Source organism: Vibrio sp. 1580, from assembly GCF_033340055.1.
Genome location: NZ_JAWOVT010000006.1, coordinates 57,672 through 113,507 on the forward strand (window position 1 = coordinate 57,672; position 55,836 = coordinate 113,507).

At 45.7% G+C, this 55,836-nt stretch carries 66 protein-coding genes and 1 riboswitch (2 of these 67 running past the window's edge); of the genes, 19 read left to right on the top strand and 47 right to left on the bottom strand.

From position 1 onward, the window contains the following. Both R7093_RS11190 and R7093_RS11195 read left to right on the top strand, forming a co-directional pair. A protein-coding gene (locus tag R7093_RS11190) for a TRAP transporter permease (protein ID WP_005383099.1) crosses the window boundary here: on the top strand, positions 1-2,328 show its 3' portion. Its footprint begins 252 nt before the window's first position; 2,328 of the gene's 2,580 nt are visible here — the last part of the coding sequence; the start codon falls outside the window, past its left edge; its stop codon occupies positions 2,326-2,328. 45 nt (positions 2,329-2,373) lie between these two features. Further along, a complete protein-coding gene (locus R7093_RS11195; RefSeq protein ID WP_005379654.1) occupies positions 2,374-2,811 on the top strand; it encodes a universal stress protein in 438 nt (145 codons plus the stop codon). Positions 2,812-2,874: 63 nt separating this feature from the next. Here the strand turns inward: R7093_RS11195 and R7093_RS11200 are convergent, their stop codons facing one another. Then, positions 2,875-3,951, bottom strand: coding sequence for an alkene reductase (locus R7093_RS11200; protein ID WP_047101924.1), 1,077 nt, complete (start codon positions 3,949-3,951; stop codon positions 2,875-2,877). A gap of 92 nt (positions 3,952-4,043) precedes the next feature. Here R7093_RS11200 and R7093_RS11205 point away from each other — a divergent pair, with 92 nt between their 5' ends. Further along, positions 4,044-4,991, top strand: a complete 948-nt coding sequence (locus R7093_RS11205; protein WP_005379650.1) for a LysR family transcriptional regulator — start codon at positions 4,044-4,046, stop codon at positions 4,989-4,991. An 18-nt stretch (positions 4,992-5,009) separates the two neighbouring features. On the opposite strand, the gene thiQ is transcribed toward R7093_RS11205, so the two are convergent. From thiQ to mpl, 5 genes are all read right to left on the bottom strand, one after another. Then, positions 5,010-5,714, bottom strand: coding sequence for a thiamine ABC transporter ATP-binding protein (thiQ, locus tag R7093_RS11210; RefSeq protein WP_047101922.1), 705 nt, complete (start codon positions 5,712-5,714; stop codon positions 5,010-5,012). Continuing rightward, entirely contained in the window at positions 5,714-7,300 is a 1,587-nt protein-coding gene (gene thiP, locus R7093_RS11215; RefSeq protein ID WP_017820277.1) for a thiamine/thiamine pyrophosphate ABC transporter permease ThiP, read from the bottom strand. The genes thiQ and thiP overlap by 1 nt, the downstream gene beginning before the upstream one ends. Positions 7,301-7,341: 41 nt before the next feature. Next, a complete protein-coding gene (gene thiB / locus R7093_RS11220; RefSeq protein ID WP_047101920.1) occupies positions 7,342-8,334 on the bottom strand; it encodes a thiamine ABC transporter substrate binding subunit in 993 nt (330 codons plus the stop codon). Between the two features lie 72 nt (positions 8,335-8,406). Then, positions 8,407-8,543, bottom strand: a riboswitch (TPP riboswitch). A 37-nt stretch (positions 8,544-8,580) separates the two neighbouring features. Beyond that, a complete protein-coding gene (locus tag R7093_RS11225; protein ID WP_033906022.1) occupies positions 8,581-9,219 on the bottom strand; it encodes a flavin prenyltransferase UbiX in 639 nt (212 codons plus the stop codon). Positions 9,220-9,224: 5 nt separating this feature from the next. Then, positions 9,225-10,583 carry a UDP-N-acetylmuramate:L-alanyl-gamma-D-glutamyl-meso-diaminopimelate ligase gene (gene mpl, locus R7093_RS11230; protein ID WP_033906021.1) on the bottom strand — a complete coding sequence of 453 codons (1,359 nt, stop codon included), beginning with the start codon at positions 10,581-10,583 and terminating at the stop codon, positions 9,225-9,227. Positions 10,584-10,895: 312 nt separating this feature from the next. On the opposite strand from mpl, the gene fbp reads away from it, so the two are divergent. Both fbp and ppa read left to right on the top strand, forming a co-directional pair. After that, positions 10,896-11,912, top strand: coding sequence for a class 1 fructose-bisphosphatase (gene fbp / locus R7093_RS11235; RefSeq protein WP_005383114.1), 1,017 nt, complete (start codon positions 10,896-10,898; stop codon positions 11,910-11,912). A gap of 127 nt (positions 11,913-12,039) precedes the next feature. Next, complete coding sequence (ppa, locus tag R7093_RS11240) at positions 12,040-12,570, top strand: inorganic diphosphatase (protein ID WP_005379635.1); 531 nt, start codon at positions 12,040-12,042, stop codon at positions 12,568-12,570. Positions 12,571-12,643: 73 nt separating this feature from the next. Here the strand turns inward: ppa and R7093_RS11245 are convergent, their stop codons facing one another. Genes R7093_RS11245 through R7093_RS11260 form a run of 4 tightly spaced genes read right to left on the bottom strand, consistent with a single transcriptional unit; the run spans position 12,644 to position 18,921 of the window. Further along, positions 12,644-13,006 carry a DUF2799 domain-containing protein gene (locus R7093_RS11245; protein WP_005379633.1) on the bottom strand — a complete coding sequence of 121 codons (363 nt, stop codon included), beginning with the start codon at positions 13,004-13,006 and terminating at the stop codon, positions 12,644-12,646. Positions 13,007-13,055: 49 nt separating this feature from the next. Then, positions 13,056-13,403 (bottom strand): gamma-glutamylcyclotransferase, encoded by a 348-nt coding sequence (locus R7093_RS11250; protein WP_005379626.1) that lies wholly within the window; start codon positions 13,401-13,403, stop codon positions 13,056-13,058. Between the two features lie 44 nt (positions 13,404-13,447). Continuing rightward, positions 13,448-17,212 (bottom strand): translocation/assembly module TamB domain-containing protein, encoded by a 3,765-nt coding sequence (locus tag R7093_RS11255; RefSeq protein ID WP_318146654.1) that lies wholly within the window; start codon positions 17,210-17,212, stop codon positions 13,448-13,450. After that, positions 17,209-18,921: an autotransporter assembly complex protein TamA gene (locus R7093_RS11260; protein ID WP_065274120.1), complete on the bottom strand. Its 1,713-nt coding sequence runs from the start codon at positions 18,919-18,921 to the stop codon at positions 17,209-17,211. The genes R7093_RS11255 and R7093_RS11260 overlap by 4 nt, the downstream gene beginning before the upstream one ends. A 167-nt stretch (positions 18,922-19,088) precedes the next feature. Between R7093_RS11260 and msrA the strand changes: the two genes are divergently transcribed. Continuing rightward, positions 19,089-19,727, top strand: a complete 639-nt coding sequence (msrA, locus tag R7093_RS11265; protein WP_047101912.1) for a peptide-methionine (S)-S-oxide reductase MsrA — start codon at positions 19,089-19,091, stop codon at positions 19,725-19,727. Between the two features lie 70 nt (positions 19,728-19,797). On the opposite strand, the gene R7093_RS11270 is transcribed toward msrA, so the two are convergent. Continuing rightward, complete coding sequence (locus R7093_RS11270; protein WP_005379612.1) at positions 19,798-19,998, bottom strand: DUF1107 domain-containing protein; 201 nt, start codon at positions 19,996-19,998, stop codon at positions 19,798-19,800. A 215-nt stretch (positions 19,999-20,213) separates the two neighbouring features. Here R7093_RS11270 and R7093_RS11275 point away from each other — a divergent pair, with 215 nt between their 5' ends. The 7 genes from R7093_RS11275 to R7093_RS11305 all read left to right on the top strand — a co-directional run bounded on the left by R7093_RS11275 (position 20,214) and on the right by R7093_RS11305 (position 25,842). Then, complete coding sequence (locus R7093_RS11275) at positions 20,214-20,765, top strand: YtfJ family protein (protein WP_005383122.1); 552 nt, start codon at positions 20,214-20,216, stop codon at positions 20,763-20,765. A 226-nt stretch (positions 20,766-20,991) separates the two neighbouring features. Then, positions 20,992-21,291 (top strand): DUF2607 family protein, encoded by a 300-nt coding sequence (locus tag R7093_RS11280; RefSeq protein ID WP_005379608.1) that lies wholly within the window; start codon positions 20,992-20,994, stop codon positions 21,289-21,291. Between the two features lie 133 nt (positions 21,292-21,424). Continuing rightward, entirely contained in the window at positions 21,425-22,078 is a 654-nt protein-coding gene (zrgA, locus tag R7093_RS11285) for a zinc uptake protein ZrgA (RefSeq protein WP_025768357.1), read from the top strand. Between the two features lie 52 nt (positions 22,079-22,130). After that, positions 22,131-22,859 (top strand): ABC transporter ATP-binding protein, encoded by a 729-nt coding sequence (locus tag R7093_RS11290; RefSeq protein WP_005379603.1) that lies wholly within the window; start codon positions 22,131-22,133, stop codon positions 22,857-22,859. Continuing rightward, positions 22,856-24,115 (top strand): ABC transporter permease, encoded by a 1,260-nt coding sequence (locus tag R7093_RS11295; protein WP_047101909.1) that lies wholly within the window; start codon positions 22,856-22,858, stop codon positions 24,113-24,115. Before R7093_RS11290 ends, R7093_RS11295 begins: the two co-directional genes overlap by 4 nt. Before the next feature lie 4 nt (positions 24,116-24,119). Next, on the top strand, positions 24,120-24,614 hold the full coding sequence (locus R7093_RS11300; protein WP_005379600.1) for a DUF3299 domain-containing protein: 495 nt from the start codon (positions 24,120-24,122) through the stop codon (positions 24,612-24,614). A gap of 322 nt (positions 24,615-24,936) precedes the next feature. After that, positions 24,937-25,842 (top strand): TIGR03899 family protein, encoded by a 906-nt coding sequence (locus R7093_RS11305; protein ID WP_005379599.1) that lies wholly within the window; start codon positions 24,937-24,939, stop codon positions 25,840-25,842. A gap of 89 nt (positions 25,843-25,931) precedes the next feature. Here the strand turns inward: R7093_RS11305 and cysC are convergent, their stop codons facing one another. The 5 genes from cysC to cobA all read right to left on the bottom strand — a co-directional run bounded on the left by cysC (position 25,932) and on the right by cobA (position 31,841). After that, on the bottom strand, positions 25,932-26,549 hold the full coding sequence (gene cysC / locus R7093_RS11310) for an adenylyl-sulfate kinase (protein ID WP_318146655.1): 618 nt from the start codon (positions 26,547-26,549) through the stop codon (positions 25,932-25,934). Between the two features lie 24 nt (positions 26,550-26,573). Continuing rightward, the gene (locus R7093_RS11315) at positions 26,574-28,298 is read right to left on the bottom strand and encodes an SLC13 family permease (protein WP_318146656.1); all 1,725 of its coding nucleotides are present in this window, start codon (positions 28,296-28,298) and stop codon (positions 26,574-26,576) included. 250 nt (positions 28,299-28,548) lie between these two features. After that, entirely contained in the window at positions 28,549-29,979 is a 1,431-nt protein-coding gene (gene cysN, locus R7093_RS11320) for a sulfate adenylyltransferase subunit CysN (protein ID WP_017633444.1), read from the bottom strand. An 18-nt stretch (positions 29,980-29,997) separates the two neighbouring features. Next, positions 29,998-30,906: a sulfate adenylyltransferase subunit CysD gene (gene cysD, locus R7093_RS11325; protein ID WP_005379592.1), complete on the bottom strand. Its 909-nt coding sequence runs from the start codon at positions 30,904-30,906 to the stop codon at positions 29,998-30,000. Between the two features lie 59 nt (positions 30,907-30,965). Further along, positions 30,966-31,841, bottom strand: coding sequence for a uroporphyrinogen-III C-methyltransferase (cobA, locus tag R7093_RS11330; RefSeq protein WP_031780800.1), 876 nt, complete (start codon positions 31,839-31,841; stop codon positions 30,966-30,968). Positions 31,842-32,116: 275 nt separating this feature from the next. On the opposite strand from cobA, the gene cpdB reads away from it, so the two are divergent. Then, positions 32,117-34,078, top strand: coding sequence for a 2',3'-cyclic-nucleotide 2'-phosphodiesterase (gene cpdB / locus R7093_RS11335; protein WP_318146657.1), 1,962 nt, complete (start codon positions 32,117-32,119; stop codon positions 34,076-34,078). Positions 34,079-34,175: 97 nt separating this feature from the next. After that, positions 34,176-34,754 (top strand): Crp/Fnr family transcriptional regulator, encoded by a 579-nt coding sequence (locus R7093_RS11340; RefSeq protein ID WP_005379584.1) that lies wholly within the window; start codon positions 34,176-34,178, stop codon positions 34,752-34,754. Positions 34,755-34,808: 54 nt separating this feature from the next. Here the strand turns inward: R7093_RS11340 and dbpA are convergent, their stop codons facing one another. Continuing rightward, positions 34,809-36,188, bottom strand: a complete 1,380-nt coding sequence (gene dbpA / locus R7093_RS11345) for an ATP-dependent RNA helicase DbpA (protein ID WP_005379583.1) — start codon at positions 36,186-36,188, stop codon at positions 34,809-34,811. Positions 36,189-36,330: 142 nt separating this feature from the next. Here dbpA and R7093_RS11350 point away from each other — a divergent pair, with 142 nt between their 5' ends. Next, positions 36,331-36,792 carry a GNAT family N-acetyltransferase gene (locus R7093_RS11350; RefSeq protein WP_017820295.1) on the top strand — a complete coding sequence of 154 codons (462 nt, stop codon included), beginning with the start codon at positions 36,331-36,333 and terminating at the stop codon, positions 36,790-36,792. A 91-nt stretch (positions 36,793-36,883) separates the two neighbouring features. Here R7093_RS11350 and R7093_RS11355 read toward each other — a convergent pair whose 3' ends face one another. Then, complete coding sequence (locus R7093_RS11355; RefSeq protein ID WP_017820296.1) at positions 36,884-37,480, bottom strand: LysM-like peptidoglycan-binding domain-containing protein; 597 nt, start codon at positions 37,478-37,480, stop codon at positions 36,884-36,886. A gap of 232 nt (positions 37,481-37,712) precedes the next feature. Here R7093_RS11355 and R7093_RS11360 point away from each other — a divergent pair, with 232 nt between their 5' ends. Next, entirely contained in the window at positions 37,713-38,333 is a 621-nt protein-coding gene (locus R7093_RS11360) for an FKBP-type peptidyl-prolyl cis-trans isomerase (RefSeq protein ID WP_005383137.1), read from the top strand. Positions 38,334-38,486: 153 nt separating this feature from the next. Beyond that, positions 38,487-38,966: a DUF2780 domain-containing protein gene (locus R7093_RS11365; protein ID WP_017820297.1), complete on the top strand. Its 480-nt coding sequence runs from the start codon at positions 38,487-38,489 to the stop codon at positions 38,964-38,966. A gap of 135 nt (positions 38,967-39,101) precedes the next feature. On the opposite strand, the gene rplQ is transcribed toward R7093_RS11365, so the two are convergent. The 29 genes from rplQ to rpmE form a co-directional block, all read right to left on the bottom strand. Further along, complete coding sequence (gene rplQ, locus R7093_RS11370; RefSeq protein ID WP_005383141.1) at positions 39,102-39,482, bottom strand: 50S ribosomal protein L17; 381 nt, start codon at positions 39,480-39,482, stop codon at positions 39,102-39,104. Between the two features lie 26 nt (positions 39,483-39,508). Beyond that, positions 39,509-40,501 (bottom strand): DNA-directed RNA polymerase subunit alpha, encoded by a 993-nt coding sequence (locus tag R7093_RS11375; protein WP_005383143.1) that lies wholly within the window; start codon positions 40,499-40,501, stop codon positions 39,509-39,511. A gap of 24 nt (positions 40,502-40,525) precedes the next feature. Further along, the gene (gene rpsD / locus R7093_RS11380) at positions 40,526-41,146 is read right to left on the bottom strand and encodes a 30S ribosomal protein S4 (RefSeq protein WP_005383146.1); all 621 of its coding nucleotides are present in this window, start codon (positions 41,144-41,146) and stop codon (positions 40,526-40,528) included. A gap of 27 nt (positions 41,147-41,173) precedes the next feature. Next, positions 41,174-41,563: a 30S ribosomal protein S11 gene (rpsK, locus tag R7093_RS11385; protein WP_001118870.1), complete on the bottom strand. Its 390-nt coding sequence runs from the start codon at positions 41,561-41,563 to the stop codon at positions 41,174-41,176. Positions 41,564-41,581: 18 nt separating this feature from the next. Next, a complete protein-coding gene (rpsM, locus tag R7093_RS11390; RefSeq protein WP_005383154.1) occupies positions 41,582-41,938 on the bottom strand; it encodes a 30S ribosomal protein S13 in 357 nt (118 codons plus the stop codon). Between the two features lie 149 nt (positions 41,939-42,087). Further along, complete coding sequence (gene rpmJ, locus R7093_RS11395) at positions 42,088-42,201, bottom strand: 50S ribosomal protein L36 (protein WP_000868186.1); 114 nt, start codon at positions 42,199-42,201, stop codon at positions 42,088-42,090. A 38-nt stretch (positions 42,202-42,239) separates the two neighbouring features. After that, positions 42,240-43,574 (bottom strand): preprotein translocase subunit SecY, encoded by a 1,335-nt coding sequence (secY, locus tag R7093_RS11400; protein ID WP_005379562.1) that lies wholly within the window; start codon positions 43,572-43,574, stop codon positions 42,240-42,242. A 20-nt stretch (positions 43,575-43,594) separates the two neighbouring features. Next, positions 43,595-44,029, bottom strand: coding sequence for a 50S ribosomal protein L15 (gene rplO, locus R7093_RS11405; RefSeq protein WP_005383155.1), 435 nt, complete (start codon positions 44,027-44,029; stop codon positions 43,595-43,597). A gap of 5 nt (positions 44,030-44,034) precedes the next feature. Continuing rightward, positions 44,035-44,211 (bottom strand): 50S ribosomal protein L30, encoded by a 177-nt coding sequence (gene rpmD / locus R7093_RS11410; RefSeq protein ID WP_005379565.1) that lies wholly within the window; start codon positions 44,209-44,211, stop codon positions 44,035-44,037. 7 nt (positions 44,212-44,218) lie between these two features. Next, positions 44,219-44,722, bottom strand: coding sequence for a 30S ribosomal protein S5 (gene rpsE / locus R7093_RS11415; protein ID WP_004745894.1), 504 nt, complete (start codon positions 44,720-44,722; stop codon positions 44,219-44,221). Positions 44,723-44,736: 14 nt separating this feature from the next. Then, positions 44,737-45,090, bottom strand: a complete 354-nt coding sequence (rplR, locus tag R7093_RS11420; RefSeq protein WP_005379568.1) for a 50S ribosomal protein L18 — start codon at positions 45,088-45,090, stop codon at positions 44,737-44,739. A gap of 9 nt (positions 45,091-45,099) precedes the next feature. Further along, positions 45,100-45,633 (bottom strand): 50S ribosomal protein L6, encoded by a 534-nt coding sequence (gene rplF, locus R7093_RS11425; RefSeq protein WP_005379570.1) that lies wholly within the window; start codon positions 45,631-45,633, stop codon positions 45,100-45,102. A 13-nt stretch (positions 45,634-45,646) separates the two neighbouring features. Then, positions 45,647-46,039, bottom strand: a complete 393-nt coding sequence (rpsH, locus tag R7093_RS11430; RefSeq protein ID WP_005379572.1) for a 30S ribosomal protein S8 — start codon at positions 46,037-46,039, stop codon at positions 45,647-45,649. 29 nt (positions 46,040-46,068) lie between these two features. Continuing rightward, positions 46,069-46,374: a 30S ribosomal protein S14 gene (gene rpsN / locus R7093_RS11435; RefSeq protein WP_004410442.1), complete on the bottom strand. Its 306-nt coding sequence runs from the start codon at positions 46,372-46,374 to the stop codon at positions 46,069-46,071. Positions 46,375-46,391: 17 nt separating this feature from the next. Continuing rightward, the gene (gene rplE, locus R7093_RS11440) at positions 46,392-46,931 is read right to left on the bottom strand and encodes a 50S ribosomal protein L5 (RefSeq protein WP_005379573.1); all 540 of its coding nucleotides are present in this window, start codon (positions 46,929-46,931) and stop codon (positions 46,392-46,394) included. A gap of 23 nt (positions 46,932-46,954) precedes the next feature. Then, complete coding sequence (gene rplX / locus R7093_RS11445; protein WP_005379574.1) at positions 46,955-47,272, bottom strand: 50S ribosomal protein L24; 318 nt, start codon at positions 47,270-47,272, stop codon at positions 46,955-46,957. Between the two features lie 13 nt (positions 47,273-47,285). Further along, positions 47,286-47,657 carry a 50S ribosomal protein L14 gene (gene rplN / locus R7093_RS11450; protein ID WP_004410450.1) on the bottom strand — a complete coding sequence of 124 codons (372 nt, stop codon included), beginning with the start codon at positions 47,655-47,657 and terminating at the stop codon, positions 47,286-47,288. 162 nt (positions 47,658-47,819) lie between these two features. Further along, the gene (gene rpsQ / locus R7093_RS11455; protein ID WP_005379575.1) at positions 47,820-48,074 is read right to left on the bottom strand and encodes a 30S ribosomal protein S17; all 255 of its coding nucleotides are present in this window, start codon (positions 48,072-48,074) and stop codon (positions 47,820-47,822) included. Continuing rightward, the gene (gene rpmC / locus R7093_RS11460) at positions 48,074-48,265 is read right to left on the bottom strand and encodes a 50S ribosomal protein L29 (protein ID WP_005379576.1); all 192 of its coding nucleotides are present in this window, start codon (positions 48,263-48,265) and stop codon (positions 48,074-48,076) included. The genes rpsQ and rpmC overlap by 1 nt, the downstream gene beginning before the upstream one ends. After that, complete coding sequence (gene rplP / locus R7093_RS11465; protein WP_005379577.1) at positions 48,265-48,675, bottom strand: 50S ribosomal protein L16; 411 nt, start codon at positions 48,673-48,675, stop codon at positions 48,265-48,267. Before rplP ends, rpmC begins: the two co-directional genes overlap by 1 nt. Positions 48,676-48,686: 11 nt before the next feature. Beyond that, entirely contained in the window at positions 48,687-49,385 is a 699-nt protein-coding gene (gene rpsC / locus R7093_RS11470) for a 30S ribosomal protein S3 (protein ID WP_005383161.1), read from the bottom strand. 18 nt (positions 49,386-49,403) lie between these two features. Continuing rightward, a complete protein-coding gene (gene rplV / locus R7093_RS11475; RefSeq protein ID WP_005383164.1) occupies positions 49,404-49,736 on the bottom strand; it encodes a 50S ribosomal protein L22 in 333 nt (110 codons plus the stop codon). 10 nt (positions 49,737-49,746) lie between these two features. Beyond that, the gene (gene rpsS, locus R7093_RS11480) at positions 49,747-50,025 is read right to left on the bottom strand and encodes a 30S ribosomal protein S19 (protein ID WP_004394525.1); all 279 of its coding nucleotides are present in this window, start codon (positions 50,023-50,025) and stop codon (positions 49,747-49,749) included. A 21-nt stretch (positions 50,026-50,046) separates the two neighbouring features. Further along, positions 50,047-50,871, bottom strand: a complete 825-nt coding sequence (rplB, locus tag R7093_RS11485) for a 50S ribosomal protein L2 (RefSeq protein WP_005383168.1) — start codon at positions 50,869-50,871, stop codon at positions 50,047-50,049. Positions 50,872-50,886: 15 nt separating this feature from the next. Further along, on the bottom strand, positions 50,887-51,189 hold the full coding sequence (rplW, locus tag R7093_RS11490) for a 50S ribosomal protein L23 (protein ID WP_004398471.1): 303 nt from the start codon (positions 51,187-51,189) through the stop codon (positions 50,887-50,889). Next, entirely contained in the window at positions 51,186-51,788 is a 603-nt protein-coding gene (gene rplD / locus R7093_RS11495) for a 50S ribosomal protein L4 (RefSeq protein ID WP_005379556.1), read from the bottom strand. Before rplD ends, rplW begins: the two co-directional genes overlap by 4 nt. Before the next feature lie 17 nt (positions 51,789-51,805). Then, complete coding sequence (rplC, locus tag R7093_RS11500) at positions 51,806-52,435, bottom strand: 50S ribosomal protein L3 (protein ID WP_005379555.1); 630 nt, start codon at positions 52,433-52,435, stop codon at positions 51,806-51,808. 14 nt (positions 52,436-52,449) lie between these two features. Then, positions 52,450-52,761 carry a 30S ribosomal protein S10 gene (rpsJ, locus tag R7093_RS11505; RefSeq protein WP_004410492.1) on the bottom strand — a complete coding sequence of 104 codons (312 nt, stop codon included), beginning with the start codon at positions 52,759-52,761 and terminating at the stop codon, positions 52,450-52,452. A gap of 456 nt (positions 52,762-53,217) precedes the next feature. Beyond that, a complete protein-coding gene (rpmE, locus tag R7093_RS11510) occupies positions 53,218-53,439 on the bottom strand; it encodes a 50S ribosomal protein L31 (protein WP_005379546.1) in 222 nt (73 codons plus the stop codon). Positions 53,440-53,735: 296 nt separating this feature from the next. Between rpmE and priA the strand changes: the two genes are divergently transcribed. Beyond that, positions 53,736-55,836, top strand: partial view of a primosomal protein N' gene (gene priA, locus R7093_RS11515; RefSeq protein WP_318146658.1) — the 5' portion only. The gene runs 104 nt beyond the window's last position; 2,101 of the gene's 2,205 nt are visible here — the first part of the coding sequence; it begins with the start codon at positions 53,736-53,738; the stop codon falls past the right edge of the window.

The window sequence follows — 55,836 nt, forward strand, 5'->3', positions numbered from 1 at the left end:
AAGAATTCTCCTCGCGATCATATCCCTCTTGTTGATTGGATACTCGCGTTGGCTGGCAGCTTTTCAGCAGCCTATATATACCTTTTTTATACCGAGCTAGCAGGACGCTCAGGCGCACCGACAACGGTTGATATCGTTGTTGCTGTTATCGGTATGATCCTCCTTTTAGAAGCAACACGCCGAGCTCTTGGTCCACCATTAATGGTCGTGGCTGCTGTTTTCCTTACTTACACCTTTGCAGGCCCTTACATGCCTGACGTTATCGCGCACAAAGGGGCAAGCTTGAACAAGGCCATGTCTCACTTGTGGCTAACAACAGAAGGCGTATTTGGGGTTGCGCTAGGTGTTTCTACCTCTTTTGTCTTCTTGTTTGTATTGTTTGGAGCAATGCTGGAACGCGCTGGTGCTGGTGCTTACTTCATTAAAGTTGCCTTCTCGTTGCTTGGCCATATGAAAGGTGGTCCAGCTAAAGCGGCCGTTGTTGCATCAGGTTTATCTGGTCTGGTTTCTGGTTCTTCAATCGCAAACGTAGTAACAACTGGCACCTTTACCATTCCACTGATGAAGCGTGTTGGCTTTCCCGGCACAAAAGCGGGTGCGGTAGAGGTAGCGGCTTCAACCAATGGTCAGTTAACACCGCCAATCATGGGTGCAGCCGCATTTTTGATGGTGGAATACGTCGGTATCTCCTACGTTGAGGTGATTAAAGCTGCCCTACTTCCAGCGCTAATCTCTTATATTGCTTTAATTTACATTGTTCACCTTGAAGCATGTAAAGCAGGCATGACAGGCCTTCCTCGTCGCCACAACCCAACACTAGTACAAAGTCTGCTGTCCTTTACTGGCACAATCTTAGGATTGTGTGTGATCAGCGCATTGGTTTACTACGGAGTGGGTTGGACAAAGGACGTCTTTGGTGATGCCGCGACACCAATTGTTACCGTCGCACTATTAATCGCGTACGTTGGGTTGGTGAAAGTCTCAGCAAATCACGTGCAAGATGGCGCAATTGAGATTGATGCAGAATTAACAGAAGTACCTGATCCTGGCCCAACCGTTAAGTCAGGCTTGCACTACCTACTCCCTATCGTCGTATTGGTTTGGTGTTTGACTGTCGAACGTTTCTCACCTGGCCTTTCGGCATTCTGGGCAACGGTGTTCATGATTTTCATTTTGCTGACTCAACGTCCGTTGATTGCACTGCTGTCAAAGCAAGGTGACATGCTTCAGCAAACCAAAGATGGCTTTGTCGATCTTGCCGAGAGCTTAGTTTCTGGTGCGCGCAATATGATTGGTATCGGCGTTGCAACCGCGGCAGCGGGCACCGTTGTTGGTGTTGTTACACTAACGGGTATCGGCCTAGTGATGACCGACTTCGTCGAGTTTATCTCTGGTGGCAGCATCATTCTTATGCTGCTCTTTACCGCCATCATTAGCTTGGTTCTGGGGATGGGTCTGCCAACAACGGCGAACTACATCGTGGTCTCTACGCTAATGGCGCCGGTTATTGTTACGCTCGGCGCAGCGCATGGCTTAATTATTCCGTTGATAGCGGTGCACTTGTTCGTTTTCTACTTTGGTATTTTGGCCGACGATACCCCACCTGTAGGCCTTGCGGCTTTTGCAGCAGCAGCAATTGCGAAATCAGATCCAATTCGTACTGGTATCCAAGGTTTTACTTACGATATTCGAACCGCTATTTTGCCGTTCATGTTTGTGTTCAATACCCAGCTATTGTTAATGGGGATTGACTCTTGGTGGCATTTGGCACTCACGGTCATCTCATCGATCATTGCAATGCTGATTTTCTCTGCGGCAACTCAAGGGTGGTGGTTCACGCGTAACAAGTGGTGGGAAACAGTCCTATTATTAGTACTGACGTTTTCGTTTTTCCGTCCAGGTTTTTGGTGGGACATGCTGTACCCAGCGAAAGTTCTTTCTCCTGGCGTTGAGGTAGCTCAAATCACGGAAACACTAAATGTAGGAGAATCATTGGAGTTACGTGTTGCCGGTGAAAACCTTGAGGGCGACTACATTGAGAAAACGGTTCGTCTTCCATTCGAAGACAGTGCGACAACAGCAGACGCACGTATTTCATCTATGGGTCTAATGCTGACCGAAAGTGACAACAAAATGATTGTCGATATGGTTGAATTTGGTAGTCCAGCAGAGTCCGCAGGTATCGACTTTGATTGGGAAATCAAGTGGGTTATCCAGGATGCAGACCGTCCGATGAAAGAGTGGGTGTTTGTACCATGCTTAATGATTTTGCTGGTGCTTGCAATGAACCAAAAACGTCGTGCTCGTAAGGAACAATTGAGCGCATAACCGATTTGGCCCCGAGGATAAAGGGGCCTTAATGAGAGACATTGAATGTACAAACAAATTCTTGTTCCGGTTGATCTAAATGACCAAGGCTTTTCAGACCGAGCGGTTGAACTAGCGGTTTGGCAGGCAAAGCAAGCAAATGCTCAAATCCATCTTCTGACGGTACTACCTGGTATTCACATGTCGATGGTTGCCACATACTTTCCGAAAGATGCTGCGGCCAAAATGAAGCAAGACGTGAAGCAGCAACTAAAAACTTTCGCTAATGAGCATATTGCTGAAGATGTGGTTTACCAAGTGCATGTTGCTGAAGGCAAGGCCTACGCGACCATTCTTGATTATGCAGAACGTTTAGGCGCAGATCTCATCATTATGCCAAGTCACAAGCGCTCTAAAATCAATAAAGTAATGCTTGGCTCTGTCGCGAGTAAGGTTGTGGAATATTCTCCAATCAATGTGATGGTCGTAAAACCGCAAGGCTAAGTAAATACAGAAACGAAAAAGGACGCTAACATTAGCGTCCTTTTTATATTAAACAAGTAAGGGTTATGCCATCACTGGGTAATCGGTATAACCTTCTGCTCCACCCAAATAAAAGTGTTCTGGTTTCGCCTCATTAAGAGGTGCATTTTTCTTAAATCGCTCAACTAAATCTGGGTTTGCGATAAAGGGAACGCCAAATGCGACCACATCAACTTTGTTTTCTGCAATTGCTGTTGCCGCTTCTTGTGCACTGTAGCCCACGTTCGCCATTAAGTGACCTTTATAGTTTTCGCGTGCTGGCTTGAGAACATCTGCTTTTTGTACGCCTTTCAGATCCGCACGCATCACGTGCCAATAAGCAAGATCGAAAGAATTAAGTTGCTCTGCTAAGTAACGCATCAAGCCAACTGGATCACTGTCTTTCATGTCATTAAATCCATTTAGCGGAGATGTGCGCAGACCGACTCTTCCAGGTCCCCACACCTCAACGACTTCTTTCACTATCTCAAGTAAAAATCGAGCACGATTTTCAACCGAGCCACCGTATTCATCGGTACGTAAATTTGAGCCGTCACGAAGGAAGTTATCAATAAGATAACCATTGGCGCCATGTATCTCGACCCCATCAAAGCCGGCTTTCTTGGCGTTTTCTGCACCTTGTTTAAACGCCGCAACAATGGAAGCTATCTCATCCACTTCGAGTGCTCGTGGTACCGTATATGCTTGCTTACCCGAAGGGGTATGGACTAATTCATCACGAATGGCCAATGCGCTCGCCGCTACAGGTGTTTTTCCTTCATTCAGATCAGGATGACAAGCTCGTCCCGCATGCCAAATTTGCAGTACAATCTTACCGCCTCTCTCATGAACCGCATCCGTTACCTTTTTCCAAGCTGCGATTTGCTCTTCGCTGTAAATGCCCGGCTCTGCCATGAAAGCAGACGTACCTTCCATCACCATGGTGCATTCAGCAATGATAAGTCCGGCACTCGCACGTTGAGCGTAGTATTCAACCATAAGGTCATTAGGAATATGGTCCGCACCAGCACGAGCTCGCGTTAAAGGCGCCATAATGGCACGGTTATCTAATGCTAATTGACCGAGTTCGATAGGAGAAAATAAGTCTACAGAGTTGGACATGTTGTTTACCTCAAATGACAATAACTTGATGGCTAAGGATGAGGTGCCAGACTATAATCAGATTAATATTGAAACAATATGGATAATTGAAAGTGATTGTTCGCAATTTAGAAACAATTGACTTTAGAACGCTTTCTATCTTTGTCACAAGCTGTCGACTACTGAGCTTAACCAAGTGCGCGCTGGAGTTAAACCTACCGAAATCTACTGTTAGCAAAGCCATAACCAAACTCGAACAACACTTTGAAGCCAAACTGCTAGAGCGCACAACCCGAAAGTTAGTGATCACCGAAGCTGGCCAAATGGTTTTAGAGCGTGCTGCAAGCTTAGTTGAGGAATTCCACTCAATTGGCCATGACGTTCAGGAGATGGAACAACAGATCCAAGGCCGGCTGCGTATTTCCGCGCCACCAGCGTTGGATGCGTATATGGCGGAGCACATCTTTTTGCCATTTTTAAAACAATGGCCAAAAGTACAAATTGCGTTAGAAGCATCGAACGATTTTGTTGATCTGTTTTCACACGGCTTTGATATGGCAATTAGAGTCGGTCAGATAGTTGATGATCGATTAATCGCAAAAAAATTAGGCTATACCACTCGAGTCCTGGCTGCTAGCCCTGAGTATTTAGCTGAGTTCGGTGTACCTGAAACGCCAGAAGATCTGACAAAACACAACTGTTTGAGGTATCAATATGTTTCAGAAATAGGGCCTTGGACGCTGATCTCACACGATAATACCGTCAATGTTTCAATAACCAGTAACTTCTCAAGTACAACTGTAGAAGCAATATTAAAAGGCGCACTTAAAGGACTAGGCATCGCGAACTTACCTGTGCAGAACATGACGCAAGAGCTAGAAAGTGGCACCTTAGTCAGAGTGTTACCGCAATGGCACACGGTACCAATGCCTATTTATTTAGTCTATCGTCCTGGAGCAAACCGCCCACGGCGTGTACAAGCAATGATTGACCATATCATGAGCTTAAGATCTCAATTTGAATTTGGCCCTCGGCATGGTTTGTGTTGCGGAGAAGCATAACCTAGCAACTATCAGGCACTAGCATGCTGCTCGGATAAATGCCGCAAGCTTCTCACTAGCATGCTGTTCACTCAATGCAGACATATCACCCGCGGCTTCCACTTTACCATCTGCCACAAACACAAAGTGGCTGGCAATCGCTTTGGCATCGCTTAAATGGTGCGTGACCATCAATACGGTTATTCCCCGCTCTGCTGCCAGTTTTTTTACCAAGCCTAGCATCTCTTCACGCAACACCGGATCAAGCGCCGAGAACGGCTCATCCAACAGCCACATGGGATGAGGCTGAACAAAACAACGCGCTAAGGCAACACGTTGACGCTGGCCACCAGAAAGATGCTCTGGCAAACGGTCGAGGTACTCTGCAACACCAACTTGCTGCGCGGCTTGTTCAATCTGACGATTTTGGTCCACCGTAAGCTTTAGCCCTGGGTGTAAGCCCAAACCGATGTTGTCACGCACCGATAAGTGAGCAAACAAATTGTGCTCTTGGAACAACATAGAGAACGGACGCAGATAAGGCTCTTTACGCACAATGGACTCACCATCAACACAAATATCACCACGGTCAGGATGGATGAATCCTGCCACCAACGCCAGCAAGGTTGACTTCCCTGCCCCACTTGGTCCCATCAGCGATACAATCTGTCCTTGCTCAATCGTTAAGTCAAAACGAAACAGTTCACGTTGGTAGGTGTACTGCACATCATCCAACACTAACATTACGCTCTCTCCTTCGTTTTCAATACTTTCTCAATCAAGGCAAAACAGCCCACACTCAACAACAATAGGGTCACCGATACCACCGCAGCTGCGTCCATCTGATAACTGCCAAGCAACTGGAACAAATACAGAGGTAAGGTACGAAACTCTTGTCCACCAAACAGTGCTATGGCACTTAAATCCCCTATTGCAAACATAAAGCTGATCGCAAACGCATGTGCAAACGGCTTGCGTAGCGCCTGCCACTCCACCACTTTAAACCGTTGCCAGCCACGCATGCCTAAGCTGGCACATACATACTGATACTGTTGTTCAATGTGCAGCATTGGCTGCGCTAGCGTTTTGATCACGTAAGGCAAAGCCATCAAACCGTTCACCAAAATCACGACAAAAAATGCCAAGCTAAAAACATCGGTAAATGCGCGCAGTAGTAAGAATAAACCGGTGCTAATCACCAGACCTGGAGTCACCAAAATAACGGTGCCGATTAACTCAATCTGATCGGCTCGCGTGTTTTTGTACTGCAACCGCCAACGGCGACTGGTCAATAGTATGGACACCCCTGCAGCGACCGCAAGCGCGCTAGCGACACAGGCGACTTTGAGGGAGTTCAATAGCGCAGACCAAAAACGCTCATCGGTTAATACTGTCCAAACTTGTTGGTTGATGCCACTCAGTAACACCATCAATAACGGCGGTATTACCAGTAAAAAGGCACCTATGATCCAAAAGCTATCCCAAGCTTTTGACCACCCATGATCCTTCGTTAAATATTGCTGTACCGATGTGCTTCCAGCACTGATAGAAACAGGCCTTGTTAACTTCTGCACTCCAATAGCAAGCAGTCCACATAACAGCATCTGCCACAGCGCCAATAACGCCCCAGCTTGTAAATCAAAATCAAACTTAATCGCTTGGTAAATGGCCAATTCAATGGTGGTGGATTTTGGCCCGCCCCCCAATGCCATTACAGTGGCAAAACTGGTAAAGCACAACATAAACACCAACCCACAAACGTGGGGAAGCTGCTGCCTTAAACGCGGCCATTCTACCCAGCGAAACTTATCCCAATGGCTCATCCCAAGATGCGCGCAAAGCTTATGCTGCTCGGCAGGAATAGACTCCAAGGCTTGCAGAAGCAATCGTGCCGCGTAAGGTAAATTAAAGAACACATGGGCGAGTAAAATGCCGTTCAAACCGTAAATAGAGAATGGCAGTTTAGTGTCGAAACTTTGCAACCACTGCGCCAACAAACCACTGTTGCCATAAATCGCTAACAGCCCAAAAACACCAACCAAAACCGGCAAAACCAGTGTCGATGCAAACAGCTTAAGCAGTAATGATTTACCAATAAATTGGCGACGCGAAAGTGCGTGCGCTACTGGAATGGCAAAGCCAACACTGAGCAATGTGGAAAGAAACGCTTGGTAGAAACTGAACTTGGTGACATGTTGATAGTACGGGTCGCCCCATACCACAGACACATCAAGTGAAGGGGCTTGAACAATCAAAGCACCTAGGGCAGAAATAACAAAGGTCGCGATGATCATCGCGACCCCTAAACCTATTTTTGGAACAGAATTCAAAGGTAAAACCTATCTCATTCAGATGAGGATGGAAACGTCAGCTAAAACGTCAATGCGCTTTGCCATTCGCGAATCCAAGACTTACGCATTTTTGCCACTTCATCAGCACTAAAGCTCAACGACTTGCTTGGAACACTCAAAGTTTCAAAACCTTTAGGTAACTCAACGTCAGTGACTGGGTACATCCAGTTACCCGTTGGCATCGCCGATTGGAACTCATCACTTAAAATGAAACTCATAAATTGATCAGCAAGTTCTGAATTTTTTGCCCCTTTCACTTTGGCGGCTACTTCAACTTGCATGTAGTGGCCTTCAGCAAAATTCGCCGTAGCAAACTTCGAATCGTTTTCCGCAATTAAGTGGTACGCAGGTGAAGTGGTGTAAGAAAGCACTAAATCGGACTCACCATTGAGGAACATAGAATACGCCTCAGACCAACCTTTCGTGACCGTTACGGTTTTGCTCGCTAGCTTCTGCCACGCTTGCGTCACATCGTCGCCATAAATAGATTTCATCCATAGCATTAAGCCTTGGCCCGGCGTTGAAGTCCGCGGATCTTGGTAAATCACTTTCAGATCGTTGCGCGTTTCCACCAGCTCTTTCATGCTTTTCGGCGGATTAGCCAGTTTCTCTTTGTTGTACACAAACGCGAAGTAGCCGTAATCGTACGGTACAAACGTCGTGTCACTCCAACCGTTTGGTAACACTGTGTTAGCCGTATCCACATTGTGCTCGGCAAGCAGATCGGTTTTCTTCGCTTCTGCCATCAGATTGTTATCCAAACCTAATACGATGTCCGCTTTGCTATTACCGCCTTCAAGACGAAGACGATTCAGAATCGACACACCATCGTCCAACGCTACGAAGTTAACGTCACAGCCACATTTTGCTTCAAAAGCTTGCTCGATTTTAGGACCCGGCCCCCAATCTGCGGCAAAAGAGTCGTAGGTATAGATGGTTAATGTGTTTTCAGCGGCAAACGCTGAAGTAGAAGTGATTGCAGCTAAGGCAATCAGATTTAGAGTGGGTTTCACTGCTCGCTCTCCATGAGTATTTCAGAGAAATAAGTTGAGCGGCACAGGGTTTGAGGCGGCTATTAAGGACTTCCAATATCCAGACTCAATTCCTACGCCAGCATTATCTGGTTCAGGTAATACGGGTCCCTAGTTAAACACTTAGGTCTCAGCGCCCCAATGCATTGATTGACTCAATGCTAAATGGGTTTGCTCCCCGATGAGTTGGATGGATTGTAAAGGTATTTGAGTGGTTACACAATCAGCTCACGATCGCTGGTCATAACCCCAACGAGGCACCAAACCTTGCTCAATACCTAAGTGGTCAAGAATTCTCGCCACCATAAAATCCACTAAGTCTTCAATACTCTTTGGCTGATGATAGAAGCCTGGAGCTGCTGGCATGATGGTGACGCCCATTTGCGACAGTTTGTGCATGTTCTCCAGATGTAGCGTTGAAAATGGTGTTTCGCGAACCACGAGCAACAGCTGCCCGCGCTCTTTCATTACCACATCAGCGGCCCGCTCGATCAAGTTATCTGACATACCATGCGCAATCGCTGCAACGCTTCCCGCAGAACATGGGCAAACCACCATTTGCTTTGGTGCAGCAGAACCAGACGCAACCGGTGAGAACCAGTCATCTTTACCGCAAACGGTGATGTTATCGGGATTGCAGTTCAGGTGCTCTACCAATGCTTGCTGCGCCGCTTCTGGGCCACTTGGTAGCTTAAGATTATGCTCGGTTGCCATCACAACACGAGCCGCCGAAGAAATCAGAACGTAGACATGATAATCCGCCGCAACCAAGCATTCTAAAAGACGAAGGCCGTAGGGAGCACCAGAAGCACCCGTTAATGCCAACGTGATGGCTTTTTTATGAGAGGGTTGTGTTTTGTTTTGCATATCAATCAGGCTTTTTGTTTTAACTGCTCAAGAAGTTTTCCGTGAATACCACCAAAGCCACCGTTGCTCATGACTAGAATTTGGTCACCTGGTCGCGCACGTTCGACGATCTTGGCTACAAAGTTATCTATATCCGCATCGACAAACGCTGGCTGTGTGCATTGGTCGGCAATGTCTTGCACAGACCACTCGATATTATCTGGCTGGAACAAGAAGACTTCATCTGCACTGTGTAGTGACTCTGCAAGTGTGTTTTTGTGTACACCTCGCTTCATGGTGGCAGACCGCGGCTCTAACACAGCAAGGATGCGTTTTTCACCTACCTTGTTACGCAAACCACCGACAGTAAGTTCAATTGCCGTTGGGTGATGCGCAAAATCATCGTAAACCGTCACACCTTGTTCTTCACCTTTCAGCTCTAAACGGCGCTTGGTATTGATGAAACGCCCTAATGCCTGGCAAGCAAGATCCGGAGTGACTCCAACATGTCGTGCAGCAGCGATTGCCATCAGCGCATTATCCACATTGTGGTCACCCACCAAATTCCATTCGACGGTACCAACCTTCTCGCCTTGCAACGCAACGTCAAATTTTGAGCCATCAAGCACTAATTTGTGCGCTTGCCAGTCACCATTCTCACCAGAGAACTGTTTTTCAGTCCAGCAGCCACGCTCTAATACATCCGCTAACGCTTGATCTTTCCTCGGCGCTAAGATCAATCCATTGCCCGGTACAGTTCGCACTAAATGATGGAATTGGCGCTTGATCGCTTCTAGATCATCGAAGATATCAGCATGATCGAACTCAAGGTTATTCATGATTAAAGTGCGAGGATGGTAATGCACAAACTTAGAACGCTTATCGAAAAAAGCACTGTCATATTCGTCGGCTTCAACGACAAAAAACATGCTTTCACCCAAACGAGCAGACACTCCGAAGTTACCGAGTACCCCACCGACTAAGAAACCCGGTTGATAACCACAATCTTCAAGTATCCAGGCAAGCATGCTCGACGTGGTCGTTTTCCCATGTGTACCCGATACCGCCAATACCCAACGATCATGCAGCAAAAACTCGTTGAGCCACTGCGGGCCAGAGGTGTAACGCATGTTAGTGTTGAGCACATGCTCGACACAAGGGTTGCCACGGCTCATCGCATTACCAATCACCACAAGATCTGGTTGAGGGTCGAGTTGAGACGGGTCAAAGCCTTCAATAATTTCAATACCTTGAGACTCAAGCAGTGTGCTCATTGGCGGATAAACGTTGGCATCAGAACCAGTGACTTTATGTCCTAATTGGCGCGCTAGAATCGCTGCGCCGCCCATAAATGTGCCACAGATACCCAAGATATGAATGTGCATAAACTAAACCTTGTAATGCGTTTTTTAATGCTTTCATTATCGCGATTACCGCCTGAAAAGCGAGTGACTTTAGCCTTCTTCTTGCAGTCCCTTTCACAAATATGACAAGGTTGAACACAGACTGTACAACCTCTTGCTTACTGATGAATCCCTCAAACAAGTCTACAAATAAATTGAGATCTCAAACAGTTACTTCATTACCATTAAAAAGATCTGCGACTTAAACTTACATCCAGCGCAATCGTTTAACATCCATAAAGAGATGCTCACTTGCGCACTACCCCCAATGAAATGAAAATGTAAGGATTAACCATGTCAGGACTGCGCACCCTAGGCGAGTTCATTGTCGAAAAACAAGCGGATTTCCCCCACGCTAGCGGTGATCTATCATCCCTTTTAGCCTCCATTCGTTTAGCTGCAAAAATCGTTAACCGCGAAATCAACGCAGCGGGTCTCGGTGATATCACTGGTGCTGTAGGCACGGAAAATGTCCAAGGTGAAGATCAGCAAAAGCTCGATGTTTACGCGAACGATAAGTTCAAAGCCGCGCTTGAAGCTCGTGATCAAGTGTGTGGCGTTGCCAGTGAAGAAGAAGACGAAGCAGTTGCGTTCAATAAAGAACTCAACCAAAACGCCAAATATGTAGTACTGATGGACCCACTTGATGGTTCTTCTAACATCGATGTGAACGTCTCTGTTGGTACTATCTTCTCGATTTACCGTCGTGTTTCTCCAATCGGTACTCCACCAACTGAAGAAGACTTCCTACAACCTGGTCACAAACAAGTGGCTGCGGGCTACGTAATTTACGGCTCCTCCACCATGTTGGTATACACAACTGGTAACGGCGTAAACGGCTTTACTTACGACCCATCTATCGGCAGCTTCTGTCTTTCTCATGAAAACATGATGATTCCTGATGATGGTAAGATCTACTCCATCAACGAAGGTAATTACATTCGTTTCCCTCAAGGGGTGAAGAAGTACATCAAGTACTGCCAAGAAAACGTGCCAGAAGACGGTCGCCCATACACTTCTCGCTACATTGGCTCGCTGGTTGCTGATTTCCACCGCAACCTACTGAAAGGTGGTATCTACCTTTACCCAAGCACACAAAGCCACCCACAAGGCAAGCTACGCCTGCTTTACGAATGTAACCCTATGGCATTCCTCATTGAGCAAGCTGGCGGCATTGCATCGGACGGCGTGAATCGCATTATGGACATCAAGCCTACTGAGTTGCACCAGCGTGTACCTTTCTTTGTGGGTTCGAAGAACATGGTTCGCAAAGTTGAAGAGTTCCTTGAACTGCACCGCGACGAAGAATAATTTCAGACCTTTGTCCAACGCGGCAGGTGTTTACCTGCCGCGTTTTTGTCGCTAAAGTGAAACGCGAATTTATCATCAGATGAAGCCGCTTTTGTGTGACTCATCGTTAATGAAAAGGAATATTCTAATGAGCTTAAACCATGTACCAGCAGGCAAGTCGCTGCCTGAAGATATCTATGTCGTGATCGAAATTCCTGCAAATGCAGATCCAATCAAGTACGAAGTAGATAAAGACTCTGGTGCTGTATTTGTCGACCGTTTCATGTCTGCACCAATGTTCTACCCATGCAACTATGGCTACGTGAACAATACCCTGTCTCTTGATGGCGACCCAGTCGACGTATTGGTACCAACACCATACCCACTCATGCCAGGTTCAGTCATTCGCTGCCGTCCTGTTGGCGTTTTGAAGATGACAGATGAATCGGGTGAAGATGCAAAAGTGTTTGCGGTTCCCCACTCAAAAATCTCGAAAGAGTACGAGCACATCCAAGATGTGGACGATATCCCAGAACTACTGAAAGCGCAGATCACGCAATTCTTTGAGCGTTACAAAGAGCTTGAAGCAGGCAAATGGGTGAAAGTGGATGGTTGGGCAGATGTTGCTGCCGCCAAAGCTGAAATCCTAGAATCTTACGAGCGAGCTCAGAAAAAATAAGCATCACTGCTGATACAAAATTAACAAGAGCTGCTCTAGGGCAGCTCTTTTGCTTTCATCTTACCTGTGTCAACTAGATAGGTGCGCCTGCTGAAGACATTCGTCCAGCGTCGTAGTCATGTTGAAAGAAGGGGTCAACATCATCACAAATGCCAAAATACGGCCGCCCGATAACACCGAGCATATAAGCACTTTGCTCGCAATACTCTTGCTTGCCTTGCTGGTAACCCGCTTGATAAGCCATTATCAGTTCTGCCGTCGCATGGTTAACATCATCCAGCTTCGCAATTCGCTCCTCAGATAACTCCCGTAATCCATCTAAAGCTGACTGCTTACCAAACACTTGCCAATCGGTCACATTATTCGAAGTCGGTAGTGTTGTTTGTGCGCATGCAGCAAGAAGCAACGCCATTGATCCAATTACGAATGTTTTCATCGTGACTCCTTAGTGTTTAGCTCGTTGCTATTGATAATGTCAGTATAGCTCACACCTTTTGACACCAATCTCCGGAAGCGATTTCTTCGGTTAATTGCTCAGTATCTTGATATAAGTAGATCCAAGCTTGGCCAAACGGCGTGACGATGCTCTCTCGGCGATACTCCACTGGCACATCTTCTAACCTATCTAGCTCAGATAAGGTTTCACTGTCAATCAGGTACACCTCACCTTGAATCGAGCGTTGCCCATCAGACAACGCTGGATAAGGGCCTAAGTCATACATTGCAAATTGAGCATCCGTTTCATGTAAACCAAGAAACTGCGCCGAGCGCAAATACTGATGGTTGTACTCTCCCTTGCGTAACGTGCCGTAGACAAAAATCAAATGCTGCATAACCACTCCTTAGTCATGACTGTGTATGCTTAGGTTAAAGCACTTTAATCGAACTCAAACTGATAGAGTAGGTCAACGGCGCTATCTACACCAGATACCGCTTCTAAATACAAGTCTTGCATCAATCGGTAACGCACAGTGAACTCACCTAGGGAGTTAAAGATGCCGACACCATATTTCACCTGCAAACCTGGCAGAATATAACCACTCACCGTCACTTGCGAATCATCGCCCGACCCAGCAGTGTCCAGCTGTAAATCCTGTACGCCAAAGGCTTCACCGATTTCACCAACCACACGCCCACTCTTCGCCAAGCTTAAACCAATTAAGGTAGTAGTCATTGCATTACCACCGGCTTCACCATCAATATCTTGACCACGAAGTAGATAAGAAAGTGCATTGGCTTGGTTCATCGCGGGCTCTGAGAAAATTTCTATACTCGGATCAGATGCTGGGCCCGACACTTGTACCCCTGCAATGACATCATCTTGGGTATTGTCTGGATTACGAATCGCTTTGATAGACAAGTAAGGTTGATCTGGTGGACCATTCATCAGAATCTTACCTTCTTTAATCAATAAGTCCTGACCAAACGAACGATAAGAACCATCGACAACATTCACTTCACCAACGATGAACGGACCTTTGTCTTTTTGTGTCACGTTTAGGCTCCCTTTCAACCCACCTTTTAAGCCAAAAGCGGCAAGTTGGAAGTCATCACCAATTTTAATGTTGATGTTCGTTTCCACATCAAACGGCATCGCAGCCACATCGTCCACTGGCTGCAAGTTTTTATCGAGAATAACGGTATCACTCGATACGCCTACTGCACTTGGTGGAAGCTCTTCGACGACAATTCTTCCCCATGGCAAATTAATATCACCCTCAATTTTCGCAAGCTGAGGGGTCACATCTATTGTCATGTCAGGCTCAACTTTGATTTTTACCATTGGAGGCACATCAACATTGAGCTCTTTAGCAAATACACGCGCTTTAGTGCGCCAGTTCTGTAAGTCCTGCCAGTCGGCATCACCGGTAACGTTCAACTCACCATCCGGGGTTAAAATTCCGGCATCCAAGTCCGCTTGATGGCCTTTAAAGTTGATGACGACCTGCCCTGAGTTTATATCTATCGGTGTGACTTCACCCTGTAGCTTCATTTGGTCAATCAAGAACTGACCGTTCACCTTCGGATGCATAACGTCACCTGATATCGCTAGGTCAGTATTCATGTTTGCTTTAAACAAGCTGTACTCACCAATCAACGGTGCCAAGAAATCCAAGTGGAACGTAGAGAGTGAAACCTTACCATCAATAGTGGGCTTTTCAGTCGAGACATTCAGTAAAGAAACCTTACCAGACAAGTCGCCGTTATCTTTCACATCAAATAGCCACTCGGCATCAAGCTTGTCTTTCGCTAATGCTGCTTTAAAGTTGAAGCTTTCCCAACCGACTTTAATTGGCTGTTCAAGCGCTTGTTCAACTTGGCCTTTTGGCATATTGACACTTAAGGTTACTTCAGGCTTTTTCTCTGGTGCCCATTTAGCAAAAGCCTGTGCATTAACCGAGCCTTGCAGCTTGGTTTCTGGCGGCAGGAATTGTTTGATTTGGTCAAAATCAAAATCATTGATGGCTAACTTCGCCTGGCCACTCTTACCGACACTAATGTCTTCGGTTAGACATACGCTCGACTCCGCTTGCAACCAACAATGCGCTTGAACGTTCGCGATCTGTTTGTCGATATTGACCTTCACCGCGGTCGATTTTTGCAACGCCCACGGGCCTTGTTGCGAGCTCAGCGTCAAGCGGCGCAGCGCCCCATCCCAAATCATTTCTGGTTTCTGCTGGAATGCCCCTTCAATTTCTAAACTGGTCGACACCAGGTCAGACACTACATCGAGCGTCAGTTGATGCAGTTTTTCATCCCCAGAGACTTCAAGGTCAGCACTATCAACTTTTATGTCGTCATAGGTAATGTTGTTCGCAATTAGGCTTATGTTCGCTTTTGGTGCTGGCAGAGGCTTCACATCACCCTTTAAGGTGATCGTTTCTACGTTCGCCTGTTGCTGCCAGTTTATCTGATTTAAAGCGAGATCAAGATTGATGTCTGGTTCTTTCAAGCTACCACGTAGTGCGACTTTACCTTGCATTCTACCTGCAAGATCCGGAACACTTTTTGCAAAATCAGGGAAGTTAACCTCAACATCCATCAGAATTTGCTTATCGATCTTACCCTTTGCACTCAGTTGGTTCGGGCCATGAGAAAGCGCTAAACCCTGAGTGGTAAGTTGGATGTCTTCGCCTTTGCCGTTCTTATCAGACGCTTCAAGTTGCCCTTCAACATTCAGCGGATAACCTCGCAAAATGCCGTCAATGTCTAACTTAGGCAAACTGACTTGCCAACCGCCTTGTTCTGTTAACGACCCCGAAGTCGAAAGATTACCGCTGATATCCCCTTCGGCTTCTTTCCACTGCAATCCTGGTTGAATATTCTTCAGGTTTAAGTCAGCTTGCCAGTTGATTGGCGCGGCCCAATTGGCCATGACTTTCCCAGAGAGTTCGCCTCCTAAGGTTTTCACTACAAGGCTTTCGAGGTCAATTTGCTCTAACGTACCTTTGCCGTTTAGTGCGACATCAACGGCGGGAATATCTTTGCCTGACGCTTTGGTTTCTAATGCGACTTCGTAGCCATCAAGTGAGCCTTTTGCCGCCAAGCTTGGTACAGAAACCTGGTAATCGCTTTGTCCAAATAGCGGCCATTGCGCCTGTACATTTTTAATCGCGACATCAAACGGTAACTGCGTTTTAAGCGGTTGAATATCACCTTTGATCTCCGCTTGTACAAGCTCAGAAAGCGTAGCATTTAGTGACAAATCACCAACCGAACCCGAGACCGAAAGCGACAGTTTTTGTCCCTTCGCATCTGCTTGCTTCACTAACGCGTCCAATTGCGCTTTGATAGGGTAATCAGAAGAAAGCGTCACTTGTGTGCTCAACTTGCCTTCCACTTCTGGCATGTCGAGCTCTAACGTTTTGACATCAACACGCTCACCGCCTGCTCTTGCAACCAAACCAAGATGATTGACGATCACTGGCGTTTCACCTGCCAGTTTAAAGTTGTGAATATCCAGACGGCGCGCTTCCACCGTCAGTGGAATCCATACTTCGGGTAACACAATATCTTGCGGCGTAGCATCGGCTTCTTTCGGCTCTTCAACAACCGCTTCTGGGGCCGCTTCACTTGGTGCGAGCGCAACATTAATGTCTTTCAACGCAGTTGGTGCGATCACCAAACGATCGCCTTGCATCGACAAAGCGGTCGAGAACGTTTGCCAATCAATTTGATTACCCAGCACATTGACATTGATGTCATTAAAGCTGACTTTATTAACAAAAATTGGCACTGGCGTACTGATAGAACGCAGTGGTGGTGCTTCCTCTTGCTCCTCGCTTGCTGGCGGTAGCTCTGGCATCTTAAAGTCAAGCCCCTGCAGTCTTAACTCATCGACACAGACCTTAGGGTCAAAGAAACAGCGGAAGTTCACTGCCAAAGCTAAACGCTCGACTTTGGCGTCGATATTCAAAGACTCATCGACAAAACTGACGTTATGCAGTTCGAAGCGAGGAAACAATGAACCCTGCACTTTTTCAATCTGCAATTGTGGTAATGCTTTTTCAGCTCCCCACAAGGCAAATTTGAGGCCTGGGTGGGTAAACAAAACTGTCGCGACAATAATGATGAGCAACAGCAATAGACCAATCAAACTGAGCGACAGCCATTTGGTCCACTTAAACATCATTTTGATCATAGCTCAGGCCCCAATGAGAAGTGGATACGAAACTCTCGTTCTGGTTTTGCATCCAACCCCCATGCAAAATCAAAACTAACAGGGCCCACCGGAGACGCCCAGCGGATACCAACACCAGCACCTGATTTCCAATCTGGTGTTTCATTAAACGCATCACCAATATCGTAAAACGTTGCAGCCCACCAGTTTCCATAAACACGATATTGGTATTCTAATGTACTGCTAACAATGTATTTACCACCCGTCAAAGCACCACTCTCATCCACAGGTGAAATAGATTCATAGCCGTAACCACGAATATTATTGTCACCACCTGCGAAGAAACGCAGCGACGGTGATAGCTTTTCAAGTTCATCGGTAATATTCGCACCACCTTCTAAGCGGAACAAACCACGATGATTCTCTCCAATACCACGAATCCAAGAAGTCGAGCCAATTAAGCGGAGCACTCTAGTTTCAGAAAGCATAGCGGTATCACCATACTCAATAGTGATGCTTTGCTTGTCTCCCCACATTGGCATATTGCCCCCTCGAACCCTAGTCCGAGAAAATGTCGCACCTGGAAGTACGAAGTTGAATTCATCATCTTGTAAACCTTGCGTAAAGCTCTCGTACAAATGACGAACATAAACGGTATTATGCCAACCACCGTCTGCTAACCAATGACGTTCCACTGCAAGGTTAGACTCGATACTCTGCGTGTCACGGTTGTCTAGGTTTTTAAGCCCATATTGAACTTGATAATAATCGTTAGCGACATCTTCTAAAGGAATTTTGTAAGAAGCAGTCACGGTTTGCTCTGGCTTAGATAGGGATAAAGCAGTGTTGAAACTGTGTCCTCGGGAGCTCACCCAAGGTTTCTTCCACTTCAACGTTCCTCGAACGCCGACATCCGTTGAGTAACCAATACCCGTCTCGATCTGATTCTTCGAAGCAGGAGATAAAGACACTTTAATTGGCAAGTCTCGGCCATCATCAAGCCTATCCAATTCAGGCTCAACAAAAACTGAGGAAAACCACTCCGTATTTGATAGCTTCTGGTTAAACTCGCCCAGCTTCGAAACGTTGTATGGGTCCCCTTCTTTAAAAGGTTGTAGTGATGCGACACGGTCTTCCCAGATGTGGTTGCCAATAAAAGAAACGTCGCCAAAATTGAAACGTATTCCACTGCTGTAGTGCAAACGGACATTAGCTTCGTTCAGATCAGGGATAACCTCTAATCGACTTAGCGTAAACTCACCATTGAAGTAACCACGCTGAAGCGCCAAGTTACGAATGCCTGACTTAAGGCTGTCGTATTGGCCTTGATTCAAAACTTGGCCAACTTTGAGCGGAGAGCTCTCAATAAGTTTTGCAAACTCTTCATCGTCCTTGGCCTCTCCAGTGATGACCACATCCATGACTTTCACTTTCACTGGCAAGCCCGGCTTGATGAGCACAATTAACTCATCATTCGCTTCAGGAATAGAGTATGAAATTTTTGCATGATAATACCCAAGCGCGTTAAGCGCTTCAGTGATACTTTGATCTAATCTCGCTTGAAAACGCAGAGAAGTGGAGTAATCCTTCTCTGGAATAGATGATAGATACGCACTGACATTCTCTTCTAAAGCGCCATCAATGCCTTTCAAAGTCAAAGAAACATCGGCATAGGCACCATGAGAAAAGGCAAACAGGCCAACAATGGTGGGGAGAGCTTTTTTTATCATGCTTTTATGGCTGAATGAGGTTAAGTAAACGTAAATAATGATAACGCCAATTAGATTCTAAGTCTGTAATATTAATAGGTTTAACGCGGTCTATGTCATCACAGCATCAGATACAGACGAAATGAAAAAGTTCGCAAATTTAAGACACGTATTGAAGGACAAATACCATGCTCAACAAACAAACATTGATCAGTATAGAAGATGCCTTGCCAGGTAGAGATCAACCAATGCAGGTTGACGATCATCATTTTGTAAATAAATCTAACCTAAAGGCGCCTCTTGCGTCACACCAACAGCAGATTTTGCTCGGAATGGGCTGTTTTTGGGGCGCTGAGCGCGTATTTTGGCAACTCGACGGCGTTGTATCCACTTCGGTCGGTTACGCTGGGGGATATACACCCAATCCCACCTATGAAGAGGTCTGTACAGGTAAAACGGGTCATACAGAAGTCGTACGAGTCGTTTTCGATGAACGCGTCATCTCATTAGAAAAGCTACTGGCTGTTTTTTGGGAAAAACACGACCCAACTCAGGGAATGCGTCAAGGTAACGACTTAGGTACTCAATATCGTTCTGCAATTTACACTTATTCGACGGAGCAACTCGAGAGCGCAGAGAAATCGAAACTCTTGTATCAACAAGCACTGCAAGAAGAGCAACGCGCGAACATCACCACCGAAATACAACCAGCAGGTCCGTATTACTTTGCGGAAACCTACCACCAGCAATATTTGGCGAAAAACCCTGATGGTTACTGTGGCATCGGAGGAACGGGAGTTTGCTTCCCACCAAGCCTCCAAGGATAAACCTAACCAGCATCAAAAAGAGCGACCGATATGGTCGCTCTTTTCTAAATCTAAGTGGGTACCAAGCTAACTAAGCCGATAATGATGCTATCACTTGGTTGACTTCTTTAAAGATGGTGAGCCTTTTATGATCGTTGACGTCAGGTAGTAACACTTTGCCATTGTCGAACTGAAAACAACCAACCCCGACAATAAAAAACTGACCTTTGAACAACGTTTTAACAAAACGGGCCACTTGTAATGGTCGATATACAGCAAACTCACGTAGCATAACTCACCTCAATTCCTTTGAGAAAACACGGATTGCTTATTTTTCCTCTGCAATCTTAATGCGCAATTTGCGACGGAACTCATTTTAGCAAATTCTAAATATAACGCAAGATTACACCACTCCATACGTTAAATAAATGTTATAAACGGTCCTACAAATTTCTAAGATCTGGATATATACTGGAAGCTTCCAAACCTCGTACGGAATATAACAATATGAAAACTAAGACTCTCCTACCTCTACTACTGGCCTTAACGCCAAGCTTGACCTTTGCACACAACTTATCAGTAGGAAAAAGCGTTCCTCCTGTCAATGTTGCCGCTTACGGCGAGATTGTTTTACAAGGCGAAGGCGTTGCATACCAACCCTGGGCAACTCAACATATGCAAGGCAAAGTTCGTGTTATTCAAGCCATCGCAGGCCGTAGCAGTTCAAAAGAGATGAATGCCCCTTTAATGTCGGCAATAACAGCGGCAAATTTTCCACAAGAAAGCTACCAGACGACGACTATCATCAACCAAGATGATGCAATTTGGGGGACAGGCTCTTTCGTGAAGTCTTCAGCTCAAGACAGCAAAAAAGAGTTTCCTTGGTCATCCATGGTTCTTGATGAAAATGGCGTAGTTGCCAATACTTGGGACCTGAAAGAAGAAAGCTCGGCCATTATTGTTCAAGACAAAACGGGCAAAGTTCTGTTTGTCAAAGAGGGCGCACTTGAGCAAGATGAGATAACAAAAGTCATTGAGCTTATTAAACAGAACATCTAGCTTCATTGAATGGCTCCTTGTTCTTGTTGTAAGGAGCTATATGAATTTGATTAGAAGCATGGGCAGTGACAACTCTGCTCTTTATAAGTGCGACACTTCCACAGAGAGTATTACCAATATTTTTCGGCACGTATGTGTGGAGTTAAATTTTTCTGCTAGCCAACAAAAGAGTGAACTTTTATTCATTATGGGTGTTATATTATAACAGTCGGTAAGAGGAGCTCAGATGTACCACCACCAGCAAAAAACACTAAGATATTGGTATCGCACTGCTTTATTTTTCAGTGTTGCGTTGCTGATCGCTTGGAACTTTGCGGTTGTACTCCATCAAGTCGATCTGACGCCCGACCATCATACCCATCATCATTGCCAATTATTTTCTGGTGTTCAGCACGGTATAGCAAAGGTACAACCTACCCTCTCTACACCGACTTTTACGCGCGCCCAGCATCATCATGTTTTTTTGCATCTCGTGTACGGCGAAGAAGTTCTTGGCGCTGCTCGTGCCCCTCCTTATTTTGCTTAATTTCCAAACTATTCCACACTCAAAATTATTGAGTTCATTTCCGCACCTAGTGTGTCAGGAACAATAACTTAGTGAAACTCGAATCTGAGCAATACCGCCTTTGGTTAATGCCAGTAAAATTAGGAAAAATACAATGTCATCAAAACACGTTTTAGCCCTTGCTATTGGCCTCACTTTATCGACAGCAGCGAATGCAAACGAATACCGCCAGCATGGTGCTCATGTGCATGGTCACGTCGAGTTTAATATCGCCCAAGATGGCAAAGATCTGTTAGTAGAGATCACAGCTCCTGGAGCTGATGTTGTGGGTTTCGAACATGCTCCAGAAAACGCACAACAAGAGCAAGCGCTTAAACAAGCCGTCGCTACACTCGAAGACAGCAACGCATTGTTCGCTATTAACTCACAAGCTGATTGTAATGTTGAAGAAGCTTACGTGAGCCACAACCTAAGCGAAACTCATGAGGAACATGATCATAGTGAGCACGACCATGATGACCATGCACATCACGATCATGAAGGACACGAACACCATGATCATAATGAACATCATGATAAACATGACCACCATGACGATCATGATGAGGCGCACGATCATGGCGGTCACGGTGAGTTTTCGGTGCAATATCGCTTCAATTGCGAACAAGTTAATCAGCTTAGCCAAATCCAAACCGATTGGTTTAACCAATTCCCAACTACAGAGTCCATCAGCGTCAATATATTCACTGATACCATGCAATCAGCAATTAAATTAAGCAAAGATAACACCCAAATCGTAATCAAATAACACGAGTGGCGTGTGAGTACCCACTTACACGCCACAGCTTTGGTGATTTAATATGACTGAAACCACACCAAATGTTGTCGAGCTAGAGGATGCCCAATTTTTCTGGCCCGGTTCAACCAACCCAACCATCCACATCCCCAAATTACACATTACACAAGGCGAGCATGTGTTTATCAAAGGTCCAAGTGGCTGCGGTAAATCGACCTTGCTCGCTTTGTTGACGGGGATTAACACATTAACTTCAGGCTCTCTATCTGTACTCGATACTGACCTTGCTAGTTTAAGTGCCAGTCAGAGAGACCGCTTTCGCGCCAATCATATTGGCTACATCTTTCAACAGTTCAATTTATTGCCGTACCTTAACGTACTTGAAAACGTATTATTGCCATGTCAGTTCAGTAAAATACGACGTGACCGTGCCCATTTAGGTGCCTCATCTCAAACATTAAATGAACAGGCTCAGGCCCTACTAGAACGACTGCACTTGCCAAACGAGCTTCATACACGCCCTGTCTCTGAATTGAGTATTGGTCAACAACAACGTGTGGCTGCGGCTCGAGCTCTGATAGGACATCCAGAGTTAGTGATCGCTGACGAACCAACCTCAGCTTTAGACTATGACAATCGTAAAGCATTTATTGAGCTCCTTATGGAGCAAGCGAATCAAGCCAATGCCACACTGGTATTCGTTAGCCACGACCCAACACTCGAACCCTTATTCGATCGCACGCTCAATCTACCCGACATTAATCAAGTATCTAGCCTAGGAGCCATATCATGAGTGCTGTTGTAAAGCTCGCCTGGAAAAGCTTGATGAACCGCAAAGCGACGGCAATTCTAACCATCATGACCGTTGCGATTTCAGTGGTACTCCTCTTGGGCGTCGAGCGTATCCGAACTCAAGCGAAGGATAGCTTCGCCAATACAATTTCAGGCACTGACCTCATTATTGGTGGACGCTCTGGGCAAGTGAACCTATTGCTCTATTCTGTGTTTCGTATTGGTAATGCGACCAACAACATCGATTGGAAAAGCTACCAAGAGTTTGCCAATCATCGTTCAGTCGATTGGGCTATTCCAATCTCGCTTGGCGACTCGCATAAAGGCTTCCGAGTTATGGGAACCAATCACAGTTACTTTGAGCATTACAAGTTTGGAAGTAAGCAACCACTAACATTTAGCAAGGGCAGAGAATTCAATGGTTTATTTGAAACCGTGCTAGGTTCTGATGTCGCTAAACAACTTGGTTATGATATCGGTAGCGAAATCATCATTGCCCACGGCATTAGCGACGTTGGCTTTAGCCGTCATGACAATCTGCCATTTAAAGTTGTCGGTATCCTTGCACCTACAGGAACACCAGTCGACAAAACTGTCCATGTATCATTGGAAGCCATCGAAGCCATTCACGTCGGATGGGAAAGTGGTGCGCGTTTGGGCCCGACACCCAAGGCACAAGATCTCAAAAACAGAGACTTTCAGCCCAAACAAATTACCGCTATGCTCGTTGGTTTGAAATCTCGTATTCAAACTTTCGCCCTGCAAAGACAAATTAACACCTACCCCAAAGAGCCGCTCAGCGCCATTATGCCCGGCGTTGCGTTGCATGAGTTATGGGGAATGATGTCGGTTGCAGAGCAAGCCCTAATGGCAGTATCTGGTTTTGTCGTGATCGCAGGGTTGTTAGGTATGTTAAGCAGTCTATTAACTAGCCTACAGGAACGCCGCCGTGAAATGGCGATTTTGCGAGCCATGGGAGCAAGGCCTCGTCATGTTTTCTCACTATTAATTAGTGAAGCCAGCTTGCTCACTGCTGCTGGTATTATTACTGGCGTTACTGGGCTGTATGCCATTCTTACTATCGCGCAGCCGATCATCCAACAGCACTATGGAATACATCTCACCTTAAGCATCTTATCTACTTATGAGTGGATGCTATTAGGTTTCGTACAATGCGCTGGTATTGTGATTGGTTTCATTCCCGCACTCCGCGCCTACCGACAGTCACTGAGTGACGGAATGACAATAAGGATTTAATAAAATGTGGAAAAAAATACTCGCAAGTTGCTTGCTGGTCGTCGCATTCACAGCGCCTGTTATGGCCAGCGAAGAACCATTAAAGCTTGACTGGATTGACCTTGTTCCAGAAAAAGAGCGTAAATTGTTCGACAGTATAGGCATGCCCGCATCTGATCACAGTGGTGGCGCAGCCCAGCAGTCCAAGATTGGTAACGTTCGACCAGAACTGAACGGAAGCCAAGTTAAAATTCCGGGGTTTGTTATCCCACTTGAAGGTGATGCCGATACCGTCACCGAATTTTTATTGGTGCCATATTTTGGAGCTTGTATTCACGTGCCACCACCGCCTCCAAACCAGATCATTTACGTGAAGTTTCCGAAAGGCGCGCCTGTTCAAGAGTTGTGGGATGTTATATATGTGGTTGGAACGTTGAAAACCGAGACGATAAACCACGAACTGGCAGAAACGGCTTACGTTATTGAGGGATCAGAAATAGAAGCCTACGACGATATGTAATTTAAGTCGTCGATAAGCCTCGCTACACCTAAGGCGTCACACTGGCGCCTTTTTTAGCTTTGTGCTACACGATATAACGAGATAAATACGCTAACACGCCCACATAAATAACCAAAAGAAACGCTATCGACAGGTGCTTTTTGAGTTTACCTGCTTCTGAGAACTTCATAGCCCCTCCAAAATAACGATAACAATTTTAACAACTCATTATCATTTTGAATAGCCCTATTCGTTCAAAAACTGAGAACTCCTGTCTGGTCGCTTGGTCAGATAAGGTGTAAATTTAAACGTGCGAACCGCGCAGTTCTTGGTAGGAAAACGAATGGCAGACCCGACAAAGCAACCTGTTGTCATCGAACATCAGTCAGACACAAAAAAAAATACGCAACAAGAAAAGAAACAAGGCTACATAAAAGACAGTGCTAGTAAGGTAAAAACCATTGCCCAAATACACGGTCTTGACGCCTTACTGCAAACCGAACCGCCAGCCAAATCTGCGTTTGAAAGAGCCCAATTGCGAGAGCAAAGACGCCAAGAACAGCGACAAAAAAACTTAGAACAGATTTTAAAATTAGCGCACAGTTCATGCCGAGATGAGACAGCGGGAGAGCCAGACCAAGATTGGTTGCATCGATTTTTTGAGATGGCTCAAGACATCCATAACAGCGCGATGCAAAAGCTATGGGCTCAAGTGATGAAGCGTGAAGTGACCAATCCGGGTTCAACATCCATGAAAGCGTTGAAAACCCTCAAAGATATGTCACCAAAGGAAGCACAAACTCTGCAAAGAGCCGCCTCTTTAGCGTGCAGTTTTGGAGGGGATCACAGCAGAAAACTGCTGATTGGTTACAAAGCGCAAGGAGGCATATTTAGCTTCGGCAAGCGAGACGTCGCCAACAGCCTAAATATGGGAAGTTTTCAACTGCCGTATTCAAGCTTGTTGCTCTTAATTGAATTAGGGCTGCTGCACAGTGCCGAACTTGAATCTGGCGAAATTAGTATCGAGACACCGTTGGTCCTCACCTACCAAGGTAAAAACTTGTCGCTGAACGTAAACAGTAAAGGTGTCCGCCTTTTATATTACCGCTTCACACCCACAGGCAATGAGCTCTGTACCTTGCTCGGAAACAAACCACATGCCGAATACTACGATCAAATGCTTGCACTGTTAAATCATAGATTTAGTGTCCATAGTGAAGCTAAAAGTACGGTTCATCATACTGTCTAGCCAGTTGGAGAAGCATTTGACCACCTATGATCCAAATACTTCTCCAGCCGCTCAAAGAGCTTTAGGTCACCTATGATCTAAATGCTTTTTTATCGGATCACACCGCGTTGTTTAAGATCGATTAAGCACAAACCCACCAACTCCTCGACACTCTTTTCTCCTGCGGGCAAATCGATTTCAGGGTTCTCTGGCGCTTGATATTCCGAATCAATACCAGTGAAATTAGGAATCTCTCCCGCACGGGCTTTACGGTATAAACCCTTAGGATCTCGACCTTCGCAAACCTCTAGAGATGCATTGACATACACTTCAATAAACTCGCCTTCTGGCAATAAATCGCGCACTAACTTCCGCTCTGCACGATGCGGTGAAATAAACGCCGACAGAACAATTAAACCCGCATCTGCCATCAACTTCGCCAGTTCACCAATGCGACGAATGTTCTCGCGACGGTCCTGTTCAGAAAAACCTAAATCGCTACACAAACCATGCCGTACATTGTCACCATCCAATAAATAGGTGTGGTAACCCAATGCTGCAAGGCGATTTTCCAACGCCCCTGCTACGGTTGATTTACCCGCTCCAGATAAACCAGTGAACCACAATACGGCAGGTTTTTGCTTCTTTAATTCAGCACGAAACTGTTTATCAACCGAATGCTGGTGCCAAACAATGTTTTCATCTTTTACCGTCGTTTCGGCAGTCATAACGTATCCTTGTAAATATCGGAATTAAAACGGGAAAAAGACCGGGATCAAAGTAAGTACTAATACAGAGTACACAATCGAAATTGGCACTCCAATTCTCACGTAGTCGGTCAATTTGTAATTTCCTACGCTGTACACCAGCAGGTTAGTTTGGTAACCGTAGGGAGAGATAAAGCTCGCACTCGCGCCGAACAAAACCGCCATGATGAATGGCATCGGATCCACGCCATAACCCACCGCCATGCTATAGCCGATAGGAAAAGAAAGCGCAGCCGCGGCATTGTTTGTCACCAATTCAGTGAGTACCAATGTCATGATATAAGTCGCCACCAAGGCACCAAATACTCCCCAGCCATTAAACGCTTCAATAAACATCACTCCCATTCTTTCTGACAATCCAGAAGAGATCATCAGTTGAGCAATAGACAAAGCGGAACCGACAATCACGACGATATCGATCGGAAAACGGCGGCGCAGTTCTGAAATCTGCACAATACCAAACGCAATAAGCGCGATAAGGTACACAGCTAGACCTTTAATAATCGGTACTAACTCTAATAGAGCGCATCCAATTACGGCTGCAAAGCCCAGTAATACAATGGAAGACTTATTCGTATCAAGCCGAGCGCTAGAGTCCAAGTCATGCACTAAAACAAACTCTTTACGATGAGCTCGGCGTTCAGACTCAAAACGCTTTCCTGGAACCAGAACTAACGTGTCTCCTGGCGCTAAGGCAATACTACCCAAGCCACCTTCTAGGCGTTCGTGGCCTCGGCGAATCGCCACAACAACGGCATCGAATCGGTCGCGGAATCGGCTCTCTTTGAGGGTTTTGTAGCAAAATGTCGCCGACGAGCTCACCACAACTTCGATAAAGTTTTGCCCATTTAAGTGCTGCTGACCAAACAACTTGAGGCCCGGAATTTCTTGCAGGGTCGCGACGCTCTCAACATCGCCACAAAATAACAGGCGGTCTTTTGCATTGAGCACAAAATCCGGTCCCACAGAAGAAACAGTAACACCATCGCGCACCACTTCTGCAAGAAACAGTTTGCGCAGCGCACGTAAATTATTCTCGCTGATCGTACGCCCAACTAGCGGTGAGCCTGGCTCAACGCGAGACTCAAGAAAGTAAGGTAAATCTTCTTGGTTTTGATCATCATAATTCGGTAGCAAGTAGCTGAGCGGGATAAGAATCAGCATCCCTCCCACCAGCACAGCCAAACCTATCATCGTGGGTGTAAAAAAGCTCAGGCTCGGTAAGCCTGCGTCTTCGACAAAGCTGTTGATGATTAAGTTAGTCGACGTACCAATCAAAGTTAATGTGCCACCAAAAATGGCGGCGTAAGACAAGGGAATAAGTAATTTCGAAGGTGCATGCTGCTGATTACGCTTAATCGCCCCAATCAATGAGACAACCACAGCGGTATTATTCGTAAATGAAGAGAGCAAGGCTGTCGATACACCGAGCTTAGCAATCACGCTGCCTAACTGGCCCTCAGAGATACTTCGGCTCACCCAACTGATCAGCAGTGTTTTTTCTAGAGCACAGGATGCAAGAATCAATAGAACCAGGGTTAACAATGAAGAGTTGGTAAAATTGGATGCGATAGTGGCTGAATCCATCATCCCAGCCATGAATGCAATAAAAGCGGCACCCGCAAAGACATAACTAGGCTTAATTTTCGTGACAAGCAAGCAAGTGATAATGCCAAGCAAAATCGCTAACACAAACCCTTGTTCCCACATAGCCTTTCCTTACCAAATAGCCCTAAAGGGCACAACAACGACTCATTTATCCATGAATCACCGACAAACGAGCAAACAGACAAAAATCAGCGCAAGCGAAAAGAACATCAGAATGCTCGGTTTCTTGGGCTCCACCGAAGCATTCTGGTATTAGGAGAATACCTAACGACATTTCGCAATTCAGTTAGGTAGCGACACCCCAAGTACAACAGCAAACAGTGCCTGAAATTATCGTACTTGGGTGAGCCAGTTACTTTTTCAGAAACTGGCTGACGTCTTTTGCTTCCCAGTGTGGGAAGTGTTTACGGACAAGCGCATTAAGCTCAACTTCAAACGCAGAGATGTCCGTCAAATCGCGCTCAACCACGGCGAGGCTCTCTTTAACCATGCCAGCACCAACCGTCACGTTTGTCAGACGATCGATAATGATAAAGCCACCGGTATCTGCACAGTCTTGATAATTGTCCAGCGCGACTGACTCATTAAGAGACCATTCACACAAACCAATACCATTCAATGGCAGCTCTGCCGAGCTATGAGTCGAGAGATTATTAATGTCATATTGATGACGAATCGCTTCAACATGACCTACGGTTTTCTTACCTGCGATTTTGATGTCATAGTCACGACCCGGTTGCAGGGGTTGCTCTGTCATCCACACCACATCGGCAAGCAAATGGTTTGTGGTTTCCACTTGAGCATTATCTAGAACAATCAAATCGCCACGGCTAATATCGATCTCATCGCTTAGCGTCAGAGTGACAGCTAATCCGGCACGAGCTTCTTCGATATCACCATCAAAGGTCACAATACGTGCCACAGTTGACGTTTTACCCGATGGCAATGCTTTAATGGCATCACCGACTTTGATCGAACCAGAAGAAATGGTCCCCGCAAAACCACGGAAATCGAGGTTAGGACGATTAACGTATTGCACAGGGAAGCGGAATTCACCCGCGCCTTTTTCTTGATCCACATCGACCGTTTCAAGAAGCTCAAGCAATGATGGGCCTTTAAACCAAGTCAGGTTTTGGCCTTTATCCACCACATTGTCCCCTTCAAGCGCTGAGATCGGGATGATTTGAATATCAATATCCCCTGTCAGATTCTCAGAGAACTTCAGATACTCATCGCGGATCTCTTCAAAGCGCTCTTGGGAGTAATCCACTAAGTCCATCTTGTTGATCGCCACAACAAAGTGCTTCAAACCCAACAGGTTGGAAATGAAAGAGTGACGACGAGTTTGATCGAGAATGCCCTTACGTGCATCAACCAGAATCACAGCTAAGTCACATGTCGATGCGCCTGTAGCCATGTTACGTGTGTACTGCTCGTGTCCAGGAGTATCTGCAATGATGAATTTACGTTTCTGCGTCGAGAAATAGCGGTAAGCCACATCAATCGTGATCCCCTGCTCGCGCTCAGCTTGTAAGCCATCGACCAACAACGCAAGGTCAGGTTTTTCACCCGTGGTGCCCACACGTTGGCTGTCTGAGTGCACTGCCGCTAGCTGATCTTCATAAATTTGTTTTGAGTCATGGAGTAAGCGACCGATTAATGTACTTTTACCGTCATCCACCGAGCCACAAGTCAAGAATCTAAGTAACGACTTGTACTGGTGTTGTGTTAAATAGCCTTCGATACCAAGCTCGGCTAATTGAGCTTCAACTGCACTGTTCATTATCTTTCCTTAGATCCTTTAGAAGTAACCTTGACGTTTCTTAAGCTCCATCGATCCTGACTGATCGTGGTCGATCGCTCGGCCTTGGCGCTCACTCGACGTTGCCACCAGCATCTCTTCGATAATGCCAGTTAAAGTGTTTGCTTCAGACTCGATGGCCCCAGTCAATGGATAACAACCAAGGGTACGGAAGCGCACACTCTTCTCTTCAATCACTTCACCCGGTTGAAGCTCCATACGATCATCATCAACCATGATCAGCATGCCATCGCGTTCAACAACTGGGCGTTTGTCCGCGAGGTAAAGCGGCACGATCTCGATGTTTTCTAAATAGATGTATTGCCAGATATCAAGCTCAGTCCAGTTAGACAGCGGGAATACACGAATGCTCTCACCCTTATTGACCTGGCCGTTGTACGTCTTCCATAGCTCAGGACGTTGGTTTTTAGGATCCCATGTATGGTTCTTATCGCGGAATGAATACACGCGCTCTTTCGCCCGTGATTTCTCTTCGTCGCGGCGCGCACCACCAAAGGCCGCATCAAAACCGTACTTGTTCAGCGCTTGTTTTAAGCCTTGAGTCTTCATGATGTCAGTGTGCTTAGAAGAACCATGAACAAACGGACTACAGCCCATGGCTAGACCTTCTGGATTCTTATGTACCAAAAGCTCAAAACCGTATTTGGCCGCGGTGCGATCACGAAATTCAATCATCTCGCGGAACTTCCAATCGGTGTCAACATGCAGCAATGGAAATGGAATCTTACCTGGGTAAAAAGCTTTACGCGCAAGGTGCAGCATCACTGATGAGTCTTTACCAATCGAATACATCATGACTGGGTTATCAAACTCAGCCGCAACTTCACGGATGATGTGGATACTCTCCGCTTCGAGTTGTTTAAGGTGAGTTAAACGTTGTTGGTCCATGTTTTGTATTTCCTTTTTAAGCTTGAAGGCGCATTACGTCTCTAATCTTTGGTCTGAAATTATATGGAGTTGGCAATAGCACTTTTGTTGAATTCAGTACTAGACAAAAACCAGTCTAACTTTTGAGACAGCCGCACTACCTCTCCGACAACAATCAAAGATGGCGATTGTGCTTCCTTCGATAAATCAGAGAGTTGGGAGAGTTCTCCCGTAAATACTTTTTGTTGAATCTGCGTGCCACGCTCAATAATGGCAATCGGAGTCGACGCTGAACGGCCATGCTTAATGAGTTGATTCTGAATATAGTGTGATTTCATCAGCCCCATGTAGATCACTAAAGTCTGATTCCCACGCGCCAACGTGGACCAATCCATCTCATCACTTTCTTCTTTCAAGTGGCCAGTCACAAAGATGGCCGATTGCGCATAATCACGATGAGTCAGTGGAATACCAGCATAAGCGGTTGCGCCAGCTGCTGCGGTAATGCCAGGGACAACTTGAAAACGAACGCCGGCATCAGCAAGCACTTCTAACTCTTCACCACCACGACCAAATACAAACGGATCCCCACCTTTAATGCGCACTACTTTGTAGCCCTGCTTGGCAAAATCCACCAAAAGCTGATTCGTCTTCTCCTGCGGCACACTGTGATGCCCAGCTCGCTTCCCAACGCACACCAAAATCGTATCGCTTGGAATCAATGCCATGATTTCTTCAGACACCAAGTAGTCGTACAAAACCACGTCAGCTTGCTGCAAGCAGTTCAGTGCTTTCACCGTCAGAAGTTCAGGATCGCCTGGTCCTGCACCTACTAAGGCGACTTCACCAGGCTGTAGCGATTGCTTTGCAAAACGAGTAACACCAGCGACTGGGTTGTCAGAAACTAACCGGGGCTTTGGTTTAGGAAAAGAAGTGACTGAATCGTTCGTTGCCATGTGCTTGCTCATCGTCCATTGATATCGTTATGCAAGCATTATGGCGGGGCGTTTATATTACCTGAAATTCTAAAATTTCATTTTTTATTCAAAAATCTGCTAAGAAGTTTTTGTTTGGTCTCATTCAAAAGCGTGAAAAAGTCGGCGGTTAATATGAATAAGGTTCAGTAAACTGATTAATGTTCACAGTTTTCTGTATCTTTATCATCGAGTTGCACCTGTGTTTGATACATTACGCAGTACGATTTCCCCTTATCATTGAATTGGAGCACCAAATGAAAGTGGCAGTTCATCCTATTTCCCTCGCAGTATTAAGTGGCATGCTAACGCTTGCTGGCCCAACAATGGCCGATACCATCAAGCTTCGTATTATCGAAACCACCGACATTCACACCAACGTGATGGATTACGATTACTACAAAGACCAACCATCACAGCAAATCGGTTTAAGTCGCGCAGCGACAATAGTGAAACAAGCTAAGTCCGAGACAGAAAACACGGTACTAGTAGATAACGGTGATTTAATTCAGGGCAGCCCAATGGGCGATTACATGGCGGCAAAGGGGATTAATCCCGGCGACGTGCACCCAGTCTACAAAGCGATGAACCAGCTAGACTACGATGTGGGCAACATTGGCAATCATGAGTTCAACTATGGCTTAGATTTCCTACAAACGACGTTGAAGGGTGCAAACTTCCCTTACATCAATGCAAACGTATTTGATAAACAAACCGGTGAGCATTACTTCAAGCCTTACCTCATCAAAACTCACACATTTAAAGACACAAACGGCGAAGCGCATCAAATAAAAGTGGGTTACATCGGCTTTGTACCACCACAAATTATGGTGTGGGATAAGAAGAACTTAGAAGGCAAAGTCTTTGCTAAAGACATTAAGGAAACAGCAGAGAAACTGATTCCTCAAATGAAGAAAGAAGGCGCAGACGTGATTGTGGCGATTCCACACTCGGGCATTTCTACTGATCCATACAAGCTAGGCGCTGAAAACTCTGTTTACTACCTCACAGAAGTTGAAGGTATTGATGCAATTGCTTTTGGCCACTCTCACGCAGTCTTCCCAGGGAAAGACTTCGCAAACCTACCTGGTGTTGATATAGATAAAGGGACCATCAATGGTGTAACGTCCGTGATGCCGGGTCGCTGGGGAAGTCACGTAGGTGTGATGGATTTGATGCTGAAAGAGAAAGACGGCAGATGGCAAGTCGTCGAAGGCCAAGCAGAAGCACGCCCTATCTTCGATAAAGTAAATAAGAAGTCATTAGCTAAAGCCGATGAAGATATTGTGAAAGCGTTAGAAGATGATCACAAAGGCACTCGTGAATTTGTAAACCAACCAATCGGCAAAGCAAATGATGTCATGTACAGCTTCTTGGCATTAGTGCAGGACGACCCCACCATTCAAATCGTTAACCTTGCTCAGAAAGACTACGTAGAACGCTTTATTCAAGGCGACCCAGACCTTTCTGACATTCCAGTACTGAGTGCGGCAGCACCATTTAAAGTCGGCGGTCGTAAGAACGATCCGAATAACTTTACAGAAGTAGAATCCGGTCAGCTCACCTTCCGTAATGCGGCCGATCTTTACTTATACCCAAACACCTTGGTTGCGATGAAAGTGAAAGGTAAAGAAGTTCGCGAATGGCTAGAGTGCAGTGCGGGTCAATTCAACCACATCGACATCAACAATCCTAAACCGCAATCTTTGATTGATTGGGATAATTTCCGTACGTACAACTTCGATGTTATTGATGGGGTTAACTACCAAATCGACGTTACCCAACCGCCGAAGTACGATGCGGATTGTAAAGTGATTAATCCAGATTCTCAGCGCATTGTGAATCTGACGTTCAATGGTAAGCCTGTCAATCCGAAGCAAGATTTCATCATCGCAACCAATAACTACCGTGCTTATAGCAATACTTTCCCTGGTACAGGCCCAGATTTCATTGCATTTGACGCACCAGATGAAAACCGCTCTGTCGTCGCCACTTATATTTCTCGCGTGAGTGAAGAAAAAGGAGAAGTGACACCAAGCGCTGACAACAACTGGTCTTTCGCACCGATTAAGTCCGATAACAAGCTAGATATTCGTTTCGAAACCTCCCCTAGCGATAAAGCGGCGCAGTTCATCAAAGAGAAAGGACAATACCCAATGAAACGCGTGTCAACAGACGACATTGGTTTCGCAATTTATCAAATCGATCTGAATAAATAAGGTTGATTTGACAGCAACACTAAGCGGCTCTCATGAGCCGCTTTTTTGTTATCAATAAAACCCGTTAAAATAAAGAAAACCGTTTCCGAGTTATCACATGCACATCGATCTTTTTTCAGACTTAGTCAATCATGGCTTTTTAGAGACAGAAGCAAACCAACTTATTGAAAATGGTGAGTTGCTCGAACTGCCTACACGCCACATTCTTAATCACCAAGGGGAGTTGAGCTCACACCTTTACTTCATCATTGAGGGGTTATGCCACGCAAGCTATCTCACGGAGCACGGCAAAGAATTCAGTAAAGAATTTTATTGGGAGAAGGACTGGGTTATCGGGTTTGAGAGCATAATAAAGGACCAACCTTCGCCTTACTTATTGGAAACGCTGAGCGCTTGTCAGCTATTTTGCTTGCCAATTGAAACGTTGCATCACTGGCGAGCAGAAAAGCACGCCATTTACTTAAAGCTACTCGAAAACCAACTGGTTAATAAAGAGAATAAAGAACGCTTTATGTTGCTCTACTCTCCAGAGGAACGATATCAATTATTTTGCGCTCATTACCCAGATTTAAAGCAACGTATTACCGATAGTCAAATTGCGGCCTACCTGGGCATTACGCCAATCAGTTTGAGTCGAATCAAAGCACGCTTAACCAAAGATCACACTCTCAAATAAACTCAAAAAAGAAAAAAGCTCTTCAAACGAAGAGCTTTTTCTCTGCTATTTGAGCTATTTAAGAATTCGCGCCCGGAACTGGCGCCCTTTCATCTTGCCGTTACTAATGGTTTGTAGAGCCTTTTTAGCCACAGACTTTTCGACGGCAACATAAGCGCGCACAGGGAATAGGTGAATCTTTCCGACTTGAGAGCCTGGAATACCATTTTTTCCTGTCAAACAACCTAAAATATCACCCGGTCGTACTTTCTGTTTCTTACCGCCATCAATGTTAATCGTCACCATTTTCGCTTGGTATGGCTGCTGATTTGATTTGGCAGGCAATGTTGCTGGTACCACGTCCATCTCTAGGTATTCTTCAATACGAGCTACACGTAAACCGTCTTTCTCACCAAAAAAGCTAAACGCTAAACCTTTACTACCCGCACGACCTGTACGACCAATACGGTGCACATGAACCTCAGGATCGCGTGATAGCTCAAAGTTAAAGACAGCATCAAGATTATCAACGTCTAAGCCACGCGCCGCAACGTCTGTTGCAACAAGGATAGACACACTCTTGTTAGCAAACTGCACCAATGCTTGGTCGCGTTCACGCTGCTCTAAGTCCCCATGGATATCGATAACGCTGAATCCTTTGTGATGCAACTCATCTGCGACACTTTGCACTTCTTTTTTGGTATTACAAAAAACCACCGCGGACTCTGGCTGGTGAGTCAGCAGCAAATTCGCCAACGCTTCATCACGTGCTTCCGAGCCTTCAACTTTATAGAAGTACTGCGCAATGCTTGAGGTATCATGCGTCGATTCCACCTTAATCACTTCCGGTGTCTGCATTATACGCTGCGCAATTTGCTCAATTTTCTCTGGAAAAGTAGCACTGAAAAGTAGAGTTTGGCGCTGCTTTGGCGCTGCATCGATGATTGCATCTAATGCGTCTTGGAAACCCATGTCCAACATGCGATCAGCTTCATCTAGCACCAAGGTATTCAGTTCGCTAAGATCAATTCGGCCTTTCTCAAGGTGATCCAAAATACGACCAGGAGTACCAACTAGGATATGCGCACCATGCTCTAACGAACCAATTTGTGGCCCCATTGGCATCCCACCGCAGAGAGTAAGCACTTTAATATTATGAATGCCGCGACCTAAAGTACGAATTTCCTTCGCTACTTGATCTGCAAGCTCACGTGTTGGACACAATACTAATGACTGGACACGAAAGCGTTTGACGTTGAGGTTCGATAAAACCCCTAAACCAAATGCAGCGGTTTTACCTGAGCCCGTTTTACCCTGCCCGATGACATCACGATGTTTTAGGATTGCAGGCAAGCTCAAAGCTTGAATTGGCGTCATGTGGGTATAGTTCAGGGAATCAAGTGTGGCGAGTAACGCTGGGTTCAGCCCAACTTGATCGAATGTTTGTTTGCTCACGGGGATATCCTCAGGTGAGATGGAAAGAGGGCACATTATCACCAGATTTGGTGGGAAAACCAGTGCTAATTAACCTTTGTTAATGAGTATGAGCTCAAAACAAAGTAAAGTCAGTCACTCTATTCTCATTACGGATAACAACATGCTCACTTGGATTACTTTGCCCTTTGCTCAGCTAACAACCACACAGCTGTATGAAATGATGAAATTGCGTGTGGATGTATTCGTTGTTGAACAAACCTGCCCTTACCCTGAACTTGATGGTAAGGACACACTGGAAGGCGTTTATCATCTAATAGGCTATCACGGTGATGAACTGGTTGCTTGCGCAAGATTACTGCCCGCAGGCACTACGTATGACAATGTGAGTATTGGTCGAGTGGTGACAAAGCAGACCGCGCGAGGCGGTGGCTTAGGTCATAAGTTATTGGACAAGGCCTTGGCACAATGCGAAACATTATGGCCAGGACAGACAATAGATATAGGTGCTCAAGAACACCTCATCCAGTTTTATGCTAGTCATGGATTCAAGGTTATCTCAGAGTGCTATCTTGAAGATGGTATCCCTCATGTGGATATGCGGAAAGAATCCGTAGCGCTATAAGTTTCAATTCGATTGGTTACTATGAAAACTAATCGAATTAAAAAACTAACTAAAAAGACGCGATATATTCGCGTCTTTTCATTTGAAGCGTTTACTTGTTACGCCCAAAGGTCCCATCCGACAAACGGAAAAACATAACGGACCGCCCGCTTTTTTCCAGCTGTAGCATATCTAACTCGCCTTCGTCACTAAGCTTAAAGCGAATCAACTGTCCCTGCTTTATTTGGCTTAGCGGCTTATCACTGCCTTCTATTTTGACCAGAGCGCTAAGATCCGCCATAGAGAGCTGATTACTTCTGAAAACCTGCGCTAATGTATCACCATTTTTAACCGTGTACTCTTTCCAATCTTCAGATTTCGGTCCAGAGTTCTGAGAGGTTCTCTGCTGGCTTAAACTCTGCGCGTTCAGCTCAATCGCTACGCGTTGATGATCGACCTCAGTCTGCTCAACTGGTTGATCTGTTTTATTTGGCAAAGGAATAACAAGGAGTACCAGAATCAATGGCACTAAGACCATCAAAGCACGCTGATGAAATTTAGGCAGACGCAACCAAAACTGCTTAACAGGCTGTATACGCTCCAACCATTGCTCTTTGTTGAACGGCTGCTTCCAGTCGATAGCAGCGAATTTTTGTTTAACCAATTCGACATAGTCGACTTGCTGCTTTTTCTTTCTGCGACGATTCATTGTAATGAGTCCCTTAATACTTCTACGGTCAGTATAAAAATACCGACGCGGAGAGTATATGTTTTTCACCAAACTAAAATGGAATTGGGATTAAATTAGCAGAAATTTCACTTGGAGTAAGAGATAAGTCACAACCTGGCCGCCTCAATTAAGCATTCAGTCGCAATCATTTAAACCTAAGCTCGAAACTGATATCCTGTTACCTTTATCACTCCTAATAAGAGCGACATTCATGTCTGAAATTAAATTTGAAACTGCAGAACAAAAAGCAAGCTACGGCATTGGTCTGCAAATGGGTCAGCAACTTGCAGGCTCTGGTCTTGAAGGTCTTAGCGTTGATGCTATCGCAGCAGGTATTGCAACAGCACTAACTGGTGACATGCCATCAATCGAAATTGATGAAATCAACAAAGCACTACAAGAACTTCACACTCGTGCAGAAACAGCTCGCCAAGAAGCAGCAAAAATTGCGGCAGCAGAAGGCGAAGCGTTCCTAAAAGACAACGCTCTACGACCTGAAGTTAACGTTCTAGACTCTGGTCTTCAGTACGAAATCATTTCTGAAGGTACTGGTGCAGTTCCTACAGCAGAAAGCTCAGTTCGCGTTCACTACCACGGTGAGCTAACTGACGGTACTGTATTCGATAGCTCTGTATCTCGCGGTCAACCTGCTGAATTCCCTGTTACAGGTGTAATCAAAGGTTGGGTAGAGGCACTACAACTAATGCCTGTTGGCTCTAAGTGGAAGCTATACGTACCACAAGATCTTGCGTACGGTGAGCGTGGCGCTGGTGCGGCTATCCCTCCATTTGCAGCTTTAGTTTTCGAAGTAGAACTATTAGATATTATCTAATTGAAACCATTTTCAATTATGATTAAATAAAACGGCGCACTAGCGCCGTTTTTTTGTCTAAACTGAATAGACTTTCTCACCTCTGAACCTTTCACTCTGATAGCCTTTAAAAATAAAATCACTTTTAAAAAACGCTCAACCTTTGGAGGTACTATGCGTAAAACACTCCTAACTCTAGCACTCCTATCAATCAACATTGGTAGTGCGCACGCATTCTTAGATTCAGTCACTCAAAAAAGTAAAGAAAGTGGCCTGATGGACATGGTCGGCAGCAGCTTGAACACCGAGTCGTCTCCATTAACAGACATGCTAACTAGCCAATTACCAGTATCCACTGAGCAAGCAGCCGGAGGCAGTGGTGCACTACTCGCTTTGGCTCAAAGCCAGCTTTCGCAAGAAAATAGTAGTGAGTTACAGTCTTTGATTCCTGGACTTTCAAACTTGCAAGGAGCACAAAGCTTACTAGGAAATATTGAGAATATCAGTGCAGTAAAAAGTGCATTCGATACGTTAGGTTTAGACCCATCTATGATCAGTCAGTTTGCTCCAGTAATCTTGGATTACTTGAACAAGCAAGGCGCTAGCGAAGGGCTTCTAAGTTCGTTGGGCGGGTTGTGGAATACTAGTAAATAAGCGCAAGTGATAGTCACTTTTTAAATTGCCAGTCTGCATGGGTTGAAATAAATGCAGGCTGGATATAAAGGTTTACTGAATTACAGATACAAAAAAGCCGAGCTAATGCTCGGCTTTCTCGTTCTTACGAACTGATTACTCAGCAGCTTCTTCAGCAGCTGGGCGATCTACAAGCTCAATGTAAGCCATTGGAGCTTTATCACCAGCACGGAAGCCAGCTTTTAGGATACGAGTGTAACCGCCCTGACGAGCAGCAAAACGTGGACCTAGTTCGTTAAATAGTTTTGCAACTACTTCGTTGTCACGAGTACGTGCAAATGCTAGACGACGGTTAGCAACACTGTCAGTCTTAGCTAGTGTAATCAAAGGCTCAACTACGCGACGTAGCTCTTTTGCTTTTGGCAAAGTAGTCTTGATAACTTCATGACGTACTAGAGAGCTAGCCATGTTGCTGAACATCGCTTTGCGATGTGAGCTGTTGCGGTTGAGTTGACGACCACTCTTACGATGGCGCATGACCTAATCCTTCTAACTAGTATCGATTAATCTTCAGCGATTGATGCAGGTGGCCAGTTTTCTAGGCGCATGCCCAGAGACAGACCACGTGACGCAAGTACGTCTTTAATCTCAGTAAGAGATTTTTTACCAAGGTTAGGCGTTTTAAGTAGCTCAACCTCAGTACGTTGTACTAGATCACCGATGTAGTGAATCGCTTCTGCTTTCAAACAGTTAGCAGAGCGAACTGTTAGTTCAAGATCGTCTACAGGACGCAGTAGGATCGGATCGAATTCTGGCTTCTCTTCCTTCTCCTCAGGAACTCGTACATCACGAAGATCTACGAATGCATCCAATTGTTCAGCTAGGATTGTAGCTGCACGACGGATTGCTTCCTCAGGTTCTAGAGTACCGTTTGTTTCCATATCGATAACAAGCTTGTCTAGATCAGTACGCTGTTCTACACGAGCTGCTTCTACAGCGTAGGCAATTTTGTCTACTGGGCTGTAAGTAGCATCTACTAGTAGGCGACCGATAGGACGCTCGTCTTCTTCGTTATGGATACGCGCAGAAGCTGGAACATAACCACGACCACGTTCAACTTTGATACGCATTGCGATCTCAGCGTTGTCATCCGTCAGGTGACAAATTACGTGTTCAGGGTTAGCGATCTCTACATCACCATCATGGGTGATGTCACCTGCAACCACAGGGCCCGAGCCTGATTTGTTCAAAGTAATGAACACTTCATCTTTGCCTTCGGCAACGCGCACAGCCAAACCTTTAAGGTTTAGAAGAATTTCAAGAATATCTTCTTGAACGCCTTCTTTCGTGCTGTACTCATGAAGTACGCCTTCAATTTCTACTTCTGTTACAGCACAACCTGGCATAGAAGATAGAAGGATGCGGCGAAGTGCATTACCCAGAGTATGACCAAAGCCACGCTCTAATGGCTCAAGAGTTACTTTTGCGTGAGTCGAGCTGATTTGTTCGATGTCAACTAGACGTGGCTTAAGAAATTCTGTTACAGAACCCTGCATTGTGTCCTCTCTTTAGTTTAAACCTTACTTAGAGTAAAGCTCGACGATCAATTGTTCGTTGATGTCAGCTGATAGATCAGAACGTTCAGGCATACGCTTGAATGTACCTTCCATCTTGCCACCATCTACTTCAATCCAAGTTGGTTTTTCACGTTGTTCAGCAACTTCTAGAGCTGCTTTGATACGAGCTTGCTGTTTAGCTTTCTCGCGAATAGAAACAACGTCATTAGCCGCTACTTTGAAAGAAGGAACGTTTACAACTTTACCGTTTACTAGGATAGCTTTGTGGCTAACTAGCTGACGTGCTTCTGCGCGAGTTGCGCCAAAGCCCATGCGGTAAACTACGTTATCAAGACGACCTTCAAGAAGCTGAAGTAGGTTTTCACCAGTGTTGCCTTTTAGGCGAGCAGCTTCTTTGTAGTAGTTACGGAATTGTTTTTCTAGAACGCCGTACATACGACGTACTTTTTGCTTCTCACGAAGCTGAACGCCATACTCAGATAGACGACCGCGACGAGCGCCGTGTACACCTGGTGCGTTATCAATTTTACACTTGGTATCGATCGCGCGAACACCAGACTTAAGGAATAAGTCAGTGCCTTCACGACGGCTAAGCTTCAGCTTAGGACCCAAATATCTTGCCATGATTCTTCTCCAATTGTCCTAGAAACGTTATACGCGACGTTTCTTAGGTGGACGACAACCGTTATGAGGGATTGGTGTAGCATCAACGATGTTTGTGATGCGGAAACCAGCGGCGTTTAGTGCACGAACAGTAGATTCGCGACCTGGACCAGGACCCTTAACCATAACTTCCAAGTTCTTTAGGCCGTATTCTTTAGCCATTTCAGCACAACGCTCAGCAGCAACCTGTGCAGCGAACGGAGTAGACTTACGAGAACCACGGAAACCAGAACCACCTGCAGTAGCCCATGCAAGAGCGTTACCTTGACGGTCAGTAATGGTTACGATTGTGTTATTGAAAGAAGCATGGATGTGCGCAACGCCATCTGCAACTTGCTTGCGTACGCGCTTACGAGCGCGAGTTGGTTGTTTAGCCATTGTACTCTACCTTCCCGATTATTTCTTGATCGGCTTACGCGGACCCTTACGGGTGCGAGCGTTGGTTTTAGTACGCTGTCCACGTAGTGGTAGACTGCGACGATGACGAAGACCACGGTAACAGCCAAGGTCCATAAGACGCTTGATGTTCATAGATACTTCACGACGTAGATCACCTTCTACAGTGTACTTAGCTACACCATCACGCAGTTGATCGATCTGCTCTTCAGTTAGTTCACTGATCTTAACATTTTCAGCAATACCCACTTCAGCTAGGATAGCTTGAGAGCGAGTTTTACCGATGCCGTAGATCGCTGTTAGAGCGATTACTGCATGTTTCTGATCAGGAATGTTAATGCCTGCTATACGGGCCATTATTCACTCCTAAGTGTTTCTATAAAAGAATTAGCCGCAGCAAAGCCCGTTATGGATACGCTGCGGAATACTACTTCTTTTGCACGCAAAAGGTAGGCCGAGGAATATACTCGACCCAACCTTCATTTTCAAGTAAAAATTTCTGCTAATTAGCCTTGGCGCTGTTTGTGCTTTGGCTCACTGCAAATCACGCGAACGACACCGTTACGCTTGATCACTTTACAGTTACGGCAGATTTTTTTAACGGAAGCACGAACTTTCATTGCTAAACTCCGTAAATGAAACTGAGTCTACCGCCGGATTAACGGCCGTAGCCTTTCAGATTCGCTTTCTTCAACACAGAATCATACTGTTGAGACATCAGATGAGTCTGTACCTGTGCCATAAAGTCCATAATTACAACAACTACGATTAGTAGCGATGTACCGCCGAAGTAGAAACGTACGTTCCACGCGACCATCATGAACTCGGGAATCAGACAGATAAAGGTAATGTACAGTGCACCAGCAAGGGTTAAACGTGTCATTACTTTATCAATGTATTTCGCTGTCTGCTCACCTGGGCGGATACCGGGTACGAATGCACCAGACTTCTTCAAGTTATCTGCTGTTTCACGCGGGTTGAAAACCAACGCCGTGTAGAAGAAACAGAAGAAGATAATTGCTGCTGCATAAAGCATTACATACAACGGTTGACCAGGGCTAAGAGCCAAAGACACGTCAGTTAACCAACCGAACGCGCTGCTCTCACCGTTTTGACCAAACCACTGAGCCAATGTTCCTGGGAACAAGATAATACTTGATGCAAAAATCGCTGGAATTACACCTGCCATGTTAATTTTAAGAGGCAAGTGCGAGCTTTGCGCAGCAAACACTTTACGACCCTGTTGACGTTTCGCATAGTTAACGACGATTCGGCGTTGACCACGTTCCATGAAAACAACGAAGTAAATTACTGCAAAAGCTAATACCGCGATTAGCAACAGAAGAAGTACATGCAATTCACCTTGACGCGCTTGCTCGATTGTTTGACCGATTGCAGAAGGCAATCCAGCAACAATACCTGCAAAAATCAGTATCGAAATACCGTTACCAATTCCGCGCTCTGTAATTTGTTCACCTAACCACATCAAGAACATGGTACCGGTTACTAAACTTACGGTAGCAATTAGCGTAAACATGGTTTGGTTGATAACAACCAGATTGTCGACCATGTTTGGTAGGCCAGTTGCAATACCTATAGCTTGGAAGGTTGCAAGTACAAGCGTGCCGTAGCGTGTGTATTGGCTTATCTTACGACGGCCTGCTTCACCCTCTTTTTTGAGTTCAGCTAACGCTGGATGAACTACAGTTAGCAATTGGACAACAATAGATGCCGAAATATACGGCATGATGCCCAATGCTAATATAGATGCACGCTCAAGAGCACCACCGGAGAACATGTTAAACATTTCAACGATGGTACCTTTTTGCTGTTCGAACAAATCGGCAAGTACAGCAGCGTCAATACCAGGAATCGGCACAAAAGAGCCGGCTCGGAATACTAAAAGTGCACCAATTACGAATAACAAGCGCGACTTTAGTTCACTTAAGCCGCTCTGAGCACTACGAAAATCTTGTCCTGGTTTCTTAGCCATCTGTACCTCGTTCCTCGAGATTATTCCTCGATTTTACCGCCTGCAGCTTCGATTGCAGCTTTAGCGCCTTTAGTCACACGTAGACCTTTAACAGTCACTGCTTTGTTGATTTCACCAGAAAGAACAACTTTTACAAATTCGATGTTCTTAGTGATGATGTTAGCAGCTTTAAGACTGTTTAGATCAACTACGTCACCAGAAACTTTCGCTAGCTCAGCTAGACGAACTTCAGCAGACACTAGGCTCTTACGAGAAGTGAAACCGAATTTTGGTAGACGTTGTTTCAGAGGCATCTGACCGCCTTCGAAACCTGGACGAACACTGCCGCCAGAACGTGATTTTTGACCTTTGTGACCACGGCCACCAGTTTTACCTAGGCCTGAACCGATACCACGACCTACTCGCTTCGCAGAAGTTTTCGCGCCAGCAGCCGGTGCTAGAGTATTCAAACGCATTCTGATTACTCCTCAACTTTAACCATGTAGTAAACCTTGTTGATCATACCGCGAATACACGGAGTATCTTCAAGTTCTACTGTGTGGTTGATTTTACGAAGACCTAGACCGCGCAAAGTAGCTTTGTGCTTTGGCAGACGACCAATTGAGCTTTTAGTTTGAGTTACTTTAATAGTTGCCATGGTGTTCTTACTCCGAAATAGATTCAACAGTTAGACCACGTTTAGCAGCAACCATTTCTGGTGACTTCATGCTACCTAGTGCATCGATCGTTGCACGAACGATGTTGATAGGGTTCGTAGAACCGTACGCTTTAGATAGTACGTTGTGTACACCAGCAACTTCTAGTACTGCACGCATCGCACCACCTGCGATAACACCAGTACCTTCTGCAGCAGGCTGCATGTAAACTTTAGAGCCCGAATGGCGACCTTTCACTGGGTGGTGAAGAGTGCCTTCGTTTAAAGCGATCGTAGTCATGTTACGACGCGCTTTTTCCATTGCTTTTTGAATCGCTGCAGGTACTTCACGAGCTTTGCCGTAACCGAAACCTACACGACCGTTACCGTCACCAACTACTGTTAGTGCAGTGAAGCTCATGATTCGACCACCTTTAACCGTTTTAGAAACACGGTTAACTGCGATTAGCTTTTCTTGCAAATCATTCGCTTGAACTTGTTGTTCTTTAGCCATCTTCCAACCCTACCTTAGAATTTCAGACCAGCTTCGCGAGCAGATTCTGCTAGCGCCGCTACTCGACCGTGGTATTGGAAACCAGAACGATCAAATGCAACTGCAGTTACGCCCTTCTCTAGAGCGCGCTCAGCAATAGCTTTACCCACTGCTTTAGCTGCATCAACGTTACCAGTGTATTTCACTTGCTCACGGATCGCTTTTTCTACAGTAGAAGCTGCTGCGATAACCTCAGAGCCGTTAGCCGCGATAACCTGTGCGTACACGTGACGAGGAGTACGGTGTACAACTAGGCGAGTCGCACCCAGTTCTGCAATCTTACGACGTGCACGTGTAGCACGACGGATGCGAGATGCTTTCTTATCCATAGTGTTACCTTACTTCTTCTTAGCTTCTTTAGTACGCACATTTTCATCTGCGTAACGAACACCTTTGCCTTTGTATGGCTCAGGCTCACGGTAAGAACGAATGTCAGCCGCAACTTGACCAACTAGTTGCTTGTCAGCACCAGTGATCACGATTTCAGTTTGGCTTGGACATTCAGCTTTAATACCCGCTGGCAACTCGTGCTCAACTGGGTGTGAGAAGCCTAGTGTTAGACCTACAGCGTTGCCTTTGATAGCAGCACGGTAACCTACACCTTTAAGAGTTAGCTTCTTAGTAAAGCCTTCAGTAACACCAACAACCATGTTGTTAACTAGAGCGCGAGCAGTACCTGCTTGAGCCCATGCGTTAGCAACACCTTCTTTAGGACCGAAAGTCAGGTTATTTTCTTCCTGAGCGATTACAACTGCGTTGTTAAGAACGCGAGTTAGTTCGCCTTTCGCACCTTTTACAGTGATTTCTTGGCCGTTTAGTTTCACCTCTACGCCAGCTGGAATAGCGACAGGTGCTTTTGCAACACGAGACATAGTCTACTCCTTATTAAGCTACGTAAGCGATGATTTCACCACCAAGACCTGCTTTACGTGCAGCGCGGTCTGACATAAGACCCTTGGAAGTAGAAACGATAGCAATACCAAGACCACCCATTACTGAAGGAAGTTCATCTTTCTTCTTGTAAACACGTAGACCTGGACGAGAAACACGTTTAAGTTGCTCGATTACTGGTTTAGCTTGGAAGTACTTAAGTGTAACTTCTAGCTCAGGTTTTGCTTCGCCTTCAACAGCGAAGTCAACGATGTAACCTTCAGCTTTTAGTAGTGCAGCAATTGCAACTTTAAGCTTTGAAGAAGGCATTTTTACAGCAACTTTGTTTGCTGCCTGACCGTTACGAACGCGGGTCAGCATATCCGAAATCGGATCTTGCATGCTCATATGATTTACTCCAAATGATTAAGTGGCAATTACCAGCTAGCCTTACGAAGACCCGGAATCTCGCCTTTCATGCAAGCTTCACGAACCTTAATACGGCTTAGACCGAACTTACGTAGGTAACCGTGTGGACGACCAGTTTGGTTGCAACGGTTGCGCTGACGTGATGCACTTGAATCACGTGGAAGAGATTGCAGTGTAAGAACCGCGTTCCAACGATCTTCTTCAGATGCGTTTACATCGCTGATGATAGCTTTTAGCGCTGCACGCTTTTCAGCGAACTTAGCTACTAGCTTCGCACGTTTTGCTTCACGTGCTTTCATTGAATTTTTAGCCATAACAGTAACCCTTCACCTTACTTACGGAATGGGAAGTTAAAGGCAGCCAGCAGAGCACGGCCTTCCTCATCAGTACCAGCAGACGTCGTAATAGTGATGTCTAGACCGCGTACTCGATCAACTTTATCAAAGTCGATTTCCGGGAAGATGATTTGCTCGCGAACGCCCATGCTGTAGTTACCGCGACCGTCAAAAGACTTAGCGCTAACACCACGGAAGTCACGTACACGTGGAAGAGCGATGTTAATTAAACGCTCAAGAAAATCCCACATACGTTCGCCACGCAAGGTTACTTTACAACCGATAGGGTAGCCTTCACGGATTTTGAAACCTGCAACAGATTTGCGCGCTTTTGTGATAAGTGGCTTTTGACCAGAGATCGTTGCCATATCAGACGCTGCATTTTCTAGCAGTTTCTTATCGTTGATTGCTTCACCAACACCCATGTTTAGGGTGATTTTCTCGATTCTAGGGACTTGCATGACGCTTGTGTAACCGAACTGTTTGGTCAGTTCAGCGACTACAGACGACTTGTAGTAATCATGCAGTTTCGCCATAGTAGAACTCCAAATTACTTCTATTAGTTAGAAACGGTTTCGCCGTTAGACTTGAAGAAACGAACTTTTTTGCCGTCTTCAAAACGGAAACCGATACGGTCAGCTTTACCAGTAGCTGCGTTAAAGATAGCCACGTTAGAAACGTCGATAGCTGCTTCTTGCTCTACGATACCGCCTTGGATACCCATAGCTGGAACAGGTTTCTGATGTTTCTTAACTAGGTTGATACCTTCAACGATAACTTTACCAGTTGCTAGAACCTTAGTTACTTTACCTTTCTTGCCTTTGTCTTTACCAGCAAGAACGATTACTTCGTCATTACGACGGATTTTAGCTGCCATTTCTACGTGCTCCTTACAGAACTTCTGGAGCCAGTGAAACGATCTTCATGAACTTATCGCCACGAAGTTCGCGTGTCACAGGACCAAAGATACGTGTACCGATTGGTTGCTCAGTATTGTCGTTTAGCAATACGCAAGCATTTCGGTCGAAGCGAATGACAGAACCGTCAGGACGACGTACGCCTTTACGGGTGCGCACTACCACCGCCTTCAGAACATCACCTTTTTTAACTTTACCGCGAGGGATTGCTTCCTTCACAGTAACTTTGATGACGTCACCGATATGTGCATAACGGCGGTGAGAGCCACCCAGAACCTTAATACACATTACGCTGCGTGCGCCTGAGTTATCAGCTGCGTCCAGCATACTTTGCATTTGGATCATGTTAGTGCTCCGCTAAATATTAATAACTAGACCCATCACGGGTCGGGCTGCCTCTTTAAAAGGGACGCGAATTGTACCACCCTTTTTTGTGATTGGGTAGTCAAAAAATAAACGGCTCCAAAAATATTTTGGAGCCGCTTTAGTTTCATAGAATTAACGAAATTAAATCTTCGCCTTTTCTAGAACTTTTACCAAAGTCCAAGACTTAGTCTTAGACAGTGGACGACACTCTGCGATTTCAACTGTGTCGCCTAGGCCACACTCGTTGTTCTCGTCATGTGCGTGTACTTTAGTCGTACGTTTTACGTATTTACCATAGATTGGGTGTTTTACGAAACGTTCGATAGCAACAGTGATAGACTTGTCCATCTTGTCGCTAACAACACGACCTTGTTGAGTACGTTTTACTTCGCTCATTATGCGCCTGCCTTCTCAGTCAAAACAGTTTTCACACGTGCGATATCACGGCGTACAGCTTTCAGAGTATGAGTTTGCTGTAGTTGACCAGTCGCAGCTTGCATGCGCAAGTTGAACTGTTCGCGTAGCAAATTCATTAGCTCAGCGTTAAGCTCTTCAACGCTTTTCTCGCGTAGATCTTGTGCTTTCATCACATCACCTGCTTAGTTACAAATGTAGTTTTGAAAGGCAGTTTACGTGCCGCAAGACGGAACGCTTCACGTGCCAATTCTTCAGGTACACCACCCATTTCGTACATAACCTTACCAGGTTGGATTTGGGCTACCCAGTACTCAACGTTACCTTTACCCTTACCTTGACGAACTTCAAGTGGTTTTTCTGTGATTGGTTTGTCTGGGAACACACGGATCCAGATTTTACCTTGACGCTTAACGTGACGTGTCATTGCACGACGTGCCGCTTCGATTTGACGAGCAGTTAGACGACCACGGCCAACAGCTTTAAGACCGAATTCGCCGAAGCTTACATCAGTACCTTTAGCTAGACCACGGTTACGACCAGTCTGAACCTTACGGAACTTAGTACGTTTAGGTTGTAGCATCTGTCGACTCCTTACTTACGGCCTTTACGCTGCTTCTTAGGCTTGTCGCCTTTAGGCTCTACAGCGTTAGCTGCTGGCATACCACCTAGGATTTCACCTTTGAAGATCCAAGTTTTAATGCCGATCACACCGTATTGAGTGTGAGCCGAAGAAGTTGCGTAATCAATGTCAGCACGTAGAGTGTGTAGAGGCACACGGCCTTCACGGTACCACTCTGAACGTGCGATTTCAGCGCCGCCTAGACGACCGCTTACTTCCACTTTGATACCTTTAGCGCCTAGGCGCATAGCGTTTTGTACTGCGCGCTTCATAGCACGACGGAACATAACACGACGCTCTAGCTGAGACGCGATGCTGTCACCAACAAGTTGCGCATCTAGTTCAGGCTTACGTACTTCAGCGATGTTAATTTGCGCTGGTACACCTGCAATTTTAGCTACAGCTGCGCGTAGCTTCTCAACGTCTTCACCTTTCTTACCGATAACAACGCCTGGACGAGCAGTGTGAATAGTCACACGGATGCTCTTAGCAGGACGCTCGATAACGATACGTGATAGAGACGCTTTTTTCAGTTCACTTGTAAGGAACTGACGTACCTTGAAGTCGCCGTCTAGGTTGTCAGCGAAATCTTTGGTGTTAGCAAACCATGTAGCATTCCAAGGCTTAACGATGCCTAGACGAATACCATTTGGATGTACTTTTTGACCCATTGCTTACTCTCCTAGTCTCTAGCGATCTGCTACAACAACAGTGATGTGGCTTGAACGCTTCAAGATACGATCCGCACGACCTTTAGCACGAGGCATAATACGCTTCATGGTTGGGCCTTCATCTACAAAGATTTTTGCGACATTCAGATCGTCAATATCTGCACCTTCGTTGTGCTCCGCGTTAGCGATAGCAGACTCTAGAACTTTCTTAACTAGTGCAGCAGCTTTTTTGTTGCTGAACGTTAGGATTTCTAGAGCTTGGTCAACAGATTTACCACGGATTAGATCCGCAACTAAGCGAGCTTTCTGAGGCGAAATGCGAGCAAAGTTATGTTTAGCAATTGCTTCCATTATCTACTCCTTAGCGCTTCTTAGCTTTCTTATCCGCAGCGTGACCGCGGTAAGTACGTGTTGGTGCGAATTCACCCAGTTTGTGACCGATCATTTCATCAGTTACAAATACTGGTACGTGCTGACGACCATTATGGACAGCGATGGTCAAACCGATCATCGTAGGGATGATCATTGAACGACGGGACCAAGTCTTAATAGGCTTTTTGTCTCCGCTTTCCACCGCTTTCTCTACCTTCTTCAGCAAGTGTAGGTCAATAAAAGGACCTTTCTTGAGAGAACGTGGCATGGCGATTCCTCTTTATATAGATTACTTGTTACGACGACGTACGATGTACTTGTCAGTGCGTTTGTTCTTACGAGTCTTGAAGCCTTTAGTAGGCATACCCCAAGGAGATACTGGGTGACGACCACCAGAAGTACGGCCTTCACCACCACCATGTGGGTGGTCAATCGGGTTCATTACAACACCACGAACCGTTGGACGGATACCGCGATGACGTGATGCACCTGCTTTACCAAGTTCACGTAGCATGTGCTCAGAGTTACCAACTTCACCGATTGTTGCACGGCCTTCAGAAAGAACTTTGCGCATCTCGCCAGAACGTAGACGGATAGTTACGTACGCACCGTCGCGAGCAACGATTTGAGCGTAAGCACCAGCCGAACGAGCTAGCTGACCACCTTTACCAGGCTTAAGTTCAACGTTATGTACTGTTGAACCTACTGGGATATTACGCATTGGTAGAGTGTTACCAGCTTTGATTGGTGCATCAACACCAGACTGAATAACATCACCAGCTACAACACCTTTAGGTGCTAGGATGTAGCGACGCTCGCCGTCTTTGTAAAGAACTAGAGCAATGTTTGCGCTACGGTTTGGATCGTATTCAAGACGCTCAACTGTCGCTGGAATACCATCTTTAGTACGTTTGAAGTCAACTACACGGTAGTGGTGCTTGTGACCACCGCCGATGTGACGTACTGTGATACGACCCTTGTTGTTACGACCACCGTTCTTAGAGTTTTTCTCTAGAAGAGGTGCGTATGGCTTGCCCTTGTGTAGGTCAGCGTTAACAACTTTAACAACGTGACGACGACCAGGGGAAGTCGGCTTACATTTAACAATAGCCATTTTTAACTACTCCTGTTATTCCGCGCCGCCAACGAAGTCAAGATCTTGACCTTCTTTCAAAGTAACGTACGCTTTCTTAACGTCGCTGCGGCGACCTTGGCGTAGACCTTGACGTTTGGTCTTACCCTTAGTGATAAGAGTATTTACAGACTTAACTTCAACTTCAAATAGCTTTTCTACAGCTGCTTTGATCTCTTTTTTAGTCGCATCTTTAGCTACTTTGAAAACGATAGTGTTCGCTTTCTCAGCTGCCATAGTTGCTTTTTCAGAGATGTGCGGTGCACGTAGAACTTTTAGGATACGCTCTTCAGTGATCATGCTAGCATTTCCTCTACTTGCTTAACTGCTTCTGCAGTCATTACAACTTTGTCAAACGCGATTAGAGATACTGGATCGATACCAGCAACATCACGTGCGTCAACTTTGTATAGGTTACGAGCAGCTAGGAATAGATTCTCATCTACTTCGCTAGTCACGATTAGAGCGTCAGTTAGCTCAAGCTCTTTAAGCTTAGCAACTAGCTCTTTAGTCTTTGGTGCTTCAACTGAGAAGTTATCAACAACGATTAGACGCTCTTGACGAACAAGCTCAGAAAGAATGCTCTTCATAGCACCACGGTACATTTTTTTGTTTACTTTTTGGCTGTGATCTTGTGGTTTCGCAGCAAAAGTAACACCACCTGTACGCCAGATTGGGCTACGGATTGTACCAGCACGCGCACGGCCAGTACCTTTTTGACGCCATGGCTTAGCGCCACCGCCAGAAACTTCTGAACGTGTTTTTTGAGCACGAGTACCTTGACGAGCACCTGCTGCGTACGCAACAACTACTTGGTGTACAAGAGCTTCGTTAAACTCACGTCCGAAAGTAGTTTCGGAAACAGTTAGTGCATCGGCACCTTTAACCATTAGTTCCATTACTTACTCCTGAGACGTTATGCTTTAACAGCTGGTTTAACGATCACGTTGCCGCCAGTTGCGCCTGGGACTGCACCTTTAATAAGAAGCAGGTTGCGCTCAGCGTCAACACGTACGATCTCTAGGTTTTGAGTCGTTACACGCTCAGCACCCATGTGACCTGCCATTTTCTTGCCTTTAAATACGCGACCTGGAGTCTGACATTGACCGATAGAACCAGGAGCACGGTGAGACAATGAGTTACCGTGAGTCATATCTTGAGTACGGAAGTTCCAACGCTTAACAGCGCCTTGGAAACCTTTACCCTTAGATGTACCAGTAACGTCTACTTTCTTAGTTTCGTTGAATAGTTCAACAGTTAGTTCTGAACCAACTTCGAACTCTTCGCCGTTTTCTAAACGGAATTCCCAAAGACCGCGACCAGCTTCAACGCCAGCTTTAGCAAAGTGACCTGCTTCAGCTTTGTTTACACGGTTAGCTTTCTTAGAACCAGCTGTAACCTGGATTGCTGCGTAGCCGTCAGTTTCAAGAGTTTTCACTTGAGAAACACGGTTAGCTTCAACCTCAACAACTGTTACTGGGATAGAAACGCCTTCTTCAGTAAATACGCGGGTCATGCCCACTTTACGACCGATTAGACCAATCATACTTCTAATCTCCCTTAACCTAGGCTAATTTGAACGTCAACGCCCGCAGCAAGGTCTAGACGCATTAGAGCATCAACAGTCTTGTCTGTTGGCTCAACGATGTCGATTAGACGCTTGTGAGTACGGATTTCGTACTGGTCACGTGCTTTCTTGTTAACGTGTGGAGAGATAAGAACTGTGAAACGCTCTTTACGAGTTGGCAGTGGGATTGGACCACGAACCTGTGCGCCAGTGCGCTTAGCTGTTTCAACGATTTCCGCTGTAGAAGCATCGATTAGTTTGTAATCGAAAGCTTTTAGGCGGATACGGATACGTTGGTTCTGCATGAGACAGAGCTCCAAATTTAATAAATTACACAAACAATATCGCCACTCAAACTCGTCGAGACGAGAGAATGCCGATTGATTTATGTGAAACCGTAGCATCCAAGATTAGGACGCATTGTCAGTTAATTTTCGATTAACTATCCCTATATGCCAAAGTCACCTTTGAGGATAGTTTTTCCGAAGAAAAGATAGCTAATTGTATTAACCGCGAACATAAGCTGAGTATACATTACCTCACAAATCCTTAGATTTGCTCGCTCCTCACTGCTCATTGGTTCACAACTGGCTTAACCAGTGCGCTGCATTATACAGATCACACTTTAGGTTGCAAGCGCTGAGTGAAAAATAATCGGGAATATTCCAAACCCCATACATTCCTCTTCGCTTGGTAGCCATTAAAACAAAAAGGACGCCGAAGCGTCCTTTTCTAAACTGTAATCGTAATAGCGGCTGCTATTATTTCTTACCGCTTGATAGTGCACCGAAACGCTTGTTGAAGCGATCAACACGGCCGCCTGTATCAACGATACGTTGCTTACCAGTGTAGAATGGGTGACACTTGTCACATACGTCTAGGTGGATAGACTCTTTACCTAGAGTAGAGTTGAACTCAAAAGAGTTGCCGCAAGAACAAGTCGCTTTTACTGCTTTGTATTCTGGGTGGATACCAGCTTTCATGGGATAACCTCAATAGTAGGCCGTGTCGCTATACGAATCTAAGCCGCACACCACACGCAATTAATAATAAAATGGGATACCGCATCAACTAATTGCCGAAGCCATATCTCAAGGCGCGATATAGTAAAGAATCACATTGCTCGGATCAACACATTTGGCAACTTTTTCGCCACTTTTTTAGCCAGACTAATCATAGAGGCACGATTCACGCTGAATCGCATTGCTTTACTCGAATTTCCATACCGATTTTAATAGACTCTCATTTCCTTTCCCTCTTTTTTAATAGCTAAGAATTTATGCGTCCAACCATTGCTAGAGTGGCATTACCCGTTCCGCTCGACAAACAATTTGATTACGCCATTCCGGGGCACCTGTTTCCGATCATTGGTGGACGCGTTTCCGTACCTTTTGGACGCCAAACGTTAGTTGGCATCGTCACCGCGGTGGTTAACCATTCGGACTTCCCCAAAGATCAACTCAAGCCAATCAAAGCGGTTCTTGACTCTCAGCCCGTGTGGTCAGAAAAACTCTATTCATTGCTGACTTGGTGCAGCCAATTCTACCAATACCCACTTGGAGACACGCTTCACAATGCGATGCCGTCAGCCCTACGTAAAGGAAAGCCTGCCGATTTCGCCACGCTACAGGAGTGGCAAGTTACCGAGCCCGGTAAAGACAAGCTGATGCAAGGACTCGATCGTCGAGCAGTAAAGCAACAGAAAGTTTTGCAAATGCTTATAAACGGCCCTTTACCCCATCAAAAATTTGTCGACCAAGAAATCGCCTCAACGGTACTAAAATCCCTAGAAGAGAAAGGCTGGATTGAACGTATCGAGAAGAAACCGACAATTACCCAGTGGGGGCAGCACGTTGAGTGTGACGTTGAAAAGCCAAAGCTCAACCATGAACAGGCACTCGCCATCGCGAGTGTAAATAGCCAAACAGGTTTTGCCTGCTATTTATTAGAAGGCGTCACGGGCTCAGGTAAAACGGAAGTGTACCTCAACCTGATTAAACCAGTCCTCGAAAAAGGTAAACAAGCCTTGGTTTTAGTACCAGAGATAGGCTTAACCCCACAAACCATCAACCGCTTTAAACGCCGTTTTAATGTGCCGGTTGACGTTGTTCACTCGGGATTAAACGAGACAGAACGTTTAAATGCTTGGCTTTCTGCACGCGACAAAGCGGCTGGAATCATTATCGGCACGCGCTCTGCCCTGCTTACGCCTTTTGCTGATCTCGGGATTATCATTGTCGATGAGGAACATGACTCATCGTACAAACAACAAGATAGCTTGCGTTACCATGCCCGCGATGTCGCAGTAATGCGCGCCCACAAAGAGCAAGTGCCGATTGTTTTGGGCTCAGCAACACCCGCACTGGAAACATTGCACAACGCCTTATCAGGCAAGTACCACCATTTAACCCTGACCCAACGCGCAGGTTCTGCGGTTCCAACCACCAATAAAGTGTTAGATGTAAAAGGTCAGTATTTAGAAAGTGGCTTATCCGCCCAATTGATTGCCGAAATGCGCAAACACTTAAAAATGGGCAATCAGGTTATGTTGTTTCTTAACCGCCGAGGTTTCTCGCCCGCTTTGATGTGCCATGAATGTGGTTGGATTGCAGAATGTAAACGCTGTGATGCGTACTATACGTTCCACCATTACAGCAACGAAATACGCTGCCATCACTGCGGCTCACAACAACCGGTGATTCATCAATGTCAGGGGTGTGGTTCAACCCAATTGGTTACCGTCGGCGTAGGAACGGAACAACTCGAACAACAATTGGCTCAGTTATTTCCAGAATACAACGCCATTCGCATCGACAGAGACAGCACACGTCGCAAAGGTAGTTTGGAAGACGCCCTTGAATCGATTCGTAAAGGTGAACATCAAATTCTGATTGGCACCCAAATGCTAGCTAAGGGGCACCATTTTCCAAATGTAACGCTCGTTGCTCTTTTGGATGTTGATGGCTCTCTCTATAGTAGTGACTTCCGCGCTTCCGAGCGACTAGCGCAGTTGTTTATTCAAGTCGCAGGTCGTGCCGGCCGCGCAAGTAAACCTGGCGAGGTTATCCTACAAACCCACCATCCTGAGCACAGCTTGCTGCAGGCCCTGCTTCAAAAAGACTATCGCCACTTTGCTATGACTGCTCTGGAAGAACGCAAATTGGCTCAGCTTCCGCCTTATAGTTTCTTGACTCTGTTTAAAGCAGAGGCGAACCAAAGTGAGGTAGTTGAAGACTTCCTGCGTCAGGTTCGCTTTACGTTAGAGTCACACCCTCTGTTCGATGATTCCTGCATGGTGTTAGGCCCTACTCCTTCACCTTTGGCCAAGCGGGCTGGTAAATACCGTTGGCAACTATTACTGCAAACTCAGCATCGTTCAT

What these genes read in the sequence shown, in the direction of transcription:
- R7093_RS11375 (WP_005383143.1), bottom strand. Translation starts at nt 40,501, where the DNA reads ATGCAGGGTTCTGTAACAGAATTTCTTAAGCCACGTCTAGTTGACATC.
- cobA (WP_031780800.1), bottom strand. Translation starts at nt 31,841, where the DNA reads ATGGCAACGAACGATTCAGTCACTTCTTTTCCTAAACCAAAGCCCCGG.
- rplC (WP_005379555.1), bottom strand. Translation starts at nt 52,435, where the DNA reads ATGATTGGTCTAATCGGTCGTAAAGTGGGCATGACCCGCGTATTTACT.
- rpsC (WP_005383161.1), bottom strand. Translation starts at nt 49,385, where the DNA reads ATGGGTCAAAAAGTACATCCAAATGGTATTCGTCTAGGCATCGTTAAG.
- rpmJ (WP_000868186.1), bottom strand. Translation starts at nt 42,201, where the DNA reads ATGAAAGTTCGTGCTTCCGTTAAAAAAATCTGCCGTAACTGTAAAGTG.
- secY (WP_005379562.1), bottom strand. Translation starts at nt 43,574, where the DNA reads ATGGCTAAGAAACCAGGACAAGATTTTCGTAGTGCTCAGAGCGGCTTA.
- R7093_RS11275 (WP_005383122.1), top strand. Translation starts at nt 20,214, where the DNA reads ATGAAAACTAAGACTCTCCTACCTCTACTACTGGCCTTAACGCCAAGC.
- mpl (WP_033906021.1), bottom strand. Translation starts at nt 10,583, where the DNA reads ATGCACATTCATATCTTGGGTATCTGTGGCACATTTATGGGCGGCGCA.
- rpmC (WP_005379576.1), bottom strand. Translation starts at nt 48,265, where the DNA reads ATGAAAGCACAAGATCTACGCGAGAAAAGCGTTGAAGAGCTTAACGCT.
- R7093_RS11360 (WP_005383137.1), top strand. Translation starts at nt 37,713, where the DNA reads ATGTCTGAAATTAAATTTGAAACTGCAGAACAAAAAGCAAGCTACGGC.
- R7093_RS11270 (WP_005379612.1), bottom strand. Translation starts at nt 19,998, where the DNA reads ATGCTACGTGAGTTTGCTGTATATCGACCATTACAAGTGGCCCGTTTT.
- cysD (WP_005379592.1), bottom strand. Translation starts at nt 30,906, where the DNA reads ATGGACCAACAACGTTTAACTCACCTTAAACAACTCGAAGCGGAGAGT.
- R7093_RS11350 (WP_017820295.1), top strand. Translation starts at nt 36,331, where the DNA reads ATGCTCACTTGGATTACTTTGCCCTTTGCTCAGCTAACAACCACACAG.
- R7093_RS11305 (WP_005379599.1), top strand. Translation starts at nt 24,937, where the DNA reads ATGGCAGACCCGACAAAGCAACCTGTTGTCATCGAACATCAGTCAGAC.
- ppa (WP_005379635.1), top strand. Translation starts at nt 12,040, where the DNA reads ATGAGCTTAAACCATGTACCAGCAGGCAAGTCGCTGCCTGAAGATATC.
- rpmD (WP_005379565.1), bottom strand. Translation starts at nt 44,211, where the DNA reads ATGGCAACTATTAAAGTAACTCAAACTAAAAGCTCAATTGGTCGTCTG.
- cpdB (WP_318146657.1), top strand. Translation starts at nt 32,117, where the DNA reads ATGAAAGTGGCAGTTCATCCTATTTCCCTCGCAGTATTAAGTGGCATG.
- rplX (WP_005379574.1), bottom strand. Translation starts at nt 47,272, where the DNA reads ATGGCAGCTAAAATCCGTCGTAATGACGAAGTAATCGTTCTTGCTGGT.
- cysC (WP_318146655.1), bottom strand. Translation starts at nt 26,549, where the DNA reads ATGACTGCCGAAACGACGGTAAAAGATGAAAACATTGTTTGGCACCAG.
- R7093_RS11355 (WP_017820296.1), bottom strand. Translation starts at nt 37,480, where the DNA reads ATGAATCGTCGCAGAAAGAAAAAGCAGCAAGTCGACTATGTCGAATTG.
- rplP (WP_005379577.1), bottom strand. Translation starts at nt 48,675, where the DNA reads ATGCTACAACCTAAACGTACTAAGTTCCGTAAGGTTCAGACTGGTCGT.
- R7093_RS11315 (WP_318146656.1), bottom strand. Translation starts at nt 28,298, where the DNA reads ATGTGGGAACAAGGGTTTGTGTTAGCGATTTTGCTTGGCATTATCACT.
- R7093_RS11245 (WP_005379633.1), bottom strand. Translation starts at nt 13,006, where the DNA reads ATGAAAACATTCGTAATTGGATCAATGGCGTTGCTTCTTGCTGCATGC.
- rpmE (WP_005379546.1), bottom strand. Translation starts at nt 53,439, where the DNA reads ATGAAAGCTGGTATCCACCCAGAATACAAAGCAGTAAAAGCGACTTGT.
- rplF (WP_005379570.1), bottom strand. Translation starts at nt 45,633, where the DNA reads ATGTCTCGTGTTGCAAAAGCACCTGTCGCTATTCCAGCTGGCGTAGAG.
- R7093_RS11340 (WP_005379584.1), top strand. Translation starts at nt 34,176, where the DNA reads ATGCACATCGATCTTTTTTCAGACTTAGTCAATCATGGCTTTTTAGAG.
- rpsM (WP_005383154.1), bottom strand. Translation starts at nt 41,938, where the DNA reads ATGGCCCGTATAGCAGGCATTAACATTCCTGATCAGAAACATGCAGTA.
- rpsQ (WP_005379575.1), bottom strand. Translation starts at nt 48,074, where the DNA reads ATGAGCGAAGTAAAACGTACTCAACAAGGTCGTGTTGTTAGCGACAAG.
- rplE (WP_005379573.1), bottom strand. Translation starts at nt 46,931, where the DNA reads ATGGCGAAACTGCATGATTACTACAAGTCGTCTGTAGTCGCTGAACTG.
- rplO (WP_005383155.1), bottom strand. Translation starts at nt 44,029, where the DNA reads ATGCGTTTGAATACTCTAGCACCGGCTGCTGGCGCGAAAACTTCTGCG.
- R7093_RS11290 (WP_005379603.1), top strand. Translation starts at nt 22,131, where the DNA reads ATGACTGAAACCACACCAAATGTTGTCGAGCTAGAGGATGCCCAATTT.
- fbp (WP_005383114.1), top strand. Translation starts at nt 10,896, where the DNA reads ATGTCAGGACTGCGCACCCTAGGCGAGTTCATTGTCGAAAAACAAGCG.
- R7093_RS11280 (WP_005379608.1), top strand. Translation starts at nt 20,992, where the DNA reads ATGTACCACCACCAGCAAAAAACACTAAGATATTGGTATCGCACTGCT.
- R7093_RS11195 (WP_005379654.1), top strand. Translation starts at nt 2,374, where the DNA reads ATGTACAAACAAATTCTTGTTCCGGTTGATCTAAATGACCAAGGCTTT.
- rplN (WP_004410450.1), bottom strand. Translation starts at nt 47,657, where the DNA reads ATGATCCAAATGCAAAGTATGCTGGACGCAGCTGATAACTCAGGCGCA.
- rpsS (WP_004394525.1), bottom strand. Translation starts at nt 50,025, where the DNA reads ATGCCACGTTCTCTCAAGAAAGGTCCTTTTATTGACCTACACTTGCTG.
- rplQ (WP_005383141.1), bottom strand. Translation starts at nt 39,482, where the DNA reads ATGCGCCATCGTAAGAGTGGTCGTCAACTCAACCGCAACAGCTCACAT.
- rpsN (WP_004410442.1), bottom strand. Translation starts at nt 46,374, where the DNA reads ATGGCTAAAAATTCAATGAAAGCACGTGAAGCAAAACGTGCGAAGCTA.
- cysN (WP_017633444.1), bottom strand. Translation starts at nt 29,979, where the DNA reads ATGAACAGTGCAGTTGAAGCTCAATTAGCCGAGCTTGGTATCGAAGGC.
- rplD (WP_005379556.1), bottom strand. Translation starts at nt 51,788, where the DNA reads ATGGAACTAATGGTTAAAGGTGCCGATGCACTAACTGTTTCCGAAACT.
- zrgA (WP_025768357.1), top strand. Translation starts at nt 21,425, where the DNA reads ATGTCATCAAAACACGTTTTAGCCCTTGCTATTGGCCTCACTTTATCG.
- R7093_RS11255 (WP_318146654.1), bottom strand. Translation starts at nt 17,212, where the DNA reads ATGATCAAAATGATGTTTAAGTGGACCAAATGGCTGTCGCTCAGTTTG.
- rpsK (WP_001118870.1), bottom strand. Translation starts at nt 41,563, where the DNA reads ATGGCTAAACAACCAACTCGCGCTCGTAAGCGCGTACGCAAGCAAGTT.
- R7093_RS11295 (WP_047101909.1), top strand. Translation starts at nt 22,856, where the DNA reads ATGAGTGCTGTTGTAAAGCTCGCCTGGAAAAGCTTGATGAACCGCAAA.
- rpsJ (WP_004410492.1), bottom strand. Translation starts at nt 52,761, where the DNA reads ATGCAGAACCAACGTATCCGTATCCGCCTAAAAGCTTTCGATTACAAA.
- rpsH (WP_005379572.1), bottom strand. Translation starts at nt 46,039, where the DNA reads ATGAGCATGCAAGATCCGATTTCGGATATGCTGACCCGCGTTCGTAAC.
- rpsE (WP_004745894.1), bottom strand. Translation starts at nt 44,722, where the DNA reads ATGGCTAAAGAACAACAAGTTCAAGCGAATGATTTGCAAGAAAAGCTA.
- rpsD (WP_005383146.1), bottom strand. Translation starts at nt 41,146, where the DNA reads ATGGCAAGATATTTGGGTCCTAAGCTGAAGCTTAGCCGTCGTGAAGGC.
- R7093_RS11250 (WP_005379626.1), bottom strand. Translation starts at nt 13,403, where the DNA reads ATGCAGCATTTGATTTTTGTCTACGGCACGTTACGCAAGGGAGAGTAC.
- R7093_RS11300 (WP_005379600.1), top strand. Translation starts at nt 24,120, where the DNA reads ATGTGGAAAAAAATACTCGCAAGTTGCTTGCTGGTCGTCGCATTCACA.
- thiQ (WP_047101922.1), bottom strand. Translation starts at nt 5,714, where the DNA reads ATGTTAGTGTTGGATGATGTGCAGTACACCTACCAACGTGAACTGTTT.
- rplV (WP_005383164.1), bottom strand. Translation starts at nt 49,736, where the DNA reads ATGGAAGCAATTGCTAAACATAACTTTGCTCGCATTTCGCCTCAGAAA.
- R7093_RS11365 (WP_017820297.1), top strand. Translation starts at nt 38,487, where the DNA reads ATGCGTAAAACACTCCTAACTCTAGCACTCCTATCAATCAACATTGGT.
- rplW (WP_004398471.1), bottom strand. Translation starts at nt 51,189, where the DNA reads ATGATCACTGAAGAGCGTATCCTAAAAGTTCTACGTGCACCGCACATC.
- R7093_RS11260 (WP_065274120.1), bottom strand. Translation starts at nt 18,921, where the DNA reads ATGATAAAAAAAGCTCTCCCCACCATTGTTGGCCTGTTTGCCTTTTCT.
- rplB (WP_005383168.1), bottom strand. Translation starts at nt 50,871, where the DNA reads ATGGCTATTGTTAAATGTAAGCCGACTTCCCCTGGTCGTCGTCACGTT.
- rplR (WP_005379568.1), bottom strand. Translation starts at nt 45,090, where the DNA reads ATGGATAAGAAAGCATCTCGCATCCGTCGTGCTACACGTGCACGTCGT.
- R7093_RS11200 (WP_047101924.1), bottom strand. Translation starts at nt 3,951, where the DNA reads ATGTCCAACTCTGTAGACTTATTTTCTCCTATCGAACTCGGTCAATTA.
- R7093_RS11225 (WP_033906022.1), bottom strand. Translation starts at nt 9,219, where the DNA reads ATGCAAAACAAAACACAACCCTCTCATAAAAAAGCCATCACGTTGGCA.
- msrA (WP_047101912.1), top strand. Translation starts at nt 19,089, where the DNA reads ATGCTCAACAAACAAACATTGATCAGTATAGAAGATGCCTTGCCAGGT.